At 71.7% G+C, this 57671-nt stretch carries 47 protein-coding genes and 2 pseudogenes (2 of these 49 running past the window's edge); 30 read left to right on the forward strand and 19 right to left on the reverse strand.

Annotated features, from left to right (window positions below; all coding sequences use genetic code 11):
- The 11 genes from ACFY1E_RS20320 to ACFY1E_RS20370 all read left to right on the forward strand — a co-directional run.
- On the forward strand, positions 1–237 hold the 3' end of the coding sequence (locus ACFY1E_RS20320) for an MCE family protein (RefSeq protein WP_389077690.1). Its footprint begins 801 nt before the window's first position; only the last 237 of its 1038 coding nucleotides appear in the window; its start codon lies off the left edge, out of view; the stop codon is at positions 235–237.
- A 260-nt stretch (positions 238–497) separates the two neighbouring features.
- Positions 498–1478, forward strand: a complete 981-nt coding sequence (locus tag ACFY1E_RS20325) for an MCE family protein (protein ID WP_389077849.1) — start codon at positions 498–500, stop codon at positions 1476–1478.
- Positions 1475–2602: an MCE family protein gene (locus ACFY1E_RS20330; protein WP_389077692.1), complete on the forward strand. Its 1128-nt coding sequence runs from the start codon at positions 1475–1477 to the stop codon at positions 2600–2602. Before ACFY1E_RS20325 ends, ACFY1E_RS20330 begins: the two co-directional genes overlap by 4 nt.
- Positions 2599–3870 carry an MCE family protein gene (locus tag ACFY1E_RS20335; RefSeq protein ID WP_389077695.1) on the forward strand — a complete coding sequence of 424 codons (1272 nt, stop codon included), beginning with the start codon at positions 2599–2601 and terminating at the stop codon, positions 3868–3870. The genes ACFY1E_RS20330 and ACFY1E_RS20335 overlap by 4 nt, the downstream gene beginning before the upstream one ends.
- Positions 3867–5138 carry an MCE family protein gene (locus ACFY1E_RS20340; RefSeq protein ID WP_389077697.1) on the forward strand — a complete coding sequence of 424 codons (1272 nt, stop codon included), beginning with the start codon at positions 3867–3869 and terminating at the stop codon, positions 5136–5138. The genes ACFY1E_RS20335 and ACFY1E_RS20340 overlap by 4 nt, the downstream gene beginning before the upstream one ends.
- Entirely contained in the window at positions 5111–5611 is a 501-nt protein-coding gene (locus ACFY1E_RS20345) for a hypothetical protein (RefSeq protein WP_389077700.1), read from the forward strand. Before ACFY1E_RS20340 ends, ACFY1E_RS20345 begins: the two co-directional genes overlap by 28 nt.
- A gap of 24 nt (positions 5612–5635) precedes the next feature.
- Positions 5636–6322 (forward strand): hypothetical protein, encoded by a 687-nt coding sequence (locus tag ACFY1E_RS20350; RefSeq protein ID WP_389077702.1) that lies wholly within the window; start codon positions 5636–5638, stop codon positions 6320–6322.
- A gap of 180 nt (positions 6323–6502) precedes the next feature.
- Positions 6503–7342 (forward strand): TIM barrel protein, encoded by an 840-nt coding sequence (locus ACFY1E_RS20355; RefSeq protein WP_389077704.1) that lies wholly within the window; start codon positions 6503–6505, stop codon positions 7340–7342.
- Between the two features lie 79 nt (positions 7343–7421).
- A complete protein-coding gene (locus ACFY1E_RS20360; protein ID WP_389077705.1) occupies positions 7422–8312 on the forward strand; it encodes a 2-hydroxy-3-oxopropionate reductase in 891 nt (296 codons plus the stop codon).
- Between the two features lie 160 nt (positions 8313–8472).
- Entirely contained in the window at positions 8473–9945 is a 1473-nt protein-coding gene (locus tag ACFY1E_RS20365) for a catalase (RefSeq protein WP_389077707.1), read from the forward strand.
- Between the two features lie 370 nt (positions 9946–10315).
- A complete protein-coding gene (locus ACFY1E_RS20370; protein WP_389077709.1) occupies positions 10316–10555 on the forward strand; it encodes a hypothetical protein in 240 nt (79 codons plus the stop codon).
- Between the two features lie 286 nt (positions 10556–10841).
- On the opposite strand, the gene gcl is transcribed toward ACFY1E_RS20370, so the two are convergent.
- Positions 10842–12626: a glyoxylate carboligase gene (gene gcl, locus ACFY1E_RS20375; protein WP_389077712.1), complete on the reverse strand. Its 1785-nt coding sequence runs from the start codon at positions 12624–12626 to the stop codon at positions 10842–10844.
- Between the two features lie 184 nt (positions 12627–12810).
- Between gcl and ACFY1E_RS20380 the strand changes: the two genes are divergently transcribed.
- Positions 12811–13509: a hypothetical protein gene (locus ACFY1E_RS20380; protein ID WP_389077715.1), complete on the forward strand. Its 699-nt coding sequence runs from the start codon at positions 12811–12813 to the stop codon at positions 13507–13509.
- A 185-nt stretch (positions 13510–13694) separates the two neighbouring features.
- On the opposite strand, the gene ACFY1E_RS20385 is transcribed toward ACFY1E_RS20380, so the two are convergent.
- A complete protein-coding gene (locus ACFY1E_RS20385) occupies positions 13695–15284 on the reverse strand; it encodes an AMP-binding protein (RefSeq protein WP_389077717.1) in 1590 nt (529 codons plus the stop codon).
- Positions 15281–16957 (reverse strand): AMP-binding protein, encoded by a 1677-nt coding sequence (locus tag ACFY1E_RS20390; protein WP_389077719.1) that lies wholly within the window; start codon positions 16955–16957, stop codon positions 15281–15283. The genes ACFY1E_RS20385 and ACFY1E_RS20390 overlap by 4 nt, the downstream gene beginning before the upstream one ends.
- 115 nt (positions 16958–17072) lie before the next feature.
- On the opposite strand from ACFY1E_RS20390, the gene ACFY1E_RS20395 reads away from it, so the two are divergent.
- From ACFY1E_RS20395 to ACFY1E_RS20405, 3 genes are all read left to right on the forward strand, one after another.
- On the forward strand, positions 17073–17909 hold the full coding sequence (locus ACFY1E_RS20395) for a response regulator transcription factor (RefSeq protein WP_389077721.1): 837 nt from the start codon (positions 17073–17075) through the stop codon (positions 17907–17909).
- A 134-nt stretch (positions 17910–18043) separates the two neighbouring features.
- A complete protein-coding gene (locus ACFY1E_RS20400; protein ID WP_389077723.1) occupies positions 18044–20851 on the forward strand; it encodes an ATP-binding protein in 2808 nt (935 codons plus the stop codon).
- Between the two features lie 204 nt (positions 20852–21055).
- The gene (locus ACFY1E_RS20405; protein ID WP_389077726.1) at positions 21056–21847 is read left to right on the forward strand and encodes a S1 family peptidase; all 792 of its coding nucleotides are present in this window, start codon (positions 21056–21058) and stop codon (positions 21845–21847) included.
- Positions 21848–21967: 120 nt separating this feature from the next.
- Here the strand turns inward: ACFY1E_RS20405 and dmpI are convergent, their stop codons facing one another.
- The 3 genes from dmpI to ACFY1E_RS20420 form a co-directional block, all read right to left on the reverse strand.
- Complete coding sequence (dmpI, locus tag ACFY1E_RS20410; protein ID WP_389077852.1) at positions 21968–22168, reverse strand: 4-oxalocrotonate tautomerase DmpI; 201 nt, start codon at positions 22166–22168, stop codon at positions 21968–21970.
- Positions 22169–22263: 95 nt separating this feature from the next.
- Positions 22264–23130 carry a LysR substrate-binding domain-containing protein gene (locus ACFY1E_RS20415; RefSeq protein WP_389077728.1) on the reverse strand — a complete coding sequence of 289 codons (867 nt, stop codon included), beginning with the start codon at positions 23128–23130 and terminating at the stop codon, positions 22264–22266.
- 238 nt (positions 23131–23368) lie between these two features.
- Positions 23369–24580, reverse strand: a complete 1212-nt coding sequence (locus ACFY1E_RS20420) for a winged helix DNA-binding domain-containing protein (RefSeq protein ID WP_389077729.1) — start codon at positions 24578–24580, stop codon at positions 23369–23371.
- Positions 24581–25166: 586 nt separating this feature from the next.
- Between ACFY1E_RS20420 and ACFY1E_RS20425 the strand changes: the two genes are divergently transcribed.
- From ACFY1E_RS20425 to uppS, 3 genes are all read left to right on the forward strand, one after another.
- Positions 25167–25739, forward strand: a complete 573-nt coding sequence (locus ACFY1E_RS20425) for a DUF6230 family protein (protein ID WP_389077730.1) — start codon at positions 25167–25169, stop codon at positions 25737–25739.
- On the forward strand, positions 25736–26125 hold the full coding sequence (locus ACFY1E_RS20430) for a DUF6114 domain-containing protein (RefSeq protein ID WP_389077732.1): 390 nt from the start codon (positions 25736–25738) through the stop codon (positions 26123–26125). The genes ACFY1E_RS20425 and ACFY1E_RS20430 overlap by 4 nt, the downstream gene beginning before the upstream one ends.
- Before the next feature lie 91 nt (positions 26126–26216).
- Positions 26217–28025: a polyprenyl diphosphate synthase gene (gene uppS / locus ACFY1E_RS20435; protein WP_389077855.1), complete on the forward strand. Its 1809-nt coding sequence runs from the start codon at positions 26217–26219 to the stop codon at positions 28023–28025.
- On the opposite strand, the pseudogene ACFY1E_RS20440 reads toward uppS, so the two are convergent.
- A pseudogene (locus tag ACFY1E_RS20440) lies at positions 27984–28982 on the reverse strand (NADP-dependent oxidoreductase); the annotation flags it as partial. The gene uppS and the pseudogene ACFY1E_RS20440 sit on opposite strands and share 42 nt — an antisense overlap.
- Positions 28983–29082: 100 nt before the next feature.
- On the opposite strand from ACFY1E_RS20440, the gene ACFY1E_RS20445 reads away from it, so the two are divergent.
- Positions 29083–29991 carry a LysR family transcriptional regulator gene (locus ACFY1E_RS20445; protein WP_389077735.1) on the forward strand — a complete coding sequence of 303 codons (909 nt, stop codon included), beginning with the start codon at positions 29083–29085 and terminating at the stop codon, positions 29989–29991.
- Between the two features lie 92 nt (positions 29992–30083).
- Here ACFY1E_RS20445 and ACFY1E_RS20450 read toward each other — a convergent pair whose 3' ends face one another.
- Positions 30084–32243, reverse strand: a complete 2160-nt coding sequence (locus tag ACFY1E_RS20450) for an alpha-galactosidase (RefSeq protein WP_389077737.1) — start codon at positions 32241–32243, stop codon at positions 30084–30086.
- Positions 32244–32293: 50 nt separating this feature from the next.
- Here ACFY1E_RS20450 and ACFY1E_RS20455 point away from each other — a divergent pair, with 50 nt between their 5' ends.
- Positions 32294–32923 (forward strand): thiol:disulfide interchange protein DsbA/DsbL, encoded by a 630-nt coding sequence (locus ACFY1E_RS20455; protein WP_389077739.1) that lies wholly within the window; start codon positions 32294–32296, stop codon positions 32921–32923.
- Between the two features lie 23 nt (positions 32924–32946).
- On the opposite strand, the gene ACFY1E_RS20460 is transcribed toward ACFY1E_RS20455, so the two are convergent.
- Together ACFY1E_RS20460 and ACFY1E_RS20465 are read right to left on the reverse strand one after the other, a co-directional pair.
- Positions 32947–33411 carry a hypothetical protein gene (locus ACFY1E_RS20460; protein WP_389077741.1) on the reverse strand — a complete coding sequence of 155 codons (465 nt, stop codon included), beginning with the start codon at positions 33409–33411 and terminating at the stop codon, positions 32947–32949.
- On the reverse strand, positions 33405–34619 hold the full coding sequence (locus ACFY1E_RS20465; RefSeq protein WP_389077744.1) for a cytochrome P450: 1215 nt from the start codon (positions 34617–34619) through the stop codon (positions 33405–33407). The genes ACFY1E_RS20460 and ACFY1E_RS20465 overlap by 7 nt, the downstream gene beginning before the upstream one ends.
- Before the next feature lie 182 nt (positions 34620–34801).
- Here ACFY1E_RS20465 and ACFY1E_RS20470 point away from each other — a divergent pair, with 182 nt between their 5' ends.
- The 3 genes and pseudogenes from ACFY1E_RS20470 to ACFY1E_RS20480 form a co-directional block, all read left to right on the forward strand.
- Positions 34802–35242 carry an SRPBCC family protein gene (locus tag ACFY1E_RS20470; RefSeq protein ID WP_389077746.1) on the forward strand — a complete coding sequence of 147 codons (441 nt, stop codon included), beginning with the start codon at positions 34802–34804 and terminating at the stop codon, positions 35240–35242.
- Positions 35242–35817 carry a class I SAM-dependent methyltransferase gene (locus ACFY1E_RS20475; protein WP_389077749.1) on the forward strand — a complete coding sequence of 192 codons (576 nt, stop codon included), beginning with the start codon at positions 35242–35244 and terminating at the stop codon, positions 35815–35817. The genes ACFY1E_RS20470 and ACFY1E_RS20475 overlap by 1 nt, the downstream gene beginning before the upstream one ends.
- A 58-nt stretch (positions 35818–35875) precedes the next feature.
- Positions 35876–36826, forward strand: a pseudogene (locus tag ACFY1E_RS20480) (lanthionine synthetase LanC family protein); the annotation flags it as partial.
- Positions 36827–37153: 327 nt separating this feature from the next.
- Here ACFY1E_RS20480 and ACFY1E_RS20485 read toward each other — a convergent pair.
- The 5 genes from ACFY1E_RS20485 to ACFY1E_RS20505 all read right to left on the reverse strand — a co-directional run bounded on the left by ACFY1E_RS20485 (position 37154) and on the right by ACFY1E_RS20505 (position 43915).
- Positions 37154–38305, reverse strand: a complete 1152-nt coding sequence (locus ACFY1E_RS20485) for an XdhC family protein (protein WP_389077751.1) — start codon at positions 38303–38305, stop codon at positions 37154–37156.
- A gap of 47 nt (positions 38306–38352) precedes the next feature.
- Positions 38353–39810, reverse strand: coding sequence for an NCS2 family permease (locus ACFY1E_RS20490; protein ID WP_389077753.1), 1458 nt, complete (start codon positions 39808–39810; stop codon positions 38353–38355).
- Between the two features lie 231 nt (positions 39811–40041).
- The gene (locus ACFY1E_RS20495) at positions 40042–42438 is read right to left on the reverse strand and encodes a xanthine dehydrogenase family protein molybdopterin-binding subunit (RefSeq protein ID WP_389077755.1); all 2397 of its coding nucleotides are present in this window, start codon (positions 42436–42438) and stop codon (positions 40042–40044) included.
- Positions 42439–42440: 2 nt separating this feature from the next.
- On the reverse strand, positions 42441–43025 hold the full coding sequence (locus tag ACFY1E_RS20500) for a (2Fe-2S)-binding protein (RefSeq protein WP_389077758.1): 585 nt from the start codon (positions 43023–43025) through the stop codon (positions 42441–42443).
- A complete protein-coding gene (locus tag ACFY1E_RS20505; RefSeq protein WP_389077760.1) occupies positions 43025–43915 on the reverse strand; it encodes an FAD binding domain-containing protein in 891 nt (296 codons plus the stop codon). Before ACFY1E_RS20505 ends, ACFY1E_RS20500 begins: the two co-directional genes overlap by 1 nt.
- A gap of 344 nt (positions 43916–44259) precedes the next feature.
- On the opposite strand from ACFY1E_RS20505, the gene ACFY1E_RS20510 reads away from it, so the two are divergent.
- The 3 genes from ACFY1E_RS20510 to ACFY1E_RS20520 all read left to right on the forward strand — a co-directional run bounded on the left by ACFY1E_RS20510 (position 44260) and on the right by ACFY1E_RS20520 (position 47634).
- The gene (locus tag ACFY1E_RS20510) at positions 44260–45957 is read left to right on the forward strand and encodes a PucR family transcriptional regulator (RefSeq protein WP_389077763.1); all 1698 of its coding nucleotides are present in this window, start codon (positions 44260–44262) and stop codon (positions 45955–45957) included.
- A gap of 303 nt (positions 45958–46260) precedes the next feature.
- Positions 46261–47043, forward strand: coding sequence for a hypothetical protein (locus ACFY1E_RS20515; RefSeq protein WP_389077764.1), 783 nt, complete (start codon positions 46261–46263; stop codon positions 47041–47043).
- Positions 47044–47130: 87 nt separating this feature from the next.
- A complete protein-coding gene (locus ACFY1E_RS20520; RefSeq protein WP_389077766.1) occupies positions 47131–47634 on the forward strand; it encodes a DUF2231 domain-containing protein in 504 nt (167 codons plus the stop codon).
- 79 nt (positions 47635–47713) lie between these two features.
- Here ACFY1E_RS20520 and ACFY1E_RS20525 read toward each other — a convergent pair whose 3' ends face one another.
- Entirely contained in the window at positions 47714–48514 is an 801-nt protein-coding gene (locus tag ACFY1E_RS20525) for a GntR family transcriptional regulator (protein ID WP_389077769.1), read from the reverse strand.
- Between the two features lie 149 nt (positions 48515–48663).
- Here ACFY1E_RS20525 and ACFY1E_RS20530 point away from each other — a divergent pair, with 149 nt between their 5' ends.
- Entirely contained in the window at positions 48664–48963 is a 300-nt protein-coding gene (locus tag ACFY1E_RS20530; protein ID WP_389077771.1) for a hypothetical protein, read from the forward strand.
- A gap of 431 nt (positions 48964–49394) precedes the next feature.
- Positions 49395–50438, forward strand: coding sequence for a DUF2637 domain-containing protein (locus tag ACFY1E_RS20535; RefSeq protein ID WP_099932109.1), 1044 nt, complete (start codon positions 49395–49397; stop codon positions 50436–50438).
- Between the two features lie 56 nt (positions 50439–50494).
- Here the strand turns inward: ACFY1E_RS20535 and ACFY1E_RS20540 are convergent, their stop codons facing one another.
- Entirely contained in the window at positions 50495–50953 is a 459-nt protein-coding gene (locus ACFY1E_RS20540; protein ID WP_389077773.1) for an ATP-binding protein, read from the reverse strand.
- A gap of 225 nt (positions 50954–51178) precedes the next feature.
- Here ACFY1E_RS20540 and ACFY1E_RS20545 point away from each other — a divergent pair, with 225 nt between their 5' ends.
- Positions 51179–54187, forward strand: a complete 3009-nt coding sequence (locus ACFY1E_RS20545) for an alpha-mannosidase (RefSeq protein WP_389077775.1) — start codon at positions 51179–51181, stop codon at positions 54185–54187.
- On the opposite strand, the gene ACFY1E_RS20550 is transcribed toward ACFY1E_RS20545, so the two are convergent.
- A complete protein-coding gene (locus ACFY1E_RS20550; RefSeq protein WP_389077777.1) occupies positions 54188–54649 on the reverse strand; it encodes a hypothetical protein in 462 nt (153 codons plus the stop codon). It lies immediately after the preceding gene.
- A 294-nt stretch (positions 54650–54943) separates the two neighbouring features.
- Between ACFY1E_RS20550 and ACFY1E_RS20555 the strand changes: the two genes are divergently transcribed.
- Complete coding sequence (locus ACFY1E_RS20555; RefSeq protein WP_389077780.1) at positions 54944–56275, forward strand: helix-turn-helix domain-containing protein; 1332 nt, start codon at positions 54944–54946, stop codon at positions 56273–56275.
- A gap of 96 nt (positions 56276–56371) precedes the next feature.
- Here the strand turns inward: ACFY1E_RS20555 and ACFY1E_RS20560 are convergent, their stop codons facing one another.
- Positions 56372–57671, reverse strand: partial view of a protein phosphatase 2C domain-containing protein gene (locus ACFY1E_RS20560; RefSeq protein WP_389077782.1) — the 3' portion only. Its footprint extends 221 nt past the window's final position; only the last 1300 of its 1521 coding nucleotides appear in the window; the start codon falls outside the window, past its right edge — the gene reads right to left on this strand; the stop codon is at positions 56372–56374.

Consider the following 57671-nt stretch of genomic DNA (forward strand, 5'->3'; position numbering starts at 1 on the left):
AAGGACGACATCGCACGGCTGACCGATCTCACCGGCACGCTGAACGACAACGAGAAGACCGTGGAGGGCGTCCTGCAGCGGCTGCCGAACAAGCTCAACGCACTGACGGGGACCGCGTCCTACGGCTCCTGGTTCAACTTCTACCTCTGCGACTTCGACGGCCGGATCGTGCTGCCGAAGACCAAGCAGGCGCTCACCCCCGATCTGCACGTGGCGAGGGCGAGGTGCGGATCGTGAGCCGGAAGACCCGCCCGGAACCGCTGATGAAGGTCCGCATCGACCCGCCGAAGCTGCCGAGGCCACGGCTGCCGAGGCGCGCGCCCCGGCCGCAGAAGCCGGAACCGCTGATGAAGGTGCGCATCGACCCGCCCCGCCTGCGGCGCCCGAAGCCGCAGTCGCTGCCACAGCCGCGCCCGGCGGCACCGCGCCCGCAGCCCATGATGAAGGTGCGCATCGACCCGCCCAGGCTGCCGCGCATACGGATACGGCGGCCCCGGCTGATCCCGTTCCGCGAACGCAACCCGGTGGTCATCGGGGCGGTCGGCCTCACCGTCCTCGCCCTGCTGACCGTGGCCGCGTTCAACGCCGACAGCCTGCCGTTCATCGGCGGCGGCACTACGTACAGCGCGGCCTTCTCGGAGGCCGGCGGGCTCAAACCCGGTGACGAGGTGCGGATCGCCGGGGTGAAGGTCGGCAAGGTCGAGACCGTCGACCTGGACGGCGACCACGTCAAGGTCACCTTCAAGGTCAAGGGCGATCCCGGCCTCGGCACCGACACCCGCGCGTCGATCCGGATCAAGACGATCCTCGGCGCGAAGTACCTCGCGCTGCAGCCCAAGGGCCCGGGTCAGCTGAGGGCGGGCAGCGAGATCCCGCTGCGGCGCACCGTGCCGGCGTACGACGTCGTGCAGGCGTTCAGCGACCTGACCACCACCACGGAGAAGGTCGACACCGGGCGGCTCGCGAAGGCCCTGGACACCATCTCCACCACCTTCCAGGACTCGCCCGCCGAGGTGCGCGCGTCCATCAAGGGCCTCTCGGAGATCTCCCGCACGGTCGCCTCCCGCGACCAGGCCCTCGGTGAGCTCCTCGACCACGCGAACGGCACGACCGGCGTGCTCGCCGACCGCTCCAAGGACTTCACCGCGCTGGTCAAGGACGGTGACCAGCTGTTCCGGGAGATCAGCAGACGGCGCGAGGCGATCCACAAGCTGCTGAAGACCTCCGCCGCGCTCGGCATCGAGCTCTCCGGACTGGTCCAGGACAACGAGAAGGAGATCGGGCCCGCCCTCGAGGGCCTGAAGCGAGTGGTGCAGATGCTCGAACGCAACCAGGCAAGCCTCGACCGCAGCGTGCAGCTGCTGGCGCCGTATGTGCGGGTGTTCACCAACGCCCTGGGCAACGGCCGTTGGTTCGACTCCTACGTCCAGAACCTGGTCGCCGCTCCGGTGACACCTCGGACGGGAGGCAACCGGTGAAGAGACTGAAGCGACGCCTGGCGGTGCTCACCGCACTCGCCCTGGTCGCCGCCCTCACCTATGTGCTGTGGCCGCGGCCCGAGCCGGTGCGCGTCACCGCGTACTTCCCGCGCGCCGTCGGCATCTACCCCGGCTCGGACGTCCGCGTCCTCGGAGTCCGCATCGGCGAGGTCAAGAAGATCACGCCCGAGGGTGAGCGGGTGCGGGTGGAGCTGGAGTACGACCACGGGCGCAAGGTGCCCGCCGGCGCCCAGGCCGCGATCATCAACTCCTCGGTGGTCAGCGACCGCTATGTACAGCTGCTGCCGGTGTACCGGAAGGGCCCGGTCATGCACAGCGGTGCCGTCATCCCGGAGAACCGCACCGCCGTACCCGTGGAACTGGACCGGATCTTCGACAGCCTGCACACCACGGCCGAGGCCCTGGGCCCCAAGGGCGCCAACAAGGACGGCTCCCTCTCCCGGCTGCTCGGGGTGAGCGCCGACAACCTCGGCGGGCAGGGCGCGAACCTCAACCGGACCGTCCAGGACCTGTCGCAGGCGGTCACCACCCTGTCCGACGGCCGCAAGGACCTGTTCGGGACGGTACGGAACCTCCAGGTGTTCACAGCGTCACTGGCGGCCGACGACAAGAGCGTGCGGTCCTTCAACACCAGTCTCGCCGACGTCGCGCAGCAGCTCTCGGGTGAGCGTCAGGACCTGGCGGACGCGCTCACGAACCTGGGCACGGCGCTCGCCGACGTGTCCGCGTTCGTCAAGAACAACAAGAAGTCCCTGACCTCGAACGTGAAGGGCCTCAGCAAGGTGACCAAGGTGCTCGTCACCCAGCGGGCCGCCCTGGACGAGCTGTTGCGGGTGGCGCCCACGGGCCTGTCGAACCTCAACAACGCCTACAACCCGTCCTCCGGCACCCTCGACACCCGCAACAACGCCCAGCAGGCGCAGGACCCGGCCTCGCTGCTGTGCTCGATCCTGCGGACGACCGGCGACGCGGGCGGCCGGAACCCCGACTGCAAGCAGCTGAAGAAGCTCTTCGACTCGCTGCCCGAACTGCCCACGCAGGGCACCGCGGTGACCGGCACGGTCGACAGGACCCTCGGCGGGATCCTGGGGGCGAGCGCATGAGCACCCGACGCAGGGCCGGGACACTCGCCTGGGCGGCGGTCGGTTCGCTGCTGCTGTCCGGCTGCGAGTTCAACGGCTGGTACGACGTCCCGCTGCCCGGCGGCGCGGCCGACGACGGGCACGCCTACCACGTCACCGTCGACTTCCGTGACGTCCTCGACCTGGTGCCGCAGTCGGCGGTGAAGGTCGACGACGTCACCGTCGGCGCGGTGGAGAAGGTGGAACTGGACGGCTGGCACGCGCGCGTACGGCTGCGGGTCGCCGACTCGGTGAAGCTGCCCGCGAACGCGGTCGCCGAGCTGCGGCAGACCAGTCTGCTCGGCGAGAAGTACGTGGCGCTCGCACCCCCGACCGGCACCGCCCCCGTGGGCCGGCTCCGCGACGGCGACCGCATCCCGCTCTCCCGCAGCGGCCGCAACCCGGAGGTCGAGGAGGTGCTCTCCGCCCTGTCCGCCCTGCTCAACGGCGGTGGGGTCGCCCAGCTGAAGACGATCACCGTGGAGCTGAACAAGGCCCTGGACGGACGGGAGAACCGGGTCAGATCACTGCTGAAGGAGCTGGACACGTTCGTCGGCGGACTGGACAAGCAGAAGGCCGACATCATCCGCGCGATCAAGGCCGTGGACCGGCTCGCGGGGCGGCTCGGCAAGGAGAAGAAGACCATCGCGGAGGCCGTCGACACCATGCCACCCGCCCTGAAGGTCCTGGCCGACCAGCGGCGCAACCTGACGAAGATGCTCACCGCCCTGTCGAAGCTGGGCAAGGCGGGCACCAAGGTGGTCAATGCCTCGCACGACGACACGGTCGCGAACCTCAGGGAGCTTCGGCCGATCCTGCAGCAGCTCGACAAGTCGGGCGACGACCTGCCCAACTCCCTTGAACTGCTGACCACTTATCCGTTCCCGCGCAACGCCATGGACGCCGTCAAGGGCGACTACGTCAACCTGCACATCACCGCGGACCTCAATCTGGCTGACCTGTACGGCAACGTGGCGGGCGGCAACTCTGGCCACGGCAAGGGCAGTTCGCCGGCGCCAAGCAGCCCCACCGCACCGGGCCTCCCGGATCTCCCGGGCGTCCCGACGCCGGCCCCGCTGCCCAGCACGCCGAGCCTGCCGTCGTCGCCGTCCGTGCCGTCGTCACCGTCGGGCGGCGGCGGGCCGCTGTGCCCGCCGGTGTGCACGAGCAGCTACACCACCGGAGCGAAGCCGCCCGAGGGCATCGACCTCGCGCTCGCCGAGCTGATGCTGAAGGGGGTCCAGCCGTGATCACTCGTACGGTCAAGGCCCAGCTGGTGGCCTTCGCCGCCGTCACCGCGGTCGGGGTGTCGTACGTCGGCGCCCGGTACACCGGCCTGGTGGACGACGTCCTGGGCCGCGGCTACACCGTGCAGGCCGACTTCGCCGACTCCGGGGGCATCTTCCCCGGCGCGGAGGTCACCTACCGCGGGGTGCCCGTGGGCAAGGTCGGCGCGCTGCGGCTGAGCGGCTCCGGGGGCGTGTCGGTCGCCCTCGACATCAAGGACGGGAGTCCGCGCATCCCGGCGGACACCCTCGCCGTGGTGGCGGACCGGTCGGCGGTGGGCGAGCAGTACGTCGATCTGCAGCCGCGCACCTCCCACGGCCCGTACCTGCTCGACGGCAGCGCCATCCCGCGCGGCAGCACGCGCGTGCCGCTGCCCACGACGGACCTGGTCCTCAGCCTGGACCGGCTGGTGAACTCGGTCGGCAAGAACGATCTGCGGATCACCGTCGACGAGCTGGGCAAGGCCTTCGACGGCACCGGCCCCAACCTGAGCCGCCTGGTCGACTCGGGCAACGCGCTGGTGGAGTCGGCGTCCCGGTCCCTGCCCGAGACGATCTCGCTGATCGAGAACTCGCGGAAGGTCCTCAAGACACAGGCCGACCAGGGCTCCTCCATCAAGTCGTTCGCGCGCGATCTGGCGGCGCTCAGCGCGCAGTTGAAGGCGAGCGACGGGGACCTGCGCAAGGTGATCGGCAACGCGACACCGGCCGCGCAGCAGGTCGACTCACTGTTGAAGTCGACCGGCCCGGGCCTGTCGGTCCTGCTCGCCAACCTGATCAGCGGCGGCCGGGTCACGCTGGCGCACCTGCCCGGCGTGGAGCAGGCCCTCGTCACCTTCCCGGCGCTGGTCGCGGGCAGCTACACGGTCGTGCCGGGCGACGGCACCACCCACTTCGGGCTGGTGGTGAACGCGGGCGACCCGCCGCCGTGCACCAAGGGGTACGGCACCACCTGGCGCGACCCCTCGGACACCAGCACTCGTGCGGCCAACACCGGCGCTCACTGCACCGCCCCGCGCGGCGGCAAGACGTCCGTGCGCGGCGCACAGAACGCCCCCGGTGGGTCATCCGGCGGCGCGAACCAGGCGGCGTACATCACGCCGTACGACCCGGACACCGGCACCGCGACCGGTCCGGACGGAAGGCCCGTCGAGATCGGCTCGACGGGCGGCCAGCAGACGGTGTTCGGAAAGGAGTCGTGGCAATGGCTGCTCGTCGGCCCGATGGCATGAACAGGGTCCTGACGGTGGGGCTGGTCGCGGCGACCGTCCTCACCGCCGCGGTCGCCGGCTGGCTGGGCTTCGCCCTGCACGACCGGCACGCGACGGAACAGCGGCGCCAGGATCTCCTGGCCGCGGCCCGCCAGTCCGCGCTGAACTTCACCTCGCTCGACTACCGGCACTACGACCGGGACAGCGCGAACGTCCTCAAGGGCGCCACCGGTGACTTCAAGAAGCAGTTCACCGCGCAGACGGCACAGCTGACCAAGCTGGTGGCCCAGAACAAGTCGGTCTCCGAGGGGCAGGTCCTGGACGCCGGCATCGTCCGCTCCGACGCCCACTCGGGCCGCGTCCTGGTGGTCGCCGACAGCAAGGTCACCAACACCGCCGCGCCCCAGGGGCAGGCGCGCACCTACCGGCTGCAGCTCGACCTGGTGTACCGGGGCGGGCGCTGGCTGACGTCCGACGTCGAGTTCGTGGGCTGACGGGCCCCAGTGAGGAGTACGACCATGGCGAACCCGACCACCCGGAGCCGCACGATGAGCGCAGCGGCCCGTGCGGCGGCCAAGCGCGCCAAGCGGGTCGAGTACCTGCAGCGGCCCGAGCCGCCGGCCCCGGACAACTGGGACGACCCGCCGCAGCCGTCGCCGGAGCCGCTGGAACAGGACCCGGACACCTTGGTGGAGCCGGAGGGGAGCGCGCCCCCGCCGCCTCGCTCCGGTCGGCGGCTGCTCCCCGCGGTGCTGGGCGTCCTGCTGGTCGCGGCCCTCGTCGTCGCCTCGCTGCTCGGATGGCAGTACGTGCAGGGGCGGCAGGCGGAGAGCGCCCGGTCGCAGGCTCTCGCGGCCGCGAAGAAGGCGGCGCCGGTCGTCCTGTCGTACGACTACCGGCACCTGGACCGGGACTTCGCCCGGGCCCGGACGCTGCTGACCGGGCACTTCAAGGACCAGTACGGGAAGACCACGAAGACGGTGGTCGGGCCGACGGCGCAGAAGTACCACGGCGTGGTGAAGGCGACCGTCCCCGCGGCCTCCGTCGCCTCGGCCTCGCCGGGCAAGGTCACGGTGCTGCTCTTCGTCAACCAGGTCACGCAGAGCACCCAGGTCTCCGGCTCCCGGCTGGACCTGAACCGGGTGCGGATGACGATGAGCCGTACCTCCGAGGGCTGGAAGGTGAGCGCCGTAGACGCCCTGTGATCAGCCGCTTCACCGTGCCCCCGCGCCTTTTGCGCGGGGGCACTTTTTTGTCCGCGCTTCGCCGGGCGCTCTTGACAGTCCTCCCCGTCCACAGGCAGTCTTCCATTAAGCAGAAATGAACTTCCGCTATACGGAATAACCGAGCAAACACAGTCGCCACGGAAGGGAGCGCCGACCCCCATGGGATTTGCAGAGCAGCGCTTCAACGTCAACCTGTCGATCCTCTTCACGGAACTCCCGCTTCTGGAACGCCCCGCGGCGGCCGCCGCCGCGGGCTTCACCGCGGTCGAGCTGTGGTGGCCCTGGGTCGACTCCCCCACCCCCGAGCAGTCCGAGCTCGACGCCCTGAAGAAGGCGATCGAGGACGCGGGCGTCCAGCTCACGGGCCTGAACTTCTACGCCGGGCAGCTTCCCGGACCCGACCGCGGCGCCCTGTCGATCCCGGGTGACGAGTCGGAGAAGTTCCGCGCCAACATCGAGGTGGCGGCGGAGTTCGCCCACTCGCTCGGCACCAAGGCGCTCAACGCGCTGTACGGCAACCGCGTCGAGGGCGTGGACCCGGCCGAGCAGGACGCGCTCGCCCTGGAGAACCTGGTCCTCGCGGCCCGTGCCGCCGACCGGATCGGCGCGATCCTGCTGATCGAGACGCTCAACCGACCCGAGTCGCCGCTGTACCCGCTGGTGTCCGCCCCGGCCGGCATCGGCATCGTCGACAAGGTGAACGCCGCGACGGGGCTCGGCAACGCGAAGTTCCTCATGGACCTGTACCACCTGTCCATGAACGGCGAGGACCTGCCGTCGGTGATCGAGCAGTATGCGCCGAAGACCGGCCACGTCCAGATCGCCGACAACCCGGGCCGCGGGGCGCCGGGGACGGGCTCACTTCCGCTTGAGGGGCTCCTCGACCAGCTCAGGAAGGCCGGATACGAGGGCTGGGTCGGCCTGGAGTACAAGCCGGGCGACCGGCCCAGTGCGGAGGCCTTCGGCTGGCTGCCGGTGGAGTACCGCGCCGCTCGGTGACGGCGTCGTCGCCCCCGTGAACCACCACCTGCCTCAATCCACAGACGTAGCAAAGCAGTTCAGAGAGGTACCCCCAATCATGAGCACCCTCCCCAAGATCGCCTGGATCGGCCTCGGCATCATGGGCTCCCCCATGTCCGAGAACCTGATCAAGGCGGGTTACGACGTCACCGGGTTCACCCTGGAGCAGGACAAGCTGGACCGGCTGGCGGCCGCCGGCGGTACCGCGGCCGCTTCGATCGCCGAGGCCGTGCGGGACGCCGATGTCATCATCACGATGGTGCCCGCGTCACCGCAGGTCGAGGCCATCTCCTACGGCCCCGACGGCATTCTGGAGAACGCACGGCCGGGCGCGCTGCTGATCGACATGTCGTCCATCACGCCGCAGACGTCCGTGGACCTGGCGAAGGCCGCCGCGGACAGGGGCATCCGGGTGCTGGACGCGCCGGTGTCCGGCGGTGAGGCAGGCGCCATCGAGGCCGTGCTGTCGATCATGGTCGGCGGCGAGCAGGCCGACTTCGACCTCGCGAAGCCGATTCTCGAGGCGCTCGGCAAGACCATCGTGCTGTGCGGCCCGCACGGCTCGGGGCAGACCGTGAAGGCCGCCAACCAGCTGATCGTCGCCGTGAACATCCAGGCGTGCGCCGAGGCCGTGGTCTTCCTGGAGAAGTCCGGCGTGGACCTCAAGGCGGCGCTGGACGTCCTCAACGGCGGCCTGGCGGGTTCGACCGTGCTGACACGGAAGAAGGACAACTTCCTCACCCGCGACTTCAAGCCGGGCTTCCGTATCGACCTGCACCACAAGGACATGGGCATCGTCACCGACGCCGCCCGCAACGTCGGCGCCGCCCTGCCCGTCGGTGCCGTGGTCGCCCAGCTGGTCGCCAGCCTGCGTGCGCAGGGCGACGGCGGCCTGGACCACTCGGCCCTGCTGCGGGCGGTCGAGCGCCTCTCGGGCGCTCAGCTCTGAGACTTCCGGGTCGCGGCGCCGCTGACATCTGTCCTGTCGCGCCCAGGCGGCGCCGCGGCCCGGAATCAACTTCAACAAACTGTTGACGTCCAACTCGCCCACTCTTAGGCTCCACAAAGCGGAAACAGTTTTCCGCTGACACCCGCACGGAAGGTCCACGATGTCGAAGCGCGTGCTCACGGCGAGAACTCTCACTACGGAGTCCGGCGCCCCGGTCGCAGACAACCAGCATTCCGCCTCCGCCGGCATCGGCGGCCCGCTCCTGCTCCAGGACCAGCACCTCCTGGAGAAGCTGGCGCGCTTCAACCGCGAGCGCATCCCGGAGCGCGTGGTGCACGCCCGCGGCTCGGGCGCGCACGGCTACTTCGAGGTGACGGACGACGTCACCGGGTTCACGTACGCCGACTTCCTGAGCACGGTCGGCAGGCGCACCGAGGTCTTCGTGCGCTTCTCGACGGTGGCCGACTCGCTGGGCGGTGCGGACGCGGTCCGCGACCCGCGCGGTTTCGCGGTCAAGTTCTATACCGAAGAGGGCAATTACGACCTCGTCGGGAACAACACCCCGGTGTTCTTCATCAAGGACCCGATCAAGTTCCCGGACTTCATCCACTCGCAGAAGCGCGATCCGTTCACGGGCCGTCAGGAGCCGGACAATGTCTGGGACTTCTGGGCGCACTCCCCCGAGGCCACGCACCAGGTGACCTGGCTGATGGGCGACCGCGGCATCCCTGCCTCGTACCGTCACATGAACGGCTACGGCTCGCACACCTACCAGTGGACGAACGCCGACGGCGAGGCGTTCTTCGTCAAGTACCACTTCAAGACCAACCAGGGCGTCCGCTCGCTGTCCTCCGAGCAGGCCGCCGAGATCGCGGGCAAGGACCCGAACTCGCACCAGACGGACCTGCTGCAGGCCATCGAGCGCGGGGTGAACCCGTCCTGGACCCTCTACGTCCAGATCATGCCGGCGGCCGAGGCGGCGGACTACCGCTTCAACCCCTTCGACCTCACCAAGGTGTGGCCGCACAAGGACTACCCGCTGCAGCGCGTGGGCCGCCTGGTCCTGGACCGCAACCCGGACAACGTCTTCGCCGAGGTCGAGCAGGCCGCGTTCTCCCCGAACAACTTCGTCCCGGGCATCGGCCCCTCGCCGGACAAGATGCTGCAGGGCCGTCTGTTCGCCTACGCGGACGCCCACCGCTACCGCCTGGGCGTCAACCACACCCTGCTCGCGGTGAACGCGCCGAAGGCGACGACCGCGCAGAACTACGGCCGCGACGGCTTCATGGCGGTCAACGGCCAGGGCCGCGGGGCGAAGAACTACGAGCCGAACTCGTACGACGGCCCGGTGGAGACCGGCCGCCCCCTGTCCGCCCCACTGGCGGTGACCGGCCACACCGGCACCCACGAGGCCCCGCTGCACACCAAGGACGACGACTTCTTCCAGGCGGGCGAGCTGTACCGCCTGATGTCCGCGGACGAGAAGTCCCGTCTGATCGCCAACATCGCCGGCGGCCTCTCCCAGGTCTCCCGCGACGACGTGATCGAGAAGAACCTGGCCCACTTCCACGCCGCCGACCAGGAGTACGGCCGACGCGTGGAGGAGGCGGTCCGCGCCCTGCGCGAGGACTGACCCGCAGAGCGGCCCACGACCGCCGGACGGCCCGGATGAGGGGTGGCCGGCCGGCGGTGGCGGGCGAGGCAAGGACCGCGGCGGCGTGCGAGCCAGTGCGGTGGTGAAGGTCCCGGGCACTGCTTCTTCGACCTGAGGGAAGCAGCGCCGCGGCTCCGTCGCACCCGCCGCGGTCCCAGCCGCTTCCTGCACCACCCGCAGACTCCGTCCGGCGGCGCGAACGTTCTGTCGCGCCCAGCCTCGCACCGCCGGACGGCCACAACAGAAGACCTCACCGGCCGAGCGGCGCCGGATGCGGACGGTTCCGCATCCGGCGCCTTTCGGCGTTCGTGGGGGTGCGGATCGGCCCGGCCCGCAGGACGCTGAAGGCATGGCACATCCAACGGAGCATCCGCACATAGTGGTGCACTCGCCGGCCCTGGACGGCTCCCGGCGGGTCACGGAGGGTGACGAGACGCTGGGGATCGCCACGCACGTCGACGACGTCAGCGAGATCCTGCGCCTGGCCGACCTGTACGTCACGGACGTCGAGGAGAGCGACCTCATCGAGTGGCAGGGCGGCGGCCCGGACGACTGGCCGGGGTTGTCGGAACACCACGAGGCGCCGTGAGCACGTGCGTACGCCTACGCCCGGGAACGTAGGACGTCTACGCCAACCTCAAATCCAGCTCTGAACATGGTTCAAGAGGCTTCAGCCGCACCCACCCGAGGGCATATTCACGTCACATGGGGCCCGCCGACACGGGGGCGGCGGGCTCCATCACGGGGGAAACGGGAGATCTCACGGGGGAAACGGGGGATCTCACGGGGGAAACGGGGGACGGCTCCTGGGAGCCGGGCACGCGAAAGGGGCGGTCCAACCGGCAGGTTGGACCGCCCCTCAGCTGTCGGCCGGGTCAGACCTTCAGCGTCCTGATCGACGTCGGCGCGTGCCCCGGCTCGGTCGCGAGCTCCTCGAACTCCACGACGTTGCTGATGTCGTTGGTGGTCGACATGGCGATGTTGGTGACGCGCTCCAGGATCGCCTCGACGACGACCGGCACCTGGAACTCGGCGGCGAGCTTCTTCGCCTGCTCCAGGGCCGCACCCAGCTCGCTCGGGTCGGTCACCCGGATCGCCTTGCAGCCCAGGCCCTCGGCGACCTTGACGTGGTCGACGCCGTAGACGCCGAGCTCGGGCGAGTTGATGTTCTCGAACTCCAGCTTGACCTGGAAGTCGATGTCGAACGCCCGCTGCGCCTGGCGGATCAGGCCCAGGTAGGAGTTGTTCACCAGGACGTGGACGTAGGGGATCCTGTGCTGCGCGCCGACGGCCAGTTCCTCGATCATGAACTGGAAGTCGTAGTCGCCGGACAGGGCGACGACCTGCGCCTCCGGGTCCGCCTTCGCGACGCCCAGCGCGGCCGGGATGGTCCAGCCGAGGGGGCCCGCCTGGCCGCAGTTGATCCAGTGGCGCGGCTTGAAGACGTGCAGCATCTGGGCGCCGGCGATCTGTGAGAGGCCGATCGTGGAGACGTACCGGGTCTCGGGTCCGAACGCCTTGTTCATCTCCTCGTAGACACGCTGCGGCTTGATCGGGATGTCGTCGAAGTGCGTACGGCGCTGGAGAGTCGCCTTCTTCTCCTGTGCCGAGGCCGCCCACGCGGAGCGGTCGGGCAGCCTGCCGGCCGCCTTCAGCTCCCTCGCCACCTCGACGAAGAGCTCCAGGGCCGCCTTCGCGTCGGACGCGATGCCGTAGTCCGGGGCGAAGATCTTGCCGATCTGGGTGGGCTCGACGTCGACGTGGACGAACTTGCGGCCGGCCGTGTAGACGTCCAGTTTGCCGGTGTGGCGGTTGGCCCAGCGGTTCCCGATGCCGAGGACGAAGTCGGACTCCAGGAAGGTCGCGTTGCCGTAGCGGTGCGAGGTCTGCAGGCCGACCATGCCGGCGTTCAGCTCGTGGTCGTCGGGCAGGACGCCCCAGCCCATCAGGGTCGGGACGACCGGAGTGCCCGTCAACTCGGCGAATTCGACGAGGAGTTCGGCAGCGTCCGCGTTGATGACACCGCCGCCCGCGACGATCAGCGGCCGCTCGGACTCGTTCAGCAGCCCGATCGCCTTCTCGATCTGGGCGCGGGTCGCGGCCGGCTTGTAGACCGGGAGCGGCTCGTACGTCTCCGGGTCGAACTCGATCTCGGTGAGCTGCACGTCGATCGGCAGATCGATGAGGACCGGGCCGGGACGAGCGGAGCGCATCAGGTGGAAGGCCTGCTGGAAGACGCCGGGCACCTGGGCGGCCTCGAGGACCGTGACCGCCATTTTCGCGACCGGCTTGGCGATCGAGGCGATGTCGACGGCCTGGAAGTCCTCTTTGTGGATCACGGCGGTCGGGGCCTGGCCCGTGATGCACAGGATCGGGATGGAGTCCCCGATCGCCGAGTACAGGCCGGTGATCATGTCGGTGCCCGCGGGCCCCGAAGTGCCGATGCAGACACCGATGTTGCCCGCGTGGGTGCGGGTGTAGCCCTCGGCCATGTGCGAGGCGCCCTCGACATGGCGGGCGAGGGTGTGGTTGATGCCGCCGGAGGCCTTGAGCGCCGCGTAGAACGGGTTGATCGCCGCGCCGGGCACACCGAACGCGTTGGTGACGCCCTCGCGCTTGAGGATCTCAACTGCCGCGCGGGCAGCGGTCATACGTGCCATCGAGTTCTCCTGCTTCGGCTGTCGGACCAGCCCTCCCGTCGCGCCCCGCGGTGAGCTCTTCCGTAATCGACTTCCATTCCACAGTTTCCACATTGCGGAAACTGTTTTCTACTATCTGGAAGCAATGTAAGTGGGCGGAGGAAGGCCGTCAAGAGACGGACAAGCGGGGGCCCGCTGGAGGACGATGTGGGCCATGTCAGAGAGCGTCTCGGTGCGCTGTCCGGCCTGCGGACGCGAGCACCTCTACGCGGCGCCGTCGTATCCGTGCACGTGCGGGGCGCCGGTCGCCCCGCCACTGGACCGGCACGGGACGGCGACGGCCGTCACCCATCGGGCCTGGGCGGAGGACTGGGTCACGCTGCAGTGCGGCTCCTGCGGCCGCCGGGACCAGTGGCCGCGCCCGGAGCTGGGCTGTGAGTGCGGGACGGTGCTGCGGATCCCGGTGGCCGGACAGACCGCCACGGCACCGGCGAGCGCCACACCCACCCCGGCGAAGCGCCGCCGCCCCTTCCAGCCCGTCACCATCCGCACCGCCCGGGACGCGGTGACGGCCGCCGCCGTGTATCTGCGCTGGCTCGGCTACCGGGACATCCGCCGGGCGGACCAGCGGCCCCCGTCCGGCATCGGCATCGCCGCCCGCGGCCTGCTGGCCCAGGTCGACCCGACGGTGCGCCCGGCCTCGCTGCGGGACGTGGAGTGCCTGTGGCTGACCGCCATGACGGAGTCGGCGGCCGGCGTCTACTTCTCCCTGGCCGGCTACGCCACCGACGCCCGCGCCCGCGCGGACACCCTCGGCGTCCCCCTGTTCGTCCTCGACCTCACGGGCACCCCGCAGCCGGTCAACAGCCTCGCCGACGAGCTGGACGCCACCGGGGTGCGGTAGTTCCGCACGCGGTGGTTGCGCACGGAAAGAGCGGGGGCGCCTTGGGCACCCCCGCTCCAACAGTGTTCACGGAACGGCGAGTTCGTCCCTCCCGCGCGCCGCGGTACCGCACCGCGAGCCGCGCGAGCGCCACCGCGCCGAGAAGCAGCCCGAAGTCCCGCAGCGCGCGGGTTCCGGCTGCCCGGCTACAGGGCGTACTTCTCCCGCAGCTCCACCTTCCGCACCTTCCCGGACACCGTCATCGGGAAGGCCTCCAGGATCTGCAGCCGGCTCGGCACCTTGTAGTGGGCCAGCCGGCCCTCGCAGAAGGCGCGTACGTCCTCCAGGGTCGGCGGGTCGGCCGGGTCGCGCGGGATGACGCAGGCGAGGACCTCCTCGCCGTACTTCTCGTGCGGTACGCCCACGACCTGGACGTCCTGGATCTTCGGGTGGCCGTAGAGGAACTCCTCGATCTCGCGCGGGTAGATGTTCTCGCCACCCCGGATGATCATGTCCTTGATGCGGCCGACGATCTCGACGTAGCCGTCCTCGCGCATCACCGCCAGGTCCCCGGTGTGCATCCAGCGGCCGGGGTCGACGGCCTCGGCGGTCTTCTCGGGCTCGTTCCAGTAGCCGAGCATCACGCTGTAGCCGCGGGTGCACAACTCGCCCGGGACACCGCGCGGTTGGGTCACCCCCGTCGCCGGGTCGACGATCTTCACCTCGATGTGCGGCAGGACCCGGCCGACCGTCCCGGTGCGGTGTTCCAGGTCGTCGTCCCTGCGGGTCTGCAGGGAGACCGGGGACGTCTCCGTCATGCCGTAGCAGATGGAGACCTCCTCCATGTGCATCTCGGCGACCACCCGCTTCATCACCTCGACCGGGCAGGGCGAGCCCGCCATGATGCCGGTGCGGAGGGTGGAGAGGTCGTAGTCCGCGAAGTCGGGGAGGTTGAGCTCCGCGATGAACATGGTCGGGACGCCGTAGAGGGATGTGCAGCGCTCCTGCTGGACGGCCTCCAGCGTGGCCTTCGGATCGAAGGACGGGGCCGGGATCACCATGCACGCGCCGTGCGAGGTCGCCGCGAGGTTGCCCATCACCATGCCGAAGCAGTGGTAGAAGGGCACCGGGATGCAGATGCGGTCCTGCTCCGTGTAGGCGATCAACTCACCCACGAAATAACCGTTGTTGAGGATGTTGTGGTGGGAGAGCGTGGCCCCCTTGGGGAAGCCCGTCGTGCCCGAGGTGTACTGGATGTTGATGGGGTCGTCGCAGGACAGTTCCTGGTACGAGGCCTCGGCGGTCCCGCGGCCGAGCAGTTCCTGCCAGCTCGGGTCGCCGATGTACACGACCTCACGCAAGTCGGGGCACCTGCCCCGCACCTCTTCCACCATCGCCCGGTAGTCGCTCGTCTTGTGGCTGAGGGAGGCGAAGAGCAGCGAGATCCCGGCCTGCCTGAGGACGTACTCGACCTCGTGGGTGCGGTAGGCCGGATTGATGTTCACCATGATCGCGCCGATGCGGGCGGTGGCGTACTGGACGAGCACCCACTCGGCGCAGTTGACCGCCCAGATGCCCACCCGGTCGCCCTTGGCGACCCCGCTCGCGAGCAAGGCGGACGCCAACTGATCGACATCGGCGCCGAATCGGGCATACGTCCAGCGACGCCCGGACGGCACGTCCACCAGCGCCTCGCGCTCCGGCCAGGTCGCCACCGCCCGGTCCAGATTGGCACCGATGGTGTCCCCGAGCAGGACGGTCGGGCTCGTCCCGTGTGTGTACGACAGTGCGGTCACCGGAAGTCCTCCTCGCGGTACTCGTCGGCCGAGCCCGCGGCGGTCGCCTCGCGCAGCTCGATCCGGCGGATCTTGCCGGAGACGGTCTTGGGCAGCGGCGCGAACTCCAGACGGCGGATGCGCTTGTACGGGGCGAGGACCTCGCGGGAGTGCTCGAACAGCACCTTCGCGGTGTCGGGGCCCGGCTGCCAGCCCTCGGCGAGGACGACGTACGCCTTGGGGACGGCGAGGCGCAGTTCGTCCGGGGCGGGCACGACGGCCGCCTCGGCCACCGCCTCGTGCTCGAGGAGCGCGCTCTCCAGCTCGAAGGGGCTGATCTTGTAGTCGGAGGCCTTGAAGACGTCGTCGGCGCGGCCGACGTAGGTGATGTAGCCGTCGGCGTCGCGGGAGCCGATGTCGCCGGTGCGGTAGTAGCCGCCGGCCATCGCCTCCGCCGTACGGTCGGGGTCGCCGTGGTAGCCGGTCATCAGGCCGACGGGCCGCGCCGACAGGTCGAGGGCGATCTCGCCCTCGGCGGCTCCGGGGGCGCCTGTCACCGGGTCGAGGAGCTCGACCTTGTAGCCCGGGCTGGGACGTCCCATCGAGCCGGTCTTCAGCTCCTGACCCGGGCTGTTGGCGACCTGCACGGCCGTCTCGGTCTGCCCGAAGCCGTCCCGGATGGTGACGCCCCAGGCCCGCCGGACCTGCTCGATGACCTCGGGGTTCAGGGGCTCGCCGGCCGCCACGACCTCGCGGGGCGGGGTGCGCAGCTGGGTCAGGTCGGCCTGGATGAGCATGCGCCACACGGTGGGCGGGGCGCAGAAGGTGGTCACCCCTGCCCGGTCCATCTCGGCCATCAGCCGGGCCGCGTCGAAGCGGGTGTAGTTGTGGATGAAGACGGTCGCCTCCGCGTTCCACGGGGCGAACAGGTTCGACCAGGCGTGCTTGGCCCAGCCGGGCGAGGAGATGTTCAGGTGCACGTCACCGGGCTTGAGGCCGATCCAGTACATCGTCGCCAGATGGCCGATCGGGTACGACGTGTGGGTGTGCTCGACCAGCTTGGGCCGGGCGGTGGTGCCGGAGGTGAAGTACAGCATCAGCGGGTCGTCCGCGAGCGTGGGGCCGTCCGGGAGGAACTCGGCGGGGGCGAGGACGTACGCGTCCTCGTACGGCTCCCAGCCGTCCTCCGGCAGACCGCCGACGGAGATGCGGGTGTAGGCGCCGGGGACGTCGTCGAACTTGGAGGTGTCCTCGGCCCGTACGATCACGTGCTTCACTCGACCCCGCTCGACACGGTCGCGCAGGTCGGCGGGGCCCAGCAGCGGGGTGGCCGGGATGACGACGGCGCGCAGCTTCATCGCCGCGAGGGCCGTCTCCCACAGCTCGGCCTGGTTGCCGAGCATGACGAGGATCCGGTCCTCAGCGCGCACACCGCGCTCGCGCAGCCAGTTCGCCACCCGGTCGGAGCGGTCGGACATCTCCGCGAACGAGACCCGGACCTCGCTCCCGTCCTCCTCGACGATGTGCAGGGCGGTCCGGTCGTTGCCGTCGGCGATGACGTCGAACCAGTCGAGGGCCCAGTTGAAGCGCTCGGGCCGGGGCCAGCTGAAACCCTCGTAGGCCTTCGCGTAGTCCTCGCGGTGCTCCAGCAGGAAGTCCCGCGCACTGCGGAAGAGCTCCGTCGCCGTCGTCATCGAATCCTCCTCATCACCGGACCATTGCCGGGCGGCTCTCTGCCATCGTGTAATCCGTGATGCAGGTCTCACTACCCCCGAACGGGGGTGTGCGCTGCAGGGAGAGGGCAAGCAGGTGACAGCAGACGCGGCCGGGGCGGTCGAGATACGCAATGCGCTGGTACGGCTTCGGCGCACGACCGGGCTGCCGGTCGCCTTCGGCGGCCTGGTGGAGCCGGGGCGCCGGCACATGCGCATCAGCGAGCTCAGCGGCACCGAGACACCCGCGCTGAGCGGGCTGCCGGTGACCTCCGGCAACGGTCTGGGCGGCCGCGCGGTGGCGCTCGCCCGGCCGTGCGCGGTGACGGACTACTCGTCCTCGCAGCAGATCAGCCACGAGTACGACATCCCGGTCGCCACGGAGGGGCTGCATTCGATCCTCGCGGTGCCGGTCGTCGTACGCCGCCGGGTACGGGGCGTGCTCTACGGCGCCCTGCGCACGGCGCAGCCGCTCGGTGACCGGACGCTGGGCGCGGCGATGGAGGCCGCCCGGGACGTGGAGCAGGCGCTGGCCGTGGGGGACGAGGCGCGGGGGCTGCTGGCGGCGGCCGCCCGCGGCGAGCCGGAGCGGGGTCCGGCGGTGGGTGCCGCCTGGGAGCAGGTGCGGGAGGCCCACGCGGCGCTGCGGGCGCTGGCACCACGGATCGCGGACCCCGCGCTGCGGGCGGAGCTGCTCGGCGTGTGCGGCCTGCTCACCCCGAAGACGCAGGCTCACGGGGTCGAGCTGGCCCCCCGTGAGCTGGACGTACTGGCCTGTGTGGCGGCGGGGGCCACGAACGCGGTGGCCGCCGAGCGGCTCGGGCTGCGTGCCGAGACGGTCAAGGGGTACCTGCGGTCGGCGATGCGGAAACTGGGTGCTCACACACGCGGCGAGGCGGTGGCCGCGGCGCGCCGGGCGGGGCTGCTGCCGTAGCGATCTATTCGTGCACCGGCGCCTTGAATTTCTCCATGCCTGACCGTTGTTATATCCCTCACCACGGCGTCCGTCCGAAATTCAAAGAGAGATTGCCTAGAATTTGGCCCGAACACGACACTCGGAGGGGAGCGGTGACCGTGCGAGGGGACTTGAGGGAGCCTGCCAGACGCCACCCCGACCTGGTCATCGGCCGGGACGAGCTGCTCAGCGCGGCACGCGAGCAGCTCGCGCGGGGTGGCAGCGTGCTGCTCCACGGCCCCGCCGGAATAGGAAAGTCGACCGCTCTGCGGGCATTGGCCTCCGAATACGGGACGGCCGCCCGCACCGTGCTGCGCTGCTCGGCGACCGAGTCCGAATCCCACCTCCCCTTCCTGGCCCTCGCCGACCTGCTGGGCCTGGTCGTGGACCAGGTGTACGACAAGCTGCCCGCCGCCCAGCGCACGGCACTGGAGTCGGCGCTCACCGGCCGCGGCGAGTCCACCCTCCAGCGCGACGGCCTCGCCCTGCGCCTGGCCGTCCTGTCGGCGCTGCGCGCGCTCGCCGAGCAGGGCCCCGTCCTCGTCGTGGCGGACGACCTGCAGTGGCTGGACCCGGCGAGCGCGGAGCTCCTCGGCTTCGCCGCCCGCCGCCTGGGCGACACCCCGGTGCAACTGCTGAGCGCGGTACGCACCGAGGGCCAGGAGTACGACCGCCACCTGAGCGCCTCCCCGCCCGACACCCTGGCCGTGCGGCTCGGCGGGCTCTCCCGCGCCCAGGTGTCCGCGCTGCTCGACCACCGCGGCTACACCGGCCTGCCGCGGTCCACCGTCCGGGACATCCACCGCACCAGCGGCGGCAACCCGTTCTTCGCCCTCGAACTGGGCCGCGCCCTGGCCGAGAGCCCCACCCCGCCGCGGCCGGGCGAGCCGCTGCCGGTGCCCACCTCGCTGCGCGCCCTCGTCCTGAACCGGCTCGACATGCTCTCCGTCGAGGCCCGCCGCACCCTGCTGGTGGCCAGCGTGGGCGCCCGCCCCACCCTGGCCCTGCTGCACGAGGCCGGCCGGGAGAACGCCGAGGCCGAGACCGCGCAGGCGGCCGAACTGGGGCTGCTGGCGACCGAGCCGGAGGGCCCCGCCGTACGCTTCGCGCATCCGCTGATCTCGGCCGCCCTGTACGCGGAGGCGCCCGCGCAGGACCGGCGGGCCGCGCACGCCGCGCTGTCCACGGCGGCCTCCGACCCGATCGAGCGGGCCCGCCACCTCGCCCTCGCGACCACCGGCACCGACCCGGAGGCCGCGGCCCGGCTCGCCGAGGCCGCCGCCACGGCCCGGGACCGCGGGGCACCCTCGGTCGCCGCCTCGCTCGGACTGCTCGCCGCCCGGCACACCCCGGCCGACGGCGTGCCCGGCCCGGACGAGCGCCGGCTGGAGGCGGCCGAGGACGCGATCACCGCCGGCGAGGTGGACCTCGCCCGGGACATCGCCCGCGACGTGCTGACCCGGGCCGCCGAGCCCGCGGACCGGGTGCGGGCCTGGATGGTGGTCATCGAGGCCGCCGGGCAGGCCCTCGGCGAGGTCGACACCGTCTACCCGCAGGCGCTCGCCGACGCCGGCGACGACCCGGGGCTGCTGGCCCAGGTCCACTACCAGCTGGCCTGGCGCGGACTGGTCGTGGAGGGCGACTTCGCCATCGGCCGCGAGGAGGCCGCGCACGCCGCCGAGCTCGCCGCCCGGGCCGGCGACCGGCGCACCGAACTCCTCGCACTGGCCTTCCAGGCGACGACCGAGACCCTGATGGGTCACCCGGACGCCCCCGCGACCATCAAACGCGCGCTGAAGGAACCTCAGCTCCCCGATGTGGCCTGCCACCACAACGGGGCGGGCGCGACCCGCTACCGCTGGCTGATCATGAGCGACCAGCTGCCCGAGGCCCGCTCCACCGTCAACGCGCTGCTGCGTGAGGCGCGCCGGCGCGGCATGGTCGAGAGCGAGGTGCACTTCGTGCGTCTGCTCGCCGAGACGGAACTGCGCACCGGGCACTGCGGCCGGGCCCTCGACCTGGCCCGGGAAAGCATGCGGCTGGCCCGCGACTCGGGAATCGGCGAGGCGTCCTCCGCCGTGCTCGCCTCCCTCGCGGAAGCCTCCGGCGGGGACGTGGAGCGGGCGCTGACGCTGGGCCGCGAGGCGGTGGAGCTGGCCGAGCGGGCAGGCGACCAGATGTACATCTCCCGGGGGCTGACCGCGCTCGGGCACGCCCAACTGGTCGCCGGGGACGCCGAAGGCGCGGTCCGCTCGCTGCGCCGGGTGCGGGACCTGGAGAACGGGCTGGGCATCACCGACCCCGCGCGCGGACGCTGGCACGGCGACCTCGCCGAGGCCCTCGTCCGCACCGGCGAGACCGAGGAGGCGCAGCAACTCCTCGACGGGGCGCGTGAACATGCCGTGCGGCTCGGGCGCGAGGGCGTGCTGGCCGTGCTGGACCGGGCCGAGGCACTGGTTCGGGCCGCACGCGGCGAGCACGAGGCCGCGCTCGCCCAGCTGGCCTCGGCGCAGAACCGGCTCGCCAAGCTGGGCTACGGCCTGGAGGAGGCACGCGCCTCGTTCGCGCTGGCGTCGCTGCGTGCCGGCCGGACGGGGCGCGCGTCGTACGACGAGGCGGCCCGGCTGTTCCGCCGTTGCCGGGCGCTGCCCTGGGTGCGTCAGGTGGAGGCGGCGGCCGTGGCGAGCCCGGTGGAACCGATCGCCCCCACTGCCGCGTCGGAGGGCCTGGAAGGGCTCGCCGCGATGGAACGCCAGGTCGCCGCGCTCGTCATGGAGGGCGCGACCAACCGGGAGATCGCCGCGCGGCTGTTCATCAGCGTGAAGACGGTCGAGGCAACACTGACCCGGGTCTACCGCAAGCTGGGGATCCGCTCGCGCGTGGATATCGTCCGTTTGGCGGCGGCACGGCGAGCGAAGTGACGGCGCGCCAGGTTAACTGAACCCGACCGAGGGTTTTCCCTTACACAACCCCCTAGGGGGTTCCCTCATTGGGAGCCGGGGGTTCCGCGTCCTAGCTTGAGGACGTGCCGCTCGCCCGGGCATACGGGGGTCGGTCCCGCGGCCCCCGTGCTCAACCCCCCACACCCGCGCGACCCCCACCGGCAACCCCCACTGAGGAGACTCATGTTCGGGTCCAACCGTGCCAGGAAGACCGCCGCGGTACTCACGGCGGCCGCTGCAGCGGCCGCCACCGCACTGCTCGGCGCGCCTTCCGCGGCAGCCGCGCCCCAGCCCATCGTGGGCGGTACCACGACCACGACCACGGCCTACCCGTTCGTCATGCAGATCACGGACGCCTCGCAGAACCAGTTCTGCGGCGGCACCCTCGTCTCGGCCACCAAGGTGATCACCGCCGCTCACTGCATGGTCGGGGAGAGCGCCGGCAGTGTCAGAGTCGTCGGCGGACGCACCTATCTGAACGGCACCAACGGCACGGTCAGCAAGGTCAGCAAGATCTGGATCAACCCGGACTACACGGACGCCACCAACGGCGACGACGTGGCCGTACTGACGCTGGCGACGTCGATGCCGTACACGACGGCGTCGTACGTGAAGTCCTCGGACACGTCGGTGTACGCGGCCGGCACCACCGCCCGCATCCTCGGATGGGGCACCACCTCGGAGAACGGCAGCTCCTCCAACCAGCTGCGGACCGCGACCGTGCCGATCGTGGCCGACGCCAGCTGCAAGAGCTCCTACGGTTCTGACTTCGTGCAGACCGACATGGTTTGCGCCGGATACACATCCGGCGGCGTAGACACCTGCCAGGGCGACAGCGGCGGTCCCCTGCTCATCGGGGGCGTCCTGGCAGGGATCACTTCTTGGGGCAACGGCTGTGCGGAGGCGGGGTACCCGGGTGTCTACACCCGGCTGACCACCTTCTCCAGCCTGGTGACCGCACAGGTCAACTCGTAGGACGAGTGCTCCAGAAGACCTCCTGAGCACCCCTCAGGTGAGAGACAAGGGGGCGTTGCGGGCTACCACGAGCAGCTCGCAGCGCCCCCTTTCCATGCCCTGCCTGTCGCCTGTGCGGCGCTACTTGTCGGCGGTGAGCTTGCCAGCCGCGCCCCAGCTGTCCGTCGGCACCTCGTGGATCCACACCTGAACGGTCTCGGCCGGGATCCTGTACGCGTCCACGAAGGCGTCGGTGATGCGCTTGACGAGGTCCCGCTTGAGCTCGGTGGAGCGGGGACCCTGCTGGACGGTGACGATCGGCATGACTGAACTCCCTTGAATGCGCTGCCTGTCGGGGCCTGATGCGGTCCCTTTCGGTGAGTACAGTCCATCGCGTCGGGCGCCCGCGACCAAGGATCAGACCGCGACCGCAGCGATCAGTTCTCGTGATCGCCGCAGGCCAGCAGCAGGGTGTCCAGGTGCGGGGGCGGGGCACTGAGGGGCACGGCGAGGCCCGTGGACAGGGCGAGGCCCGGCGCGCGGAACGGCACGAAGGCGACCCGGGGGCTGTGCAGCAGGCGTGCGTGGGACGCGTACACGACGGTCCACAGCGGGCGGCTGCCGATGGTGGCGAGGGTGTCCTGGAGGGAGCCGCACGCAGGTCCGGGCAGCGGCTCGAACCCGGCCTCGTGACAGGCGCCGACGACCAGGTCGACCAGGGCGGGGTTGGTGCGGCGCTCGGTGAGGGCGAGCGGGATCTCGGCCAGTTCCTCGATGCCGATCTCCGCGCGGCCGGCAAGGGGATGCGTGGCGGGGAGGGCGGCCACCAACGGATCGGGCCACAGGGGCAGCACGCGCACGCCGGGCACCGGCTCGACGGCCCGTACGAACGCGGCGTCCAACTGGCCCCCCGCGACCCGGGCCAGGCGTTCGGCGACCGGCAGCGAGAACAGTTCGACGGGCACGTCCGGCGCGCGGCGCGCGAATGCGGCGAGCACCCGGTCGAGATGCGCACCCAGGCCCGTGCTGGTGCCGATCCGCAGGCCGGGCGGCGGAGCGACGGCGGCACGCGCCCGGTCGGCCGCCGCCAGTACCTCGCGCGCCTCGGGCAGCAGCCGCTCCCCCGCCGCCGTCAGCCGCACCCGGCGCGGCGTCCGGTCGAACAACTCGGCGCCGAGCTCGCGCTCCAGGCGCTGTATCTGCATGCTCACCGCGGACTGCACGATGTGCAGCCGTTCGGCCGCCCGCCCGAAGTGCAGTTCCTCGGCGACGGTCACGAAATAGGTGAGCTGCCGCAGTTCCATGGGCTCGACTCTAGAGGGGCCGGGCGGGCGGCTTGCATGAGCGCCCGAGGGACGCGACCGGAGGAGAGCGATCCACAGGGTGTCCACGGACCGGGCCCTCTTCGCCGCCGTACTCCCCCCGTTCGTGGACCGTTCGGCGGGCCACGTCCCGACACCTTGTGGGGCCTGACCGCCTCTGCCGTCCGCGGTGATCGGGCTGGGACCGACGGTGGCGGTGACGGGCCGGGCGGTCCGAGGCTTACGGCATCACGGTCCCGAACCGGATGTCGTACGACGTTCCCGGATGCATGGTGTCGAGCATCCGCACCGCTTCCTGCGCCAGTTCCGCACGCTGGGCCTTGGTCAGTGTGCCGAACGGCTCGATGACGAGCGCCCCCTCCTCCAGCCTCCACACCCCCGCCAGGAAGCCGTCGACGAGGAACGTGCAGTAGGCCTGATTGCCCGTCCAGCTGCGCCCCCGGTACTCGGCCGGGACGACCCGGGTGCGGTCGGCATGGGAGAGGAGCAGGTTGTCGAACTCGGGGAGGAAACGGGGCGGCGCCGGAGTCTCCGCGTCGGGCCGCGGCGCCTCCGGCAGATCGAAGAGCTCGACGCCGCTCTCGTCCCGAAAGGTGACGAGCTGCGGCCGAAGCCGCTCGAAGACCTCACGCAGCCGAGTCAGCCCGGCCCAGGTCTGCATGTCCTTGACGGATGCGGGCCCGAAGGCGGCGAGATAGCGCAGGACGGTGGCGTCGGGGGCCGGGGCGGCTTCGGCGGGGGGTGCGTCCGACGGCGCAGCGCTGGTGGGCGACGAGGCCGGGGCGGTTGCGGTCGCTGGAGCGGTACTCTGCGCAGCCGCGGCGGGCATCGAGCGGGTGGTGGGGGCGAGGCCCAGCCAGTGTTGCGCGGTGGTCAGGGCGACCTGGCCGCTCTGCCCCCACAGGCCGCGTGGGGTGACCTGGACGAGGGGGAGTTTGCAGCGGGCTGCGATGGCGAGGGCCTGGGGGTCGGCCTGGGGCCACTCGGTCTGCAGGGCCTCGCGCAGTTGCTTCATGGTGCGCGGCTCGGCCTCGACGAGGTCGTGGGCGAGGGCGGCAAGCCGGTCGAGGTCCACGCCCACCAGGCCCTTGCGGAAGTTGGTGAGTTCACGGTCACGGGCCGGCTGGACGAGCGGACGCAGGGTGAGGGCGTCGGCGGCGGTGTGGGTGTGGATGGTCGAGCGCATGGTGACGATACGGACGACCTCGCGGTCCGCCATCAGCCCGGACAGCTCCTCGGGGGTGAAGCCGTCGAGGCGGGCGGCGAGCGCGTAGTACGGCGGCTTGACGTTCTGCGCCTGGAGCCCGAGGAGATGCTCGACAGCGGCCTTGGCCGAGAGCGGGGACCGGCGCAGGAGCAGCTGCCGTTCGAGGGTCGCGCGGTTGAGCGCGCGGGTACCGAGCACAGGAGCCGTCGCTGTCGTCTTCGTCATGCCCCGCACGCTAGCCGCGCTTGCGGACACCTGCTGTCCGCAAGTCTCACGTGACCCCGCAGCGGCAGCGGGCGCAGGGCTCAGGAGTCTCCGGCCGTGCCGTGGAAACGGGCCGCGGCGTAGGCCGCGGGGCCGGGCAGTGGCTTGACGGCGAGGACGCCGGCGATGCCCGCCCCTCTGGGGGCGAATCCGCAGCGCGGCGGCGCGGCAACCGTGCACGGTTCCGGTGAGGTTGACCTGGCAGGCATAGGTCAGCAGACCGGCTTCCTGAGCGTCCAGCCGCCCCAGGGGCACGACCCCGGCGTTGTTCACCCACACATCGAGCCGCCCGAAGTGGCCGCGGCTCGGTGCAGCCGGTGCCCGGCCTGCGCACCGGGCGCCAGTGGACCTTACCTCCGTTCACGTCCCTCCAACGATGCCGGTCCCGGTCCGTCACCGGGGAAAACGAGGGAGGCAGCCAAGTGTTGTCGCGAGGAGGACGAAGCCGCACCCCATGTGATGGTCCGATCAATCCGATGGGCGCCACCTGGTCGCGCCATGGTCGTTGGGCCAGGACGTGATCAGAAATGTCGATCGTCCGACCAGAATGACGGGGCGCACGAGCAAGCTCCGATTCGCCCTGGCTCTTGCGCCCTTGTCCGTCGGCGGCACCGCCCTGCTGGCCGGAAGCGCGCAAGGTGCCGTATCGGTGGCCTTCGCGGGCCAGGTACCGGTCACCGTGCACGCTGCGCGGGTCTCCGGCTCCGACCTGACGGCCTCCCCCTCGGGATCCGGCCGTGGCGGGCTGCTGCCGGCACTGGCGACACGGCTGGAACACGCTCGGGTGGAGGACGCCTGCGTCACGTCCACCGCTCAACTGCCCCTCGTCGGAGCAGTGACGGCGGTCGTCCACATCGACCGGGCCTCCGCCACAGGGCTGACGGTGGAGGCGGGCAGAGCCACCGCGCGATCCGTGTCCGTCTCCGGCGCCGAGTTCAGCACTCCGCAGGTGTCCCTGACCCGGCCCACGGGTCTGTTCAGCATCGGCGCGAGCAAGGGCAGCGGCCGCGAAGTCAGCACCGAGCCGCGGGCCTTCACCGCCGGGACGATCACAGCCAGTGGCGTCACCATCGACCTCCACCAGGGCGAGGGCGGCTGCGCGCGGGAGGGGCACCGGTGACCGCCGCAGTCGTCACTCACCGATGGTCGAGGTGGCGGGAATGGCGTGGCGGCCGCCCGTTCGCCGCCGGGCTGTTGCTGACCCTGGGCGGGCTGGAGATGATCTGCGTCTCCTGGAGCGGTCTGGGGTTCCTGCGGTTCACCGGCACTGCGGGCGCCGCGTCGTGGACCTTGGGTGCGTTGTTCGCCGTGGCCGGGCTGACGACCTGGCAGAACCCGCCGCTGCGCTACTTCGCCGGAGTGCTGTCAGCCGTCCTGTCCCTGGTCAGCCTGATGGCCGCCAATCTCGGCGGCCTCCTGGTCGGCTTCCTGCTCACCGCCGTGGGCAGTGCTCTGGCCCTGGCCTGGGTCCCGCAGCAGCCCGCCGCCGAGGAAGAGGAGGCGTGAGATGAGCCCGTCCGCCATGCCGCGGGCCCGTTGGGGATCCGTCTACCGCCGCTTCGGTGTGCACGATCCCGCCCTGCGCCACGGGTACGACATGTGCCGGCGCGCCACCCGCTCCACCGGGGAGATCGAGTACGCCGTCTCGCTGTTGTTGCCCCCGCCGCTGCGGCTCGCCGTCTGGGCGCTGTACGGCGCCGTGAGAGCCGTCGACGACCTGGTCGACACGGTCGGCGCCGAGACCGGCGAGGCTGTCGCCGGCGTGGGGCGGGCCGAGCGGCTGGAGGCATGGATCGCGGCCTTCGACGCGGACCTGCGGGAGGGCGCGGGCAGCGACCCGGTCCGGCTCGCCCTGATCGACACCATGCTCACCTGGAACCTGCCGCCGGAGTTCCTGCACACCCTGTTCGAGGAACTGCGCCAGGACGTCCACGGCCGGCACTTCGCCACCTGGGGGGAATGGAGGCGTTACAACGGCCTCGTCAACACCCCGCTCGTGCTGCGGACCGGCTCGTTGCTGCTGCGGGCCGCGGGCCTGCCCGCCGAACCCGAAGCCCTGGCCACCGCGGTACCCGGCGCGGCCGCGGCCTGGCAGACCGCCGTCGACGCCGTCTACCTCACGGACGCGCTCGTCGACTTCGCCGAAGACCTCGACCGTGGCCATGTACCCCTGCCCCAGGAGGCCTTGGACGAGGCCGGCGTGCGGCGCGCGGACCTGTTGAAGCGGCGCGGCACCCCGGCCTACGAGCGCATGGTGCGGGATCTGGCGGACCGGGCCCGCAGCTGGTTCGACCGCACTCCTGTCCCGCCCGTGCTGCACCCGGCCGTCGGCCTCGCACTCGGCGCCTACACCGACCTGTACCGGCTACGGCTGACCACCCTCGCCCGCGATCCCGCCGCCCTGCTGCACCGCAGGCCCGCCCTGCCCCGGCCCGCCCGCCTGCGGCTGCTGCCGGCCGCCCGTGCACGCGCCGCGCTGGCCTGCAGCCTGTACCCCTTCACCGTCGTGACCGGCTCGGCGACCGGCTCCGCGGCACTGCCGAACAGCCCGGCCACCGGTCCGGCCGAAGAGGCGAGACCACGTGCCGCCCGGCGGCGGCCGGTCGCCGCACCGACGCCTCATCCGTCCGGCGCCCGCCCACCCGAGGTGCCCGCCCGGGCGATGCCACGCCACGTCGCGATCGTGATGGACGGCAACGGCCGCTGGGCCACTGCCCGCGGACTGCCCCGAACCGACGGTCACCGCGCCGGCGCCGACGCTCTCATCGACGTCGTTCACGGTGCTCTGGAAATCGGCCTCGAGTACCTGAGCGTGTACGTGTTCTCCACCGAGAACTGGAAACGCCCCGCCGAGGAACTGCACTCGCTGCTGTACGAGATCCCGAAGTTCCTGCGCCGTCTGTTGGACGACTGTCGCCCGCTGAACGTGCGCCTGCGGTGGGCCGGACAGCGGTCCCGGATGCCCGCAGAGGTCATCGACACCCTGGTCGAGGCCGAGCGGACGACCCGCGACTGCAGCGGGCTGACCGTCACGGCCTGTGTGAACTACGGCGGCCGCGCCGAGATCACCGCCGCCGCGGCGCAACTCGCCCACGAGGCAGCCGCCGGGGAAATCGACCCGGCCGCGGTCTCCGAGCACGCCTTCGCCCGCTATCTGCACGTCCCCGACCTACCCGACGTCGACCTGCTCCTGCGCACCGGCGGCGACCGGCGCACCTCCAACTTCCTGCCCTGGCAGGCCACCTACGCCGAACTGCTCTTCCTCGACACCTGCTGGCCCGACTTCGACCGCCGCGACCTGTGGCGGGCGATCGAGCAGTACGCGCACCGCACCCGCCGCTACGGCACCGTCCCCCGGATCCGCACCCGCCCGCACGATGATCTTGCCGGTGTTCCGGCCCCGTAGCATCCCCAGGAACGCGTCCACGATGTGTTCGAAGCCGTCGACGACCGTCTCGTCCAGAGCGAGCCGGCCGCTCTGCAGATGCGGTACGGCGAACTCGTACAACTCCTCCTGCAGATCGCGGTGGTTGCTGACCAGGAAACCTTCCATGCGCAGGCTCTTCTCCACGAGGTCCGCGTAATTGAAGCGCGGTGGCGGCGCGTCGGGGGTGTTGTACTGGCTGATCGTGCCGATGCGGACGATGCGCCCGAACTCGCGCAACGCCCCTACGGCGGCGGCCAGTTGCTCACCGCCGACGTTGTCGACGAAGACGTCGATGCCGTCCGGTGCGGCCTCGGCGAGCAGGTCGGCGGCGGGTCCGTCGTGGTGGTCGAAGACGGCGTCGTAGCCGACCTCCCGCGTGAGGTGGCCGGCCTTCGCGGCCGAGCCCGCGCTGCCCACGAGCCGTCCGGCGCCGAGCAGGCGGGCGAACCGTCCGGTCGCGGTGCCGACGCCGCCCGCCGCGGCCGACACGAACAGGTCCTCGCCCTCCTTCAGCCGGGCGACCCGGGTCAGGCCCACATAGGCGGTCAGGCCGGTACCGCCGAGGATGCTCAGGTACGCGGTCAGGGGCACGCCGTCGAAGCGGGGCAGCCGCCGGATCTCCTCCGGCGTGACCACCGCGTGGGTGCGCCAGCCCCGCCGGTGGAACACGATCTCGCCCTCGGCCAGCCGGGGCGTGCGCGAGGCGATGACCCGCCCGATGGCACGGCCCTCCAGCGGGGCGTGGAGCGCGAAGCCGCCGGGCACGTCGTCCATCATCTCGCGGTGATAGGGGTCGACGGACCAGTAGAGGTTCTCCACCAGTGCGCTGCCGGGGGCGGGCTCGGGAAGCGCGGACTCCACGAAAGCGAAGTGTTCGGCGGTGGGGAAGCCGTGCGGGCGGGCGGTCTGGTGCACGGTGAGCGCGGTCTCGTTCATGACCGGACCGTAGGGCGGGAATGCGCCCGGCGGGCAGCCGGTTGGGCTCATGCGACGGCCCGTTCCATGAGCAGTTCTCATACGTTGAGGTGAGCGCCCCGTGGCCCGCACGACCGACTCCGATCTCGCCCCGCACGAACTGCGCGTTCTGGTGGCGGTCGCGGACACCGGTGGTTTCTCGGCCGCGGCCCGGGCACTGGGGCTCACGCAGTCCGCGGTGTCCCACTCGGTGCGCGGCAGCGAGCGGAAGATCGGTGCCGTGCTCTTCGACCGCGGCCGCGGCGGCGCCCGCCCCACCCCCGCCGGGGAGAGGGCCGTGGCGCACGCCCGCCGTGTCCTGCGGCTGCTGGACGTCCTGACCGCCGAGGCGCGCGGTGCGGCCCGGTCCGACGCGGCGGAGGGGCCGTTGCGGATCGCGGCCTTCCGCAGCGCGGCCCTCCATCTGCTGCCGCCCGTCCTCGAGCGGCTGCGCGCGCGGCACCCCGGGATCGATCCGCGGGTGCGGATCGTGCGCGAGGTGGGGCGCGGCACCGCGGGCGAAGTCGCCGACGGGAAGGCCGACCTCGCCATCGCCACGCTCGGCGGCTCCGTGCCGCTGCCGCCGGGTCTGGTCGCGAGCGGGCTTTTCGAGGAGCCGTACGCCCTGGTGCACGCGGCGGGACACACCGCCCCGCGTTCGTTGCCGCTGGTCGACTGGGCCGAGAACTGCGGCTCGTACACCCGCGACTGGTGGGCCGCACAGGACTGGATTCCGAAGGCGACCGTCGAGGCCGAGGACGACGGAGCGGTGCTCTCCTTGGTGAGCGGAGGCCACGGAATGGCGATCATGCCCGCGCTCTCGCTGGTCGGAGCACCGGACACGGTCGGGATCGCCGACCTCGGTCCCCGGCGTCCGACACGCCGGGTCGGCTATGTCACCACCTCCGAACTGGCCGGATCGGCCGCCGTGCGCGCCTGCGTGAGGGAACTACGGGCCACGGCCGTTCCTCTGCGACCCGTACTGCCGTGACGTCGAGGGCTGTCCCGGCCTGGTCGTCACGGACACGCCCGGCTGCACATCGACCACTCGCGAGGCCCTGCCCGCGAGCGCCGAGGTGGCCTTCACCTGAGCCGGAGGAGGACGGCCGTGTCGGGGCGGGGCAGGCAGACGGTGAGCTTTCCTTGCGCCGCGTTCCACTGCGCGGTGCCGTCAAAGGCGGTGGGATGGAGCACGGACGGCTGGAGCTGTGCGCCGCGCAGGTGCGGGATGGTGAGTTCGCGGCTCGTTTCCTCGACGGGGCCCCTGCGCCACACCGTGACGAACGTGGACTGCCGGCCGCGCAGGCCCTGGGCGATCCAGGTGTCGTCCCAGTCCGGCAGGCCGAGCGGCCAGAAGGGGTACGCCTCGGGGATCTCCGGCCGGATGTCCTTGTAGACGTCGAGCGCCGAGCGTACGAGGGCGGACTGGTCGGCGCTCATGCGGTCGAGGAAGCCTGAGAGGTGGATACGGCCGAGCAGTGCCCCGGCCAGGGTGAAGGCGATCTCGTCGAGGGTGTGGTGGGGCTGCGGGTAGGCCCACACGGCGGCCTGTTCGGGAGTCACGGCGGTGGCGGCCGCGGCGGCGATGGGCGGGTAGCGCAGCAGGTCCTGCTGGTCGCTGGTGGACTGCAGCTGGGCCACGGCCAGTTGGGCGTAGTCCATGCGCAGGCCGCCCGAGCCGCAGTTCTCCAGGACCAGGCCGGGGTGCCGGTCGAGGACGGCGGCCATCCAGTCGAGGTGGGCGCGGTGGTGCCCGAGCAGTCCGGCGCCCGGGCTCTCGACGCCGTTCTCCGTACCGGGGCCGATGTTGATGTTGTAGTCGAGCTTGAGGTAGCCGACACCCCATTCGCCGGCCAGCCGGTCCACGACCGCGTCGAGATGGGCGCGGGCCGCGGGGTGCCGCAGGTCCAGGTGGTGCCGGCCGTGTTCGGTGACGCGGATTCCGCCGCGCCGGAAGAACGCCTCGGGCGGGAGGGTGCGGGCCAACGGGCTGCGCACGCCGACGACTTCGGGTTCCAGCCACAGTCCCGGGGTCATGCCGTGCGCTCGGACGGCGTCCAGGACCTCCTCGATGCCGCCGGGGAAGCGCCCCCGGGCGGGCTCCCACGCGCCGACGGCGTCCCACCAGCCCTGGGCGTCGTCGTCGTACCACCCCGCGTCGACGACGAAGACCTCGGCGCCGGCCGCTCCCGCCGCCTCGATGAGCGGCATGAGCTTCTCGGTGGTGGGATCGCCCATGAGGGTGTTCATGTAGTCGTTGTAGATCACCGGGAGCGTGCGGTGGTCGGGGTGGTCGCGGCGCAGAGCGCGGCGGTGGTCGGTGAGCCGGCCGAAGGCGGCGTCCAGACCGCCCGTCTCGGTCCGGACCAGCTCGGCGGGGACGGTGTGGAACTCCTCGCCGGGCGCGAGGGTGTGGTGCCACTGGTGGTGGGCGTCGTCGGGGCCGAACAGGGCGACGTAGGCGGCACCTTCGCGTTCACCGCTCTCGAAGCGCCAGCCCGCGCTGGACTCGATCTGCCACAGCCAGGCGCGACCGTCCCGGTCGGTGAGTGCGCCGACCGGGAGATGGCGGCCGGTGGACCAACTGCCCTGCGAGGAGCGCGCGAAGCAGCCGCGCCCCTCGTGTCCGTGGGCGGACCGGCTGAGCGGGACGACCTGCTCCCGGAAGGCGGCCCGCTGCCAGCGGCATTCGGCGAGCCAGTCGTTGTCGGCCCAGTGCAGGGTCAGGCCCTCGGGGCCGCCGTCCGCGTCGGTGATGCCGCCGAGGGTCAGGGTGGTCACGCTCTCCAGCCGGAGCGGTGCGCCGCCCTCGTTGACCAGGCGCACCCGGGCCCGCAGAAATCCGGCGCCCGGAACGGTCTCCAGGACGACGTCGGCGGCCAGTTCGGTCACCGGGTCCGCCAGCCGGATCGTCGTACGCTCGCGGCTTGCGTCCTTTTCCGTCTCGTGGCCGCGGTAGGCCAGGCGGTCGCCGACGGCCGTCTCGACGAAGCGCTCGCCCGACCACAGGCGTCCGTGACCCGTCGCGGTGACCTCGACGAGGGGGACGAGGGCGGCCCAGTCCTGGTCGGGCGTGCCCAGTCTGACCGAGCCGGTTCCGTCCAGGAAGGCGTGCAGCCCGAGTTCCGGGTGCGACCAGAGGCGGGCTCTCCCCACTGTTGCGAGGTCAGCGGTCAACGCTCTCCCCTTCCAAGGCTCTTCCAGGCCGGTTCCGGGCACTCGGGCGGTCCGAACGAGGGACATTGCGTGTGTCAGCGGGGTGCGCCAGGACGCAGAGCGCCAAGGTGTCCGCCATGAAGAAGAAGATCATGCGCTTGTTCGCGCTGTCGACCGTCCTGACCTGCCTGCTCGGTGCCGCCTCCGGTGAGCCGAAGGAGGGGACGGAGTACTTCCGTCTCAAGCACCCGGTCAGCGGTGTGCCCGCGCGGGAGGTGGCGGAGCTGTTCTGGTACGACTGCCCGCACTCCTACGAGCTGGAGAAGCCGCTGGAGGACTGGGCGGCACGGCAGAGCCCCCCGGTGAAGGTGGTGCGGATCCCGGCCACCTGGGAGGACCAGCCCGACATGGTCGCCTACGCCCGCCTCTACTACACGCTGGACCGGCTCGGCCTCGCGGAGAAGGAGGCGATCCCGGTCTTCCAGGCCGTACGGGACGAGGGCAAGGACCTGACCACCGAGCGCACCGTCCTGAGATGGGCGGCCAGGCAGGGCCTCGACGTGGCTACGGTCAAGCACGCCTACACGTCCACGGAGGTCGACGACGCGGTCAAGGCCGCACCCGCGCTCCGTGAGCGCTACCAGGTGAACGAGATGCCCACCGTGGTCGTGGCCGGCCGCTACCGCACCACTCCGATGCTGCTGGGCAGCGCGGCCAAGACCATCTCGGTGCTGGACCACCTCTACCGCACCGCACCACGTCACTGAACAACCGCCCGGCAGACCGGAGTTCAGCGGTAGGCGAGCAGTCGGCGGCCGTCGCCGGTGAGGTGGGCGTGGTCGTTGAAGGTGAGGAGGCTGGTCCCTGAGCCGCCCACGACGAGGGTGGTGACGGAGGCGTTCACGACGACGCGGTTGAGGGCGACCACCGAGGCGGGCGGCAGCGACAGCAGGGTGCCGCAGAGCGCGGCGAGGACGCCGCCCGAGGTGATCAGGACCGCGTCGCGGCCCTGGCCGAGGGTCGTCGTCACCTCGGCCGGCGCCGCGGTCGCGCCGCCCGCGAACGCCGTCCAGCCGGTGGGGCCAGGTGGGCACCGCGCCGTCCACCTGTCTGGAGCGGATCCGGCTGCTGCGGGCAGCGCGGTGTGATACGCGGCTATCACGCCGAGGTCGCGCTGCCGGCGCTGAACCGGGGTGTGCAGGCGATGGTGGCGGCACCGGGTGCTGGACCCGCTGCTGCCGCCCTGAGTCACCAAGCCAGGTGCAGGCTCTCCGGTGACCGGTGGATCATCGTCGGCCGCATGGTGACCGGACGGTCGTCCGCCAGTCGCAACCCCGGCAGCCTGCTGGTCAGCTCCTCCAGGGTGAGGCGGAGTTGCTCGCGGGCCGGCTGGGATCCGGGGCAGCCGTGCACGCCGAGGCCGAAGGCCAGGTGGCGCTCCGGTCGGCGGGTGATGTCGAAGTCGTCGGGGCGGGGGTGCCGGGAGGGGTCCCGGTTGGCCGCGCCGAAGGCCACGAACAGCGTTGCGCCGGGCGGGAGTTCGGTACCGGCGAGGGTGACCGGGCCGGTGGTGACGCGGCGGAAGCCCTGCAAGGCGGTGTCATGGCGGGCGGCCTCCTCGACGGCCGCCGGGATCCTCTCGGGTTCGGCGCACAGCAGCTCCCACTGGCGGGGGTGCCGGAGCAGGTGCAGGACGGTCGTGCCGATGAGCGCGGTCGTCGTCAGATGCCCGGCGATCAGCAGGTTCTGGAGATGGGCGACGAGTTCGTGCCGGTGTTCCAGGGTGAGCTCGCCCTCGCCGACGACCGATGTGACGAGTTCCGTGCACAGGTCCTCGCGGGGCGCGGCGTGCCGCTCCCGTGCGTACCGGTCGAGGATGTGCTGCATCGCTACGACATCCTCGGCCGCGGCGATCTGCTCGTCCTCCGCCAGGGGACGGAACAGGAGTTCCTCGGCGCGATGGCCGCCGTGTACGACGGCGGGCACGTCGGCGGGGTCCAGGCCGACGATACGGCCGATGACCTCCCCGGGAAGCTTCCCGGCGTACGCCGACATCAGCTCGACGTGCCCGTCCTTCACGAACCCGTCCACCAGGGCGGCGGCCCGCTCGGCGGCGTACGGCAGTACGGCCGCGACGCGCGCCGGTGACAGCCCGCGGACGATCGGCGCCCGTAACCGCCGGTGGTCCGCGCCGTCGGCGGTGACGACGACGGGCCGCCCGCCGAACCCGCCGCCGAGGACGGCGAGTGCGGCGGGACCGGGCAGCACGTCGGGAGTCAGCGCGTTCGCGGACGAGAAGTCCTCGGGCCGGCGCAGGACTTCTCGTACGTCGGCGTCCCGGGCGACCAGCCAGGCGTCGAGCTCGGCGACGTAGGTCAGGCCCTGAGCACGTCGCGCCCGTTCGTAGTGCGGGTAGGGGTCGCGTTGCAACTCGTCGAGCCTGCCGCGCAGTTCACGGTCCACGGGACACCCTCCCGGCCGGTGGTGGTGCGGGGTCGGGCTCATCGTGCCGGACGGGTGTGCGAGTGCGGTAGAGGGCTTCCGCACTGCCCGCTCGGCCGGAGGTGGCGCCCGCCGCTGGGCCAAGTGCGTGACGCGCGGAGTGACACCCCTGTGAGCAGCCCGGATTCCCTACGATTCGTCACGTGGTCAACTTCCTCGTCCAACGCACGGCACCGCTCCCCCTCGACGAGGCGTGGCGCCGCCTGACCGAGTGGCCCCGGCACGGCGCAGTGGTCCCGCTGACCCGCGTCACGGTGACCACCCCCCCGCCGACACGCGAGGGCACGGTCGTCGTGGCCCGTTCGGGACTCGGGCCGCTCGCCTTCGACGACCGGATGGAGGTCACGGTCTGGCAGCCGCCGACGGACGACGCGCCCGGTCGGTGCCGGCTGGAGAAGCGCGGCCGGGTGGTGACGGGGTGGGCTGAGATCGAGGTGCGGCCGGGGCCCGGGGGCCGCAGCCGGGTGATCTGGCGGGAGGAGCTCGGCGTCCGGCTGCTGCCGGGCTTCTTCGACCCGCTCCTGCTGCGGGCGGCCCGGTACGTCTTCGGGCGGGCCGCGAACCGGCTCCTCAGGATGCCGTGATGCCCGCCGGCCGCGGCCACTGGGAGCACCACTTCGCGGCGGGCAACGGCTTCCACCGCCCCGACGCCCGCGAGATACGCCTGCTCGGCGAGGCGCTACGACCCCGCAACGGGGCCCGGGCCCTGGACGTCGGCTGCGGCCTGGGCATCTACGCCGCCGCACTCGCCGGCCTCGGCTACCGCACGCTGGCCGTCGACTGGGCCGATGCGGCGGTGGCGGCGACGCGGGACCGGTACGCGGACCTCGAGCCCCGGCTGGAGGTCGCCCGGCTGGACTTCGAGGACGCGACGGCGCGCCTGCCGCGTGCGGCCTTCGACCTGGTGACGATGCGGCTCGTCTTCGCGTTCATGGCGGACAAGGAGGCGGCCGCCGAGCGGGTGCGCGGACTGCTCGCGCCCGGCGGGGCGTGGGTGGTGACGACATCGCTGGCTCAGTGGCTGCCCGAGAGCCGGCGGCGCATCGGGCTGACGGCGGCCGAGGTCGGCGTCCTGACGGGCGGCTGGGGCCGGGGGCACTGGTACGACCTGGAGCCGGGCGCACTGCGCGTCTTCGTGCTGCGGGCACCGGACGGCTGAGCCTGTGACCTGCGGTGCCGTTTGGGCGGGCGGTGTCGGTCCTGCAAGAGTGGGCGCCATGACGGAAGTTGACGGCACGGTGAAGGTGGACGAGGTCGAGGAGCTGGCGGCGGACGGTCTGCGCTGGCTGCTCGCGGCGGCACGGGAGACGGAAGGCGGCGGCCTCGGCTGGACGTCCGTCCCCTCGGACGACGAGCTCGACCCGGCGTTCTACGGTGGTACGGCGGGTGTGGTGCCGGTCCTCCTGGAGGCGCGCCGGCACTTCGGTGACGACTCCTACGGCGAGGCGGCCCTGCGCGCTGCCCGCAGCCTGGCCGCGGCCGTCACCGAAGTCGACGACGACTCCCTGTACTTCGGCCGCACCGGAATCGCCCTCGCGCTGCGGGCCGTCCACGACGAGCTCGGCGACAGCACTGCCGAAGCCGCCGCGGACCGGGCCCTGCACCTGGTGCGGTCGCGCTTCGACGGGACCCGCTGGGGCGAGCTGTTCGAGCTGATGGGCGGCAACGCGGGGATCGGGCTCGGCGCCTGGGAGCTGGGCGATGTCGAGTTGGCCGTACTTGCCCTGGAGCCCTATCTGCGCACGGCGGAGAAGACCGCGGCGGGCGTGCGGTGGGCGCACCGCCCGGACCGGGAGTCACGTCTGAACCACATCTCGCACGGCACCCTCGGCATCGTCGCCGCGCTGGCCCGGGTGGGCCGGGCGGCCGGCCGCGCGGACTTCGTGGAGGCGGCACTGGCCGGTGCCGCGGACGTCGTGTCCCGCGACGAGGCCGGCCCGGACGGCTTCCTCGTCCCGCACTCGGACCCGCTGTACCGCCCCGACGTGGTGCAGCGCATCAGTTACGGGTGGTGCCACGGCCCGGCGGGCGACGCCCAGGTCTTCCGGCTGCTGCGGGACGTCACCGCCGACCCGGCCTGGGCGTCCCTCGCCGACCGCTGCTGGCACACCGTGACGCGCTCCGGGATTCCCGAGGCGCTGCGCCCCGGATTCTGGGACAACAACGGCCGCTGCTGCGGTACGGCCGGTGTGCTCGCCCTGGCCTGCGACCGGATGGCCGAGCAGGACGACGGCGCCGGCTTCGCGCATGTCCTCGTCGCGGACCTCGCCGCCCGCGCGACCCGGGACGGCGACGGCACGCGCTGGTCGAACGTCGAGCACCGGGCCACCCCGAGCGCCCTCGAACCCCGCGCCGATGGGCGATGGGCAACGCGGGCATCGTGCGGGAACTGCTGCGCTTCGTACGGCTCAGCCGCGGCGGCGACCCGGCGTACGCCTTCGGCTGGCCGGACCAACCCGCTGTGCGCCGGGCGGGCTGAGGCGGTCGCGTGCCGCTCAGGCCACCGATCCGATCCGCCCCGTCGGCACGGACGCCGTGTCGCGGTGGATCGGCGTGTGTGCCCCGGTGAGCGAAACCCCGCTGCCGCCGCGTCGGTTGGCGACGATCTCGGAGGCGATCGACAGGGCCGTCTCCTCCGGGGTACGGGCTCCGAGGTCCAGGCCGATCGGGGAGCGGAGACGGGCCAGCTCCAGCTCGGTGACGCCGACCCGGCGAAGGCGTTCGTTGCGGTCGAGGTGGGTGCGGCGGGAGCCCATCGCGCCGACGTAGGCCACCGGGAGACGCAACGCCAGCTGCAGCAGCGGGATGTCGAACTTGGCGTCGTGGGTGAGGACGCACAGGACGGTGCGGGCGTCCACGGACGTCCGTTCGAGGTACGTGTGGGGCCACTCGACGACGATCTCGTCCGCCTCCGGGAAGCGGGTCCTGGTCGCGAAGACGGGGCGGGCGTCGCACACCGTCACGTGGTAGTTCAGGAACTTGCCGATCCGCACCAGTGCGGACGCGAAGTCGATGGCGCCGAACACGATCATCCGGGGCGGGGGGACGGAGGACTCCACCAGGACCGTGAGCGGGGCTCCGCAGCGTGAGCCCTGCTCACCGATCTCCAGGGTGCCGGTCCGCCCGGCGTCCAGGAAGGCCGCCGCCTCCCCGAGCACCGTGCGGTCCAGTTCCGGGTGGGCGCCGAAGCCGCCCTCGTGGGAGCCGTCGGGGCGCACCAGGAGCGCCCGGCCCTGCAGTTCGGCCGGTCCCGACACGATCCGCGCCACCGCCGCCGCCTCCCCACGGGCGGCGGCGGCCAGCGCGGACGCGACCACCGGGCGGGCGGGATCACCGGCCCGTACCGGCGTGACGAGGATGTCGATGATGCCGCCGCAGGTCAGGCCTACTGCGAAGGCGTCCTCGTCGCTGTACCCGAAGCGCTCCAGGACGGTTTCGCCGTCCTCCAGCGCCTGCCCGCACAGGTCGTACACGGCGCCCTCCACACAGCCGCCGGAGACCGAGCCGATCGCCGTGCCGTCGGCGTCCACCGCGAGGGCGGCACCCGGCTGGCGGGGTGCGCTGCCGCCGACGGCCACCACGGTGGCCACGGCGAAGTCACGTCCCTGCTCGACCCACCGGTTGAGCTCCTCGGCGATGTCCAGCATCTCTCGGTCTCCTAACGGGGTTGGTGTGGAGGGTCATTCAAGAGCGTCTAGTGGACGCCCATCCAGCTCTCGATCGGATTGAGGGCGAAGTACACCAGGAAGACGGCCGTCAGGCCCCACATGAACGCACCGATCTCCCGCACCTTGCCCTGGGCGAGCTTGATGGCGACGTAGGAGATGACTCCGGCCGCGACGCCCGCCGTGATGGAGTACGTGAACGGCATGATCACGACGGTCAGGAAGACCGGGATGGCGGTGGCGCGGTCGGCCCAGTCCACATGGCGTGCGTTCATCATCATCATGGCGCCGATGACCACCAGGGCCGCGGCCGCGACCTCGCCGGGGACGATCGCCGTGAGCGGGGTGAAGAAGAGGCAGGCCGCGAAGAACAGGCCGGTGACGACGGAGGACAGGCCCGTACGGGCGCCTTCGCCGACGCCGGTCGCGGACTCGACGAACACGGTCTGGCCGGAGGCGCCCGCGAAGCCGCCGATCGCGCCGCCCGCGCCGTCGATGAACAGCGCCTTGGACAGGCCCGGCATCCGGCCCTGCTCGTCGGCCAGCTTGGCCTCGGTGCCGACGCCGATGATGGTGGCCATCGCGTCGAAGAAGCCGGCGAGGACGAGCGTGAACACGATCATGCCCACCGTCATCGCGCCGACGCTGCCCCAGCCGCCGAACTCGACCTTCCCGAAGATCGAGAAGTCCGGCATGGAGACCGCGCTGCCGTGCAGTTCGGGAGCGCCGCTCGCCCACTGCTTGGGGTCGATGACACCAAGTGCGTTGAGCAGTACGGCGACCGCGGTGCCGCCGACGATGCCGATCAGGATCGCGCCGGGGACGGCCCGCGCCTGGAGCATGAAGATGACGAGGAGGGTGGCTGCGAACAACAGGACGGGCCAGCCCGCGAGTTCACCCGCCGGGCCCAGCGACACCGGGGTCGCCTTGCCCTGGTGCACGAAGCCCGCCTTGACCAGGCCGATCAGGGCGACGAACAGGCCGATGCCCATGGTGATCGCGTGCTTGAGCGCGAGCGGAATCGCGTTCATGATCATCTCGCGCAGGCCGGTGACGACCAGCAGCATGATGACCACGCCGTACATCACGCACATGCCCATGGCCTGCGGCCAGGTCATGTGGGGCGCGACCTGCGAAGAAAGCACACCGGAGACGGAGAGGCCGGCGGCGAGGGCGAGCGGCACCTTGCCGAAGAAGCCCATCAGCAGCGTGGTGAAGGCCGCCGCGAACGCGGTCGCGGTGATGAGGGCCTTCTGGCCGAGCGTGTCCCCCGCCGCGTCCTTGCCGGAGAGGATCAGGGGGTTGAGCAGGAGGATGTACGCCATCGCCATGAAGGTGGTGATGCCGCCGCGCACCTCACGCGCGACCGTGGATCCTCGCTTGGATATGTGAAAGTACCGGTCGAGCCACGACCTGCCGGCGGAGATACGGGTTCCTTCACCCGCATCGTCGGCGATGGTCGACGGCTCCAGTGACTGCTGGGTCATGTGGGCCTACTCCCAAGGTTCACAGGGGCACCCGCGGTGGTTCTCAAGGGTTCGCGGGATTTGGGAAGGTGCTTCGGCCGCACGACCCGGGGGACGGCCCGAGACGAACGAACTCTCTGGTACTGACGGTGGTGCTGTGGTGCTTCAAGTGCCGCGAGCGGTGCGGTGCTTGAGTACTCCGGGCGGCGCGGCGAAGTGTGACGTTCCCGGCGCCGCCCGGAGAGACGGTGCCTACGCCGTTCCGGTGAGGTGCTCCGGACGTACCGGCGTGCGGTTGAGCTCCAGCCCGGTCGCGTTCCGGATCGCCGCGAGGACGGCCGGGGTCGAGGACAGGGTGGGTGCCTCGCCGATGCCCCGCAGCCCGTACGGGGCGTGGTCGTCGGCGAGTTCCAGCACGTCGACCGGGATGATCGGGGTGTCGAGGATGGTCGGCAGCAGGTAGTCCGTGAAGGACGGGTTCCTGACCTTCGCGGTCTTGGGGTCGACGATGATCTCCTCCATCACCGCGATGCCCATGCCCTGGAGGGTGCCGCCCTGGATCTGGCCGAGGACGGACAGCGGGTTGAGCGCCTTGCCGACGTCCTGGGCGCAGGCCAGCTCGATGACCTTGACCAGGCCGAGCTCGGTGTCGACCTCGACGACGGCGCGGTGCGCGGCGAAGGAGTACTGGACGTGGCCGTTGCCCTGGCCGGTGCGCAGGTCGAAGGGCTCGGTGGGGCGGTGCCGCCACTCGGCCTCGACCTCGACGGTCTCGCCTTCGAGGACGTCCGCCAGGTCGGCGAGGACCTCCCCGCCGTCGGTGACGACCTTGCCGCCCTCCAGGAGCAGCTCCGCCGTCGCCCAGGCCGGGTGGTAGGTGCCGAACTTGCGGCGCCCGATCTCCAGGACCTTCTCGCGCACCAGCTCGCAGGAGTTCTTGACGGCGCCACCGGTGACGTACGTCTGCCGCGAGGCGGACGTCGAACCGGCCGAACCGACCTGCGTGTCCGCCGGCTGGATCGTCACCTGCGAGACGCCCAGCTCGGTGCGGGCGATCTGCGCGTGGACGGTGACACCGCCCTGGCCGACCTCCGCCATCGCCGTGTGCACGGTGGCGACCGGCTCGCCGCCGACGACCTCCATGCGGACCTTGGCCGTCGAGTAGTCGTCGAAGCCCTCGGAGAAGCCGACGTTCTTGATGCCGACCGCGTAGCCGACACCGCGTACGACGCCCTCGCCGTGGGTGGTGTTGGACAGACCGCCGGGCAGCTGCCGTACGTCGGGGCCCTCGCTGGACTCCCACTGGCGCTCCGGCGGCATCGGCATCGCCTTGACGCGGCGCAGGAGTTCGGCGACCGGGGCCGGGGAGTCGACCGGCTGCCCGGTCGGCATGATCGTGCCCTGCTCCATCGCGTTGAGCTGACGGAACTCCACCCGGTCCATGCCCACCTTGTCGGCGAGCTTGTCCATCTGCGCCTCGTAGGCAAAGCACGCCTGGACCGCGCCGAAGCCGCGCATGGCGCCGCAGGGCGGGTTGTTGGTGTAGAGGGCGATGGCCTCGATGTCGACGTCGTCGATGACGTACGGGCCGACGGACAGCGAGGAGGCGTTGCCGACGACGGCCGGGGAGGCGGAGGCGTAGGCGCCGCCGTCCAGGACGATCCGGCACTTCATGTGGGTGAGCTTGCCGTCCTTGGTCGCCCCGTGCTCGTAGTAGAGCTTGGCGGGGTGGCGGTGGACGTGCCCGAAGAAGGACTCGAAGCGGTTGTAGACGATCTTGACGGGCTTGCCGGTGCGCAGCGCGAGCAGGCAGGCGTGGATCTGCATCGACAGGTCCTCGCGGCCGCCGAACGCGCCGCCGACCCCGGCGAGCGTCATCCGGACCTTGTCCTCGGGCAGGCCCAGGACCGGGGCGATCTGGCGCAGGTCGGAGTGGAGCCACTGGGTGGCGATGTAGAGGTCGACGCCACCGTCCTCGGCGGGGACCGCGAGGCCGGACTCCGGGCCGAGGAAGGCCTGGTCCTGCATGCCGAAGGTGTACTCGCCCTTGACGATGAAGTCGGCCTTCTTGGCGGCCTCTTCGGCGTTGCCGCGCACGATCGGCTGGCGGTGCACGATGTTCGGGTGCGGCACGTGGCCGATGTGGTGGTCGTCGCGGTTCTCGTGGATGAGGATCGCGTCCGGCGCGGTCGCGGAGGCCTCGTCGGTGATGACCGGGAGCTCGCGGTAGTCGACCTTGATCTTGGCGGCCGCGCGGCGGGCGGTCTCCGGGTGGTCGGCGGCGACGATGGCGACCGGCTCGCCGTGGTGGCGTACCTTGCCGTGCGCGAGGACCGGGGTGTCCTGGATCTCCAGGCCGTAGTTCTTCACGTCGGTCGGCAGGTCGTCGTACGTCATGACGGCGTAGACGCCCGGGGTCTTCAGCGCCTCGCTGGTGTCGATCGAGACGATCTCCGCGTGCGCGACGGTGGAGCGCAGGATCTGGCCCCAGAGCATGTCCTCGTGCCACATGTCGGACGAGTACGCGAACTCGCCGGTGACCTTGAGGGTGCCGTCCGGGCGGAGTGTGGACTCACCGATGCCGCCCTTGGTCTTCGAACCCTGGGTGACCTTGGTGGGAGTGCCGATGGGAGCACCGTTGGTGGGCATCGTCAGACCGCCTCTCCCTGCCGGGCGGCCGCCAGACGGACCGCGTCCATGATCTTCTCGTAGCCCGTGCAGCGGCACAGGTTGCCCGACAGGGCCTCCCGGATGTCCGCGTCGCTCGGGTTCGGGTTGCGCTCGAGCATCTCGTCGGCGGCGACCAGCAGACCCGGAGTGCAGAAGCCGCACTGGACGGCGCCGGCGTCGATGAACGCCTGCTGGATCGGGGAGAGTTCGGTGCCCTCACCGGTCTGCGAGTCCTGCCCCTTGGCGGCCCACGTCTGAGCATCCTGCAACGACGTACCGCAGGCACCGGTTGCACAACCGCCGTGCTCCGCACGCTGCTTGGCGAAGTCCGCCAGCCCCTCGACGGTGACGACCTCCCGGCCCTCGACCTGACCGGCGGCGACCAGGCAGGCACACACCGGCACGCCGTCCAGGCGCACCGTGCAGGACCCGCACTCGCCCTGCTCGCAGGCGTTCTTGGAACCGGGCAGACCCAGGCGCTCCCTCAGCACGTACAGCAGGGACTCGCCCTCCCAGACGTCGTCGGCTTCCTGCGGACGTCCGTTGACGGTGAAGTTGACGCGCATCACGCAGCTCCCTCGGTGGTGCGGCGGGCGCCGCGGTACGACTCCCAGGTCCAGGTCAGCGTGCGGCGCGCCATGACGCCCACCGCGTGCCGGCGGTAGCTCGCCGTGCCCCGCACGTCGTCGATCGGGTTGCAGGCACCGGAGCACAGCTCCGCGAACTGCTTGGCGACCGACGGGGTGATGATCTTTCCGTTGTCCCAGAAGCCGCCCTCTTCGAGCGCCGCGTTCAGGAACTCCTCCGCGGCCTTCGCCCGGACGGGAGTGGGCGCCGCGGAACCGATGCCCGTACGGACGGTGCGCGACGACGGGTGCAGGGCGAGGCCGAAGGCGCACACGGCGATGACCATTGCGTTGCGCGTGCCGACCTTCGAGTACTGCTGCGGGCCGTCGGCCTTCTTGATGTGCACGCTCTTGATGAGCTCGTCGGCGGCGAGCGCGTTGCGCTTCACCCCGGTGTAGAACTCGTCGATGGGGATCAGCCGGGTGCCGCGCACCGACTCGACCTCGACCTCGGCGCCCGCCGCGAGCAGCGCGGGGTGGGCGTCGCCGGCCGGGGAGGCGGTGCCGAGGTTGCCGCCGACGCCGCCGCGGTTGCGGATCTGCGGAGAGGCGACGGTGTGCGAGGCGAGGGCGAGACCCGGCAGCTCGGCGCGGAGGCTCTCCATGATCTTCGAGTACGGGACGGAGGCGCCGAGCCGCACGCTGTCCTCGCCGACCTCCCACTCGTAGAGGTCGCCGATGCGGTTCAGGTCGAGCAGGTACTCGGGCCGGCGGTGGTCGAAGTTGATCTCGACCATCACATCGGTGCCGCCCGCAATGGGCACAGCGGTGGGGTGCTCAGCCTTGGCGGCGAGCGCCTCCTCCCAGCTGGCGGGGCGAAGGAAGTCCATGACCGGCTCTCTTCTTCGTCTCGTGGGTCGTACGGATCAAGCCAGATCTGGTGCGGCGGGCCCGGCTTGTTCATGTGCTGTTTACGCGGAGTGGAGCCAGTACACAGCGCCGTGCTCCACCCAGGTCAGTCACGGAAACCATGAAGGAGTTGGCTGGCCAGGCCGGGCATCTTGTAGATTCGTATGAACGGAGGTCATCAGTAACCTCTTCGTTTTCCTGTAGAAACGCAGGAAACAGCCTGGCAATCAAAGGATGCGCCGTGCGCACCGGTCGCCGGGCTCCTCCCACCGACCATCCTCACGACTCATCGTAGATTTCGAGACAAAGAACGGCGGCGACGAGAATGCGGCTGCGCGCACTGCTGGACACCGACGCGCTGGGCCTGCGGCTGCTCGGCGGCGAGGACGAGCTGGACCGCACCGTGCGCGGTGTGATGACCACCGACCTCAGGGATCCCAGCCGCTACCTCTCGGGCGGGGAACTGGTCCTCACGGGGCTGGCCTGGCGCCGCGACGCCGACGACTCCGAGGCGTTCGTACGGATCCTGGCGCAGGCCGGAGTGGTCGCACTGGCCGCCGGCGAGGCGGAGCTCGGGGACATCCCCGACGACCTGGTGGTGGCCTGCGCCCGGCACCGCCTGCCGCTGTTCGCGGTGCACGAGTCGGTGGCCTTCGCGACGATCACCGAGCACGTCGTACGGCAGGTGTCCGGGGAGCGCGCCGGGGACCTCGCGGCCGTGGTCGACCGGCACCGGCGGATGATGACCTCCGGCCCTGCGGGCGGCGGCCCCGACGTGGTCCTCGACCTGCTCGGCTCCGACCTGGACCTGCGGGCCTGGGTGCTGTCCCCCACCGGCCGGCTGATCGCGGGCCCGAAGGTCGCCGGCCCCGGGCTGCCCGCCGAGACCTGCGCCGAGCTGGCCGCCGAGCACCTCGCCGCCGCCCGCACGGGCCGCCGCGGACCCCACCGGGTGACGCTCGGCGCGGCCACCTACAGCCTCTTCCCGATCCGCAGCTCGGGGCACCGCCCGGCGGCGGGGGGCGGGCGCTCGGCGCAGGCCTCCCGGGACGTGCGCGAGACGGTCCTGTCGGACTGGCTGCTGGCCGTCGAGGCGGACGCCGGGGACTGGCCCGCCGAGCGCCTTGACCTGCTCCAAGGGGTCACGCAGCTGATCTCGGTCGAGCGGGACCGCCGGGACGCGGCGCGCACGGTGCGCAGACGCCTGGCGCAGGAGGTCCTGGAGCTGGTGCAGACGGGTGCCGCCCCCGCCGAGATCGCCGCCCGGCTGCGGGTGGCCGCGCCGGTGCTGCTGCCCGGCCTCGGGGCCGCCCCGCACTGGCAGGTGGTGGTGGCCCGGGTCGAGTGGGAGGGCGGCGACATCGAGGCGGGGCCGGTCGCCCAGTCGCTCCTGGAGGAGATCCTCGTCGACCCGCTCGCCACGGGCCCGGAGCCCTCCGACCGCATCGCCGTGGCGCACACGGGCGACGAGGCGATCGCCCTCGTACCCCTGCCCGCCGTCTCCATCGAGCACGACGGCTCGGAGTCCGGCATCGTCGCGGATGCGCTCCTGGAGTCCGTACGGGACCCGCTGTCGGCCGGTCTGGACGGCGACGGGCAGGTCACGCTGGGCGTCAGCGCGGCCGTGCACTCGGCGGAGGGGCTGCGCGGGGCGCTGGAGGAGGCGCGGCACGCCCGGCGGGTGGCGGCTGCGCGGCCCGGGCGGGTGTGCGCGGCGGGCCACCAGGAGCTGGCCTCGCACGTGCTGCTGCTCCCGTTCGTCCCGGACGACGTGCGGCGGGCGTTCACCGCGCGGCTGCTGGATCCGTTGCGGGACTACGACCGCCGGCACCGCGCCGAGCTGATCCCCACCCTGGAGGCGTTCCTGGACTGCGACGGCTCCTGGACGCGCTGCGCGACCCGGCTGCACCTGCACGTCAACACGCTGCGCTACCGGGTCGGGCGGATCGAGCAGTTGACGAGCCGTGACCTGTCGCGGCTTGAGGACAAGCTGGATTTCTTCCTGGCGTTGCGCATGAGCTGAGCGGACGGGGCGGGTGGCTGCGTCGCCGTTCCCGCCCCATGCGGTGTTCCACGACTCTGCCACCTGCTCGGCCGTGAACAGCGGGGCGCTGACCGGCAGTTCACGCCTCGTCGCGCTCATCGACGTCACGCGCCCCAGGCGGCGCGGGCCGGCAAACCGGTTCGTGTCTTCGAGGGCCCACTGACCGGCCGCGCGAGTCTAGCGCAAGTGAAATCTTTCACACACCCTCTTGGCCCCGCCGCGGAATCCGTGCTGAGATGCCGCCACCACTCATAGCTCGATGGCGTGCTCGGGGAGGGCAACGTGGCGCATACCGCCATGTCTGGTAACGGAACGACCGCCGGTGACGATCCCCTCCAGACCGCGGTATGGCGGCTGCGCTCACGCGCCTGCTGGGCCGACGCGGCGGCCCTGCTCGAGCCCCGCACCGCGGACGCGGCGCTGCAGCGGGCAGCGCTGCTGGTCGAACGGTGTCTGTACACCGAACAGGGCTGGCAGGAGGCCGAGGACGCACTGCGTACGGCCGAGGCGCTGGCCCACACCGACGAGGAGCGGGGCGCGGCCGCTTGTGAACGCGGGTACTTGGCGTATGCCGCGACGCTGCTGGGGGTCCGGGACCGGGCCGACGAGGCGCGCGCCGCGCTCGGACGGACGGCGGCGCTGATCCCTCCGGGGGCGGCGGGGCGAGCCCTGCTGGACTTCCGGCGCGGGCTGGTGGCGCAGAACCTCGCCGACGCGCCCCAGGCGGCGCGGGCCGCGTTCCGCCGCGCCCACGCGGGGGCGACCGCGCACGGCGATCTCCTGCTGCTGTCCTTCACCTGGCGGCATCTGGCGGGACTCGCGCTGCGGGAGGGGGAGTTGGCGGAGGCGCGGCACGGGTTCGCCGAGTCTCTGCGGATCCGTGAGGAGCTGGGGTATCTCGTCGGTACGGCGCCGGCGCTGGTGTCTCTTGCCGACGCGGAGGTGGAGCCCGAGGCGTCGCGCCTGCGGGAGGAGGCCCGGCGGCTGTTCCAGTTGCTCGGGGGTGTCCCGACGTGGCTGGCGCGGCAGTTGGCGCCGCCTGCGGCGGGGGCGGCCACCGCGTGAGAGCCGCCGCGGCCGAGAGGCCACTCAGAGGAACCTGAGAGGTTGCTGTGCCAGGGTGACGCGCCCGACCCCCTGGAGGAGCGCCCGATGAGCCTCGTCAACGGCTTGCCCGCACATGTCCTGCTGGTCCATTTCGTCGTGGTACTGGTGCCGCTGACCGCCCTGGCCCTGGTCGTGTGCGCCGTGTGGCCGCCCGCCGCCCGCCGCATGGGCCTCGTACTGCCGGTGCTGGCCCTGGCCACCCTGGCGAGCGTGCCGCTGACCACGGGGGCCGGCGAGTGGCTGGAGAAGCACGTGGGCAGCAACGCCCTCGTACGGCGGCACGCGGAACTCGGCGACGGGCTGCTCCCCTGGGCCCTGGGCCTGTTCGTCCTGGCGGCGGCGGTCTGGTGGACGACCCGCCGGTCACCGTCGCAGCAGGACGGCGCCCGTTCCGGCTCCGTCATCCGGATCGCGGCCGCCGTCCTGTCCGTCGCGGTGGCGGCGGGCGCCGTCGTCGACGTCTACCGCATCGGCGACTCCGGCGCGAAGGCGGCCTGGCAGGACGGCTACTCGAAGACGGAGACCGGCTCGGCCGAGGGCAACGGCTGAGCCCGGTCGGCGCCCTGGCGGGCCGTACGGGGGTTCCGGTCGGCGGGGACCCCTCCACGGATCATGCGTCCCGCACCGCTCAGGACACCCCCGCGAAGTGTTCTCCCACCAGTGCCCGCACCACGTCGAGATCCCGTGCGATCAGCGCGTCCAGCAGGGTGGTGTGTTCGGTCGCGTCCGCCAGGAGCGCGGCGTGGCTCCGGGAGGACGGGCTGCCGACCAGGGGCCACTGGGCCCGGCGGTGGAGGTCGTCGGCGATCTGGACGAGTTGTTCGTTGCCGGACAGGGCGAACAGGGCGCGGTGGAAGGTGCGGTCGGACTCGGCATAGGTCGCGCGGCAGCCGGAGGCCGCGGCGCGGAGGGTCGCCTCGGCGAGGGGGCGCAGTGCGGTCCAGCGCTCGGCGGGCACCGTGCGGGCCAGGCGGAGCATCACGGGGATCTCGATCAGTGCACGGACCTCGGCCAGCTCGGCCAGTTCACGGGCACCCCGCTCGACCACCCGGAAGCCACGGTTGGGGACGACCTCGACCGCGCCCTCCAGGGCGAGCTGCTGCATGGCCTCGCGCACCGGCGTCGCGGAGACCCCGAACCGCTCCCCCAGCGCGGGCGCCGAGTACACCTCGCCCGGCGTCAGCTCGCCCGCGACCAGCGCGGTGCGCAGCGCGTCGAGGATCTGCCCGCGTACGGAGGCCCGCTGGACCGGGCGGGGCCGGGGAATCGGCGCTTCACTGTGCGTGTGCTCGCCCCGCGTGCCCCCCGCCTCGGCGCCCCGCTCCCGGTCCACGTCCTGAGCCCTGGACTGCGGCGGCACCCGGGGCACCCCACCGGTCCGGGCCTCAGGAACCCCCGTGTCGGCGGAGCCGTGGGTGCTCTGCTGCACGGGTCCTCCTCCGGACGTGTCGGTACTTGCGGTCATTACGGCTGGTTGTTACTCGTCCGTCAAGCACCTTAGGCGCAGTTGTCATCAGTTCAAATCCCATTCAGTTTAGGCAAGGGTAGGCTTACCTTCTCAACCGTCATGCAACCGTCATGAATCGCAGCCCTCTCACGCCCGCGCCCCACTCGGCACTCAGCGCCGCCTACGCCCGCCTGAACAGGACCTTTCCCGGGCCGGCCGCCCTGGAGGCGGGCGTCGACGAGCAGGTTCCGACGGTCAGCGGACGGGCCTCCGCCGCCTCACTCGCTGAGGGCGGCGTCGATCTCGACACATTTCCGGCACAGGACACCACACATGCACTGCGCGACCACGGAGTGTGCGCCCGACCCGACGCCGTCGCGAGCTTCGGGCCGCGGACTGCGGCGGTACGGGCGGGCACTGCGGGGCGATAGAGCCCCTCCCGAGGCCGGGCTCCGGTACGTCGCCCAGCTGCTCGGCGAAAAGCAGCGGGCCGCACGCGAGCCGGAGGCGCCGCCGCCAGGGGACTACCGGCAAGCTGTCGGCCGTCGCCGCGAGTTGAGGCACCCTCAGGCTCAGCGGCCGTCGACCGTCCCGTAAGATCAGCTCGAACAAGGCGCCCGCCCGGGTTACAGGCAATTCACAACTTCCTCACTTGCCGCAGGAACTTTCCGTGGAACCATCCGTACGGGTAGTCTTATTCGAACTCAACTCCCGCCCCTCAAGCGGCAGTTCGAGCAGAACGCCGCCCTGGGCATCCCCTTGCACTTCCTTGGCGGCCTCTTGCCCCGAAACCCCCTGAGGGCCGGTGGGATTGGGCCACTATGGCGGGCGTTACGCCCTATCCCAATGCAAGGGACCCCAGATGAGACTGACCGACATATCGCTGGACTGGCTGCTTCCGGGCGCCGTACTGCTCCTGGGCATGCTGGCGGCGGTGGCGGTGCTCGCGCGCAGCAAGCGCTCCGGGGAGCACGCGAAGACGGACGATTCGTGGGAGCGCAGCGAGGAGCGCCGCCGGCGCAAGGAGGCCATATATGGCACCGCCTCCTATGTCCTGCTGTTCTGCTGTGCGGCGGTCGCCGCAGCCCTCTCCTTCCACGGCCTGGTCGGCTTCGGCCAGCAGAACCTCGGCCTGACCAACGGCTGGGAGTACCTGGTGCCGTTCGGCCTGGACGGCGCGGCCATGTTCTGTTCCGTGCTCGCGGTGCGCGAGGCCAGCCACGGTGACGCGGCCCTCGGCTCCCGGATACTCGTGTGGACGTTCGCGGGCGCCGCGGCCTGGTTCAACTGGGTGCACGCGCCCCGGGGCATCGGTCACGACGGTGCGCCCCAGTTCTTCTCCGGCATGTCCCTGTCTGCGGCCGTCCTCTTCGACCGCGCCCTGAAGCAGACCCGCCGGGCCGCACTGCGCGAGCAGGGCCTGGTGCCGCGCCCGCTGCCGCAGATCCGCATCGTCCGCTGGCTGCGGGCCCCCCGCGAGACCTACAAGGCCTGGTCGCTGATGCTCCTGGAGGGCGTGCGCAGCCTGGACGAGGCGGTCGACGAGGTGCGCGAGGACAAGCGGCAGAAGGAGGAGAACCGGCTGCGCCGCCGCGAGGCGGACCGCCTGGAGCGCGCCCAGCTCAAGGCCATCAGCCGGGGCCACCGCGGGTTCATCGGCCGCGGCGGCGGACGCCAGGTGGAGCCCCAGGCCCTGGAGCGAGCCTCCGCCTCGGTCTCCGCGGAGCCTGCCATATCCAGCGCGGAACCGCTGCCCGTACGCTCACGGCCGTCCCTGCAGCCCGTCCGCAAGGCCGGCTCTGAACCGGTGACCGTCGACCTCACCGCGGAGGACGACACCATGGCCCTGCCGCGCCTCGACTCCCTGGAGCGCAAGCTCAAGGACCTCGAGCAGCAGTTCGGCTAGTACGGCCGTACACGGGAAGGGGGGCGCGGCCTGTGGGCCGCGCCCCCCTTCCCGTGCTACGCCGGTCCGGCGTCGAGTTCGAACCACACCACCTTCCCCACCCCGTGCGCCCGTACCCCCCACGCGTCCGCGAGGGACTGCACCAGGACCAGGCCTCTGCCGTGCGTGCCGTCGTCGGCGTTCGGTACGCGCAGTCTGGGCCTGCGACCCACGAAGTCCCTCACCTCCACCCGCAGTCCACGGGGCCCGAGGGTGGCGGTCAGGACCGCGTCGTGGTCGGTGTGGATGAGTGCGTTGGTGACGAGTTCGCTGGTGAGCAGCTCCGCTATCTCCGAGCAACTGGGCCTGCCCCACTGCCGTAGCAGCTCGCGGAGCGCCCGGCGTGCCTCGGGCACCGCCTTCAGGTCCGCCCGGCCCAGTCTCTGCCGCAGCTTCCGTATCTGGGACGGCTGCGCCTGGTCCGCGTCGCCGTCGTTCTCTTCCTCCGTCTTCGCCGAGAAGGCCCCGATCGCCATGGGACCGCCCCCTCGTGCCTGCCTCTTCATGACCCCCGCCCGCGTGCCGATATCGGTCCCCTCCTTGTCGAACACGTTCACGGGATCCATGCCCCACTGGGCACGCGGCAGTCATGTTCATCCTCGGACGGCCAGGTGTTCGGCCACGGATGCTGCGGTTCCGGCCGGACGGAGGGACCCTGTGGAGCGAGGCACCACAGCCGTCCGAGCGCCGAGGGAGCCGCCGTGCACGACGACCGAACGCTGGTGGAGGCGCGCCTGGAGCGCGCCATGGGACAGTTCGTGCGGCCCGCGCAGTACGCGGAGCGTGTGCCGCTGGTGCTGTCCGTGTGGCATGTGCCCGGTGAACCGGTGCCGGTGGACCAGGCACTGCAGGCCGGCTACGAGACCTTCACAACCGGAACGGCCTGGGGAAAGCCCTGGTCGACGAGTTGGTTCCGGTTGACGGGCCGGGTCCCCGAGGAGTGGGCCGGGCGCCGCGTGGAGGCGGTGATCGACCCCGGGTTCACCGGCGACGGCCCCGGTTTCCAGGCCGAGGGACTGCTCTACGACGCCGCGGGCGTGCCTCTGAAGGGCATTCACCCGCGCAACCGTCACCTCGCCGTCGGCTCCCCGGCGAGCGGAGGCGAACCGGTGCATCTGCTTCTGGAGGCGGCCGCCAATCCGGCCGTGCTGCACGGCTTTTCACCTACGCACCTGGGGGACGTCCTGACCGCCGGGGACCGGCTCATCTACAGATTCCGCTCTGCCGACCTCGCCGTACTCGACGAAGCCGTGTGGCAGTTGGTGCTGGATGTCGAGGTGCTTTCGGAACTGATGCACGAGCTGCCGATGGACCGGCCCCGGCGGCACGAGATCCTGCGCGCCCTGGAGGACATGCTCGACGCCCTCGATCTGCACGACGTCTCCGGTACGGCGGCCGCCGCCCGGGCCGCGCTCACCGACGTGCTGTCCCGACCGGCCTCGGCGAGCGCGCACCGGATCTCCGCGACCGGGCACGCACACATCGACTCGGCCTGGCTGTGGCCGCTGCGCGAGACGGTCCGCAAGGCCTCGCGCACCTTCGCCAACGTCACCGCACTCGCCGCCGACTACCCCGAGCTGGTGTTCTCCTGCTCGCAGGCCCAGCAGTACGCCTGGGTGAAGGAGCACCAGCCGCACATCTGGCAGCGGATCAAGAAGGCGGTGGCGGGCGGCAACTGGGCTCCCGTCGGGTCCATGTGGGTGGAGTCGGACGCCAACATGCCCGGCGGTGAGGCGCTGGCACGACAGATCGTGCACGGAAAGCGGTTCTTCGCCGAAGAACTGGGCGTGGAGACACAGGAGATCTGGCTGCCGGACTCCTTCGGCTACACCGCGGCCTTCCCCCAGCTCGCAAAACTGGCCGGAATCCGATGGTTCCTCACCCAGAAACTCAGCTGGAACCAGTCGAACAAGATGCCCCATCACACCTTCTGGTGGGAAGGCATCGACGGCACCCGCGTCTTCACGCACTTCCCACCCGTCGACACCTACAACTCGCAGTTTCACGGCAGCGAACTCGCCCGCGCGGAACGCAACTTCGCCGAGAAGGGCCGCGCAACCCGCTCGCTGGTGCCGTTCGGCTGGGGCGACGGGGGCGGCGGCCCGACCCGCGAAATGCTGGAGAAGGCCCGCCGGCTGCGTTCCCTGGAGGGCTCACCGCGGGTCGAGGTCGAGAGGCCGTCCGCGTTCTTCGCGGCCGCCGAGCAGGAGTACGGGCCCGCGGCCCCGGTGTGGTCGGGCGAGCTGTACCTGGAGCTGCACCGGGCCACCTACACCACTCAGGCGAAGACCAAGCAGGGCAACCGGCGCTCGGAACACGCCCTGCGGGAGGCCGAGCTGTGGTGCACCACGGCGGCCCTACGCGATCCGTCGTACGCCTACCCGTACGACGACCTGGACCGGCTGTGGAAGACGGTGCTGCTGCACCAGTTCCACGACATCCTGCCCGGGTCCTCGATCGCCTGGGTGCACCGGGAGGCACGGGATACGTATGCGCGGGTGCTGGCGGAGCTGGAGGAGCTCACGGCGGCGGCCGTGGAGGCACTGGGGACGGGCGGGCCGGTGGTGCTCAACGCCTCGCCGTACGAGCGGACCGAGATCGCCGGGGGCGTGCTGGTGACCGCGCCCGGGCTGGGCAGTGCGCCGGTCGCCGGCGCGGCGGGTGAGGTCGTCCGGGCCGAGGAGGACGACGGCTCGTACGTACTGGAGAACTCACGGCTCCGGGTCACCGTGGACGCACGGGGCTTGCTGTCCTCGGTCCGCGATCCGGCCGCCGACCGCGAGGTGCTGTGCGGCCCCGGCAACCTCCTCCAGCTGCATCCCGACCACCCCAACGCCTGGGACGCCTGGGACATCGACCGGCACTACCGGCGCCGGCACACCGACCTGACGGACGCCGAGTCCGTGGAACTGGTGGAGGACGGGCCGCTGACGGCGGCGGTACGGGTGACGCGGACCTTCGGGAAGTCACGCATCACCCAGGAGATCCGCCTCGCGGCCGGTGCCCGGCGCCTCGACATCGTCACGGACGTCGACTGGCAGGAGTCCGAGAAGGTGCTGAAGGCCGCCTTCCCGATCGACGTGCACGCCGAACGCTCCACCGCGGAGATCCAGTTCGGGCACATCCACCGTCCCACCCACACCAACACGTCCTGGGACGCGGCCCGCTTCGAGATCTGCGCGCACCGCTGGCTCAGGGTCGCGGAGGAGGGCTACGGCGTGGCGGTCCTCAACGACTCGACGTACGGCCACGACGTGACCCGTACCCCGCACGAGGGCGGCCTCGGCACGACCGTGCGCCTGACGCTGCTGCGCGCCCCGCACAGCCCCGACCCGGAGACCGACCTGGGCACGCACCGCTTCACCTACGCGCTGCTGCCGGGCGCGGACGTCGGGCAGGCGGTCGCCGAAGGGCTCGCGCTGAACCTGCCGCTGCGGGTGGCGCAGGCGCCGGTCCTGGAGCCGCTGGTCCGCGTCGACCATCCGGCCGTGACCGTCGAGTCGGTGAAGCTCGCGGAGGACCGCAGCGGCGATGTGGTGGTACGGCTGTACGAGTCCCGGGGCGGACGGGCGCGGGCCACGCTGACGCCCGGCTTCCCGGTGGGCCGGGCCGAGGTGACGGACCTGCTGGAACGGCCGCAGCACGAAAGCGACTTGAGCTTCGAGCTGCGGCCGTTCCAGATCCTCACCGTGCGGCTGCGACCGGAGTGACTACTTGGCCGCTGCGCCCTTCTCCCCGATGTGGAAGATCTGGCGGCTGTCGCGGGCCATGTCCACCACCAGCTTGGTGGTGTGGTTCCGGCTCCAGGTGAGGGTGACGATGGCCTCCGTGCGGTTCGCGGTGCTGCCGTTGTCGGTGACCTTCCAGGCGAGCGGGACGTTCTGGGCGCGCAGGACGCCGTCGGCGTGCTCCCGGTCCTCCCAGGCCGCCAGTTCCTTCTGGAAGGCAGGTGTCAGGTAGTGGGCGCGCAGTGCGTCGCCGAGGTTGCCGCTGTCCTCGTCGGTCACCGCGTCGATGTAGGCGCCGTAGAAGTCGGCGATCCGGCTGATGTTGTCGGCCGGCTTTCCGCTGACGCTGTGCGCGGCGCCGGCGGAGGCCTGGGCGGTGGCGCCGAGACCGAGGGCCACGGCGAGAAGGCCGGCGGTGAGGACGGTGCGGGTCTTGCTGCTCATGTTCGGTTCCCCGTTTCGAGTGGTTCAGTTGATCGAGCGGTCGAATGGTCGAGCTGTGCTGTGGGCCGCCCTCCCGTCCCCCGAGGCGAGAGGGCGGCCCTGGTCCGTCTGGGCATGGGTGTGCCCCGTGAACGAGTGCATGGGTGTCGGTCGTCGCCCGGAGCCGGATGGTCGGTCCGGCCCTGGTCGGTGCGACACCAAGAGCATCGGCGGTCACGGCGGGCCGGCGCAACGGCAGACGCCCCATCCGCGACGGTGGAACCATCCCAGCCCATCTGACGTGCAGGTACATGAGTGCCTGGGATACGGGACGCGGTGGACGACGGGGGAACATTGGAGACTCGGGACGACGTCGAGGCGTTCGCGGCGCTGTTACGGCAGCTGAAGGACCGCACGGACCGGAGCTACGGCTCACTGGCCCGCCGCCTCAGCATGAACACCTCCACGCTCCACCGGTACTGCGCGGGCGAGGCGGTGCCGCAGGACTTCGCGCCCGTGGAGCGGCTCGCGGCCTTCTGCGAGGCGACACCCGAGGAGCGGCTCGAACTGCACCGGCTGTGGCTGCTCGCGGTGGCGGCACGGCAGCGGCCGCGGGCCGCGTGTGAGGGGGCCGGTGCAGAGCCGACGGAGGTACTGGAGGCCCAGAGCCCTGGGGGACCGTCGCGCCCGGAGGAGCCGGGGCGCCCGCCGGCCCCTGCCTGGTTCCGGCGCCGACGCACCCTCCTCGGGACCGCCGTCGGGACCGTACTGCTCGTCACCTTCGGCAGCCTCTCCGCCCTGTCGGCCGACCGCTCGCCGGGCGATGCGGCCATGGCCCCCGGACACTCCCGTACCACCGAACCCTCCGCGTCCGACCGCCCCTCGGCCACGGCGACCGGCCCCTCCCCCACCGGTTCCCCGGCCTCACCGTCGGCAGGTGCAGCGGCTTCGGCCGACCCCACCTCGAAGGGCGCGGCGGCGGCCGGCGGGAAGAGCGGAGCGCCCGCCTCCATCGGAGTGCCCCTCGCCTGGAGCGCCGACTCGCAGATCTGGGACGGGGGTTGCGCGCACGACTACGTCATCGACAAACAGCCGGCCCAGGTGCCCCCGCCGCCGGTACCGCAGGACGCCGCGGCCTGGGCGGCGACGCAGGGGGCGGTGCACGGGCGGCAGACGATGGTGCAGATCTCGGTGCAGGGGAAGTCGTCCGCGGCCGTCGTGCTGAACGCCCTCCGGGTCCGCGTCGTCAGCCGCGGCACCCCGCTCAGGGGCACCACGTACGACATGGCGCAGGGCTGCGGCGGGGGCCTCGGCCCGCGCTACTTCGACGTGAACCTCGACATCAACCGCCCCATCGCCCGCGCGGTCTCGGGCGCCGACGACCGGGGGGACCCCGCCCCCGCCGTGCAGTTCCCCTACCGTGTCTCCGCCCAGGACCCGGAGGTGCTGCTGGTCACCGCGACGACCCAGACGTACGACTGCTCCTGGTACCTCGAACTCGACTGGTCCTCCCAGGGCCGCACCGGCACGGTCCGCATCGACGACCACGGCCGCCCCTTCCGCACCAGCAGCATCAAGGGCCTGCCCCGCTACTGGTACGGCACGAACGGCCACGGCGTACGGCAGTGGGTGCCGGTCGGCAGTTAGCCAAGGGCGGGGCACGTTCCGCTGTTGGAGCGGGCCGTCTGCAGCATGCGCCCGACTCCGCCGTCGAGCACGATCTTCGATTCATACACCCTGCCGTCACGCCTCCCAAACGGCGGCGGCCGTACGGTCGTCCGCGTACCCCTTGACCCTGACCTGGGTGTCGGCGAGGAACGCGGCGAGGCCCGGCGGGGTGGGCCCGGACCACCGGGTCGTCAGATAGCGGCAGAGGTCGGGTTCGCCGCGCAGCGGCTCCGCGAGGCCGCCGCTGCACATCAGGAGCGTGTCCCCCGGGCGGGCGACGGAGGCGCGGAACCGGAAGGGTTCGCGGGGCGGCTCGGGGGCGGGTTCGTACGGGCTCGGCGGGGTCGGGATCCCCAGGTCCATGGTGAGCCGGTCGCCCTCGGGGGTCTCGGCGGGCAGCGAGCCGAAGCCGACGACGGGCTCGCCGGTGACCTCGCTGACCCGCGGCTCGATGTCCTGCCAGTCGCCGTCGCGGAGACGGAACAGTCCGCCGGCGCCCACCCCGAAGAAGACGCGGGTACGGCACTCGGGGTCGGCGGGCAGGAGCAGGCAGCGCAGGGTGGCCGCGTACTCCTCGGGATCGATGCCCTGCTCGGAGGCGCTGGCGCGGAGTTTGCCGAGGCTGCGGTCGGTGAGGCGGTGCAGGCCCGACTTGAGGTCGCCGCGCCGGGCGGCCCTTATGTCCTCCGCGAGCCGGGCGTGACTGCGGCCGACAGCGCGGCCGATCCAGTGGCAGGCCTCGGCGGCCGCCCGGTGCGCGCCGGGTGTGGCGCGGGCACCGGTGGCCATCGCCACCAGGACCAGTGCGTGCTCCCCGGTGCCGAAGCGGGCCGTGAGCAGGGAGTCGCGGCGCGGCTCGCCGCGGTAGCGGGCGGAGTCCCCGCGGACGGAGACGGCGCGGAGGGTGCAGGCGCCGTAGCGGGCGCCGTCCAGCACGGTGTCCGCGACCAGGTCGTCGAGGTCGTCGGGGTCGGCGGGCGGGAGGGCGGTGGGTTCGGCGTCGTAGGTGGGCGGGCCCGAGCCGACGTAGTCGAGGGAGACCGGGGGGAGGGTGGGGAGGTCGAGGTGGGTGGCGGTACGGGTGGGCGCGGGGGTCGGCGTCGGCGAGGCGGCCGCCTGCTGCGGGACGGGCTGCTCGGCGACGGCGCGATGGCGGGCGGTGTGCGGGAGTGTGTCTTCGGCGACCTGCGGCGGAGAGTTGTCCGCGGCGTGCCGCGGGCGGTGCTCCACGGCATCCGGGCCCGCCGGGGTGACGGCAGCGGCGGGCGAGCCGTCCCGGCCGGGGTCCGCGTCCGCCGCGCCTCCCGGGCTGTTCGCCTCGGGGGGCAGGCGCGACTCGGGCACCGTCGTACCGGGTGTTTCCGTGGAGGTACGG

Source organism: Streptomyces sp. NPDC001604, assembly GCF_042893475.1.
Lineage (GTDB): Bacteria > Actinomycetota > Actinomycetes > Streptomycetales > Streptomycetaceae > Streptomyces.

Excerpts from the sequence above, each read along its gene's own strand:
- ACFY1E_RS20335 (WP_389077695.1), top strand. The coding sequence starts at position 2,599 with ATGAGCACCCGACGCAGGGCCGGGACACTCGCCTGGGCGGCGGTCGGT.
- ACFY1E_RS20345 (WP_389077700.1), top strand. The coding sequence starts at position 5,111 with ATGGCTGCTCGTCGGCCCGATGGCATGAACAGGGTCCTGACGGTGGGG.
- ACFY1E_RS20350 (WP_389077702.1), top strand. The coding sequence starts at position 5,636 with ATGGCGAACCCGACCACCCGGAGCCGCACGATGAGCGCAGCGGCCCGT.
- ACFY1E_RS20355 (WP_389077704.1), top strand. The coding sequence starts at position 6,503 with ATGGGATTTGCAGAGCAGCGCTTCAACGTCAACCTGTCGATCCTCTTC.
- ACFY1E_RS20360 (WP_389077705.1), top strand. The coding sequence starts at position 7,422 with ATGAGCACCCTCCCCAAGATCGCCTGGATCGGCCTCGGCATCATGGGC.
- ACFY1E_RS20365 (WP_389077707.1), top strand. The coding sequence starts at position 8,473 with ATGTCGAAGCGCGTGCTCACGGCGAGAACTCTCACTACGGAGTCCGGC.
- ACFY1E_RS20370 (WP_389077709.1), top strand. The coding sequence starts at position 10,316 with ATGGCACATCCAACGGAGCATCCGCACATAGTGGTGCACTCGCCGGCC.
- gcl (WP_389077712.1), bottom strand. The coding sequence starts at position 12,626 with ATGGCACGTATGACCGCTGCCCGCGCGGCAGTTGAGATCCTCAAGCGC.
- ACFY1E_RS20380 (WP_389077715.1), top strand. The coding sequence starts at position 12,811 with ATGTGGGCCATGTCAGAGAGCGTCTCGGTGCGCTGTCCGGCCTGCGGA.
- ACFY1E_RS20390 (WP_389077719.1), bottom strand. The coding sequence starts at position 16,957 with ATGACGACGGCGACGGAGCTCTTCCGCAGTGCGCGGGACTTCCTGCTG.
- ACFY1E_RS20405 (WP_389077726.1), top strand. The coding sequence starts at position 21,056 with ATGTTCGGGTCCAACCGTGCCAGGAAGACCGCCGCGGTACTCACGGCG.
- ACFY1E_RS20415 (WP_389077728.1), bottom strand. The coding sequence starts at position 23,130 with ATGGAACTGCGGCAGCTCACCTATTTCGTGACCGTCGCCGAGGAACTG.
- ACFY1E_RS20420 (WP_389077729.1), bottom strand. The coding sequence starts at position 24,580 with ATGACGAAGACGACAGCGACGGCTCCTGTGCTCGGTACCCGCGCGCTC.
- ACFY1E_RS20425 (WP_389077730.1), top strand. The coding sequence starts at position 25,167 with ATGACGGGGCGCACGAGCAAGCTCCGATTCGCCCTGGCTCTTGCGCCC.
- uppS (WP_389077855.1), top strand. The coding sequence starts at position 26,217 with ATGTGCCGGCGCGCCACCCGCTCCACCGGGGAGATCGAGTACGCCGTC.
- ACFY1E_RS20450 (WP_389077737.1), bottom strand. The coding sequence starts at position 32,243 with ATGTCCCTCGTTCGGACCGCCCGAGTGCCCGGAACCGGCCTGGAAGAG.
- ACFY1E_RS20455 (WP_389077739.1), top strand. The coding sequence starts at position 32,294 with ATGAAGAAGAAGATCATGCGCTTGTTCGCGCTGTCGACCGTCCTGACC.
- ACFY1E_RS20475 (WP_389077749.1), top strand. The coding sequence starts at position 35,242 with ATGCCCGCCGGCCGCGGCCACTGGGAGCACCACTTCGCGGCGGGCAAC.
- ACFY1E_RS20485 (WP_389077751.1), bottom strand. The coding sequence starts at position 38,305 with ATGCTGGACATCGCCGAGGAGCTCAACCGGTGGGTCGAGCAGGGACGT.
- ACFY1E_RS20490 (WP_389077753.1), bottom strand. The coding sequence starts at position 39,810 with ATGACCCAGCAGTCACTGGAGCCGTCGACCATCGCCGACGATGCGGGT.
- ACFY1E_RS20495 (WP_389077755.1), bottom strand. The coding sequence starts at position 42,438 with ATGCCCACCAACGGTGCTCCCATCGGCACTCCCACCAAGGTCACCCAG.
- ACFY1E_RS20500 (WP_389077758.1), bottom strand. The coding sequence starts at position 43,025 with ATGCGCGTCAACTTCACCGTCAACGGACGTCCGCAGGAAGCCGACGAC.
- ACFY1E_RS20505 (WP_389077760.1), bottom strand. The coding sequence starts at position 43,915 with ATGGACTTCCTTCGCCCCGCCAGCTGGGAGGAGGCGCTCGCCGCCAAG.
- ACFY1E_RS20510 (WP_389077763.1), top strand. The coding sequence starts at position 44,260 with ATGCGGCTGCGCGCACTGCTGGACACCGACGCGCTGGGCCTGCGGCTG.
- ACFY1E_RS20520 (WP_389077766.1), top strand. The coding sequence starts at position 47,131 with ATGAGCCTCGTCAACGGCTTGCCCGCACATGTCCTGCTGGTCCATTTC.
- ACFY1E_RS20530 (WP_389077771.1), top strand. The coding sequence starts at position 48,664 with ATGAATCGCAGCCCTCTCACGCCCGCGCCCCACTCGGCACTCAGCGCC.
- ACFY1E_RS20535 (WP_099932109.1), top strand. The coding sequence starts at position 49,395 with ATGAGACTGACCGACATATCGCTGGACTGGCTGCTTCCGGGCGCCGTA.
- ACFY1E_RS20540 (WP_389077773.1), bottom strand. The coding sequence starts at position 50,953 with ATGGCGATCGGGGCCTTCTCGGCGAAGACGGAGGAAGAGAACGACGGC.
- ACFY1E_RS20550 (WP_389077777.1), bottom strand. The coding sequence starts at position 54,649 with ATGAGCAGCAAGACCCGCACCGTCCTCACCGCCGGCCTTCTCGCCGTG.